We start from the raw sequence: 57,671 nt of genomic DNA, 5'->3' as shown, positions 1-57,671 counted from the left end.
GAGTGTCTCCCGGTCGCAGAACTCCTCCAGCGCGGCCGGGTGCCGCTCCGCCACGGCCTCCTCCAGCAGCCGGCGCCGGCGCAGTGCCTCCTCCCGAAGGCCCTCCGGCACGACGTCCTCGACCGCCGTCTCGCCGCCGTCGCTCCAGGTCAGCGCCCGCATGCGCAGCAGGTCGACGACGCCGGTGAAGCCGTCCTCCGTGCCGATCGGCAGTTGCACGACCAGCGGGACCGGATGGAGCCGTTCCCGGATCGACGCCACCGCGGCATCGAGGTCGGCGCCGACCCGGTCCAGCTTGTTGACGAACGCGATCCTCGGGACGCCGTGCCGGTCGGCCTGCCGCCACACGGACTCGCTCTGCGGTTCCACGCCCGCGACGGCGTCGAACACCGCCACCGCCCCGTCGAGCACCCGCAGGGATCGCTCCACCTCGTCGGCGAAGTCGACGTGCCCGGGGGTGTCGATCAGGTTGATGCGGTGACCGTCCCAGTCGCAGCTGACGGCCGCGGCGAAGATGGTGATGCCTCGGTCGCGCTCCTGGGGGTCGAAGTCGGTGATGGTCGTGCCGTCGTGGACCTCGCCGCGCTTGTGCGTGGTCCCGGTGGCGTACAGGATCCGCTCCGTGACGGTGGTCTTGCCGGCGTCGACGTGAGCGAGGATGCCCAGGTTGCGCACAGCGGAGAGGGGACGGTCGAGGTGGTTGCGCACGGCCCTTGGCCTTTCGGGGTGTTTCCGAGAACGGGCAGCGCGATTTCCGGACGTACGTCGGGACACGTGGTGGACGTGTTGATGCGCACACTCTGATGTTCCGTCAGAAACGGGACATCAAGGGCGCATTGTCGAACTCGGACGTTCGTCAGGACATCCGGTGCCGGCCGCGCAGCGAGCACCGGACGGACGGAGACACGAGGATCACCTCGTAGCGGGAGCGGGGAGCGACGACAGCGGTGTGGTCACGCATGGCCGGGCTCCCCTCGTTCGTCTCGGTACCGCGCCGCCCGTGTCGTGGGCCGCGCTCGGTTCTGGGGAGTGTAGGGGTGAACGGGCCCGCGCCGCAGGCGATTTATCGCGCCCTCCCCCCGGCCGTGCGGGCGCGGCTCCGCCTCCCGGCGTGAGGGGAGCGCGCCCGTAGGTCACGCGGGCGTGGCCTGCGTCGCCGTGTAGAACTGCCTGCGCACCCGGCGCAGCCAGGCGTCGGCCGCCCTCTCGTCGGGCTGTTCGGGCAGGACGCTGCGCGTCTCGGCGAACGCCTCCTCGAAGCCCCGCAGCAGCGGCAGCGCGGCTTCGGGATCGGCCGCGACCTGCTCACCGAACGTGTGGTAGCTCTCGGGATCGTCGACGCGGATCGTCAACCGGCCGGTGGCATAGAGCTCGTGGCCCTGGGTGCACAGTCGCTTCAGGTGACGGGCGTGCTTGGCGGTCCGTTTCCGGGTTTCCTCGGCGAGGGGGCCTTGGCTGCGGTTCTGCAGCCTCCTGAACTGCTGTGTGGCGTAGCCGAGATAGGCATCCCTGACCCGGCCGGCGCTGAGCAACGTCGCACGAACGTCGATGAGTTCGTCGCCCAGGGGCGTCCGCACCTCGTACAACTCGTCGGGCAGCCAGACGAGTTCCATCACGGTCGGGTTGCCGCCGAGGGCGAGTCGGCACCACTTCGCGGCCTCGTGCAGGGTGCGGTCGGGTGCCGTGCTGACGTGCGACTCCTTCGGCTGGCGCAGGCCGTGCAGATCCTCGGTGGGGGCGGCGAACATGCCGAGGCGGTCCACGTCGGAGCCTTCGTGGGCGAGCCCGTAGGCGGTCGAGCCGACGATTGCGGACAGCAGGAGGTTGGTGACGGTCACAGGAGCCCCCGGTCGTTCCCTGGTGGTGATCACCTGCCCCCGTGGCCGGGCGGCAGAACCGCCATGATGCCCCGGCTCCGGCCCGGCCCACCTCGTATTTTCCGGCCGGACTGGCTGCTCCGCCCGCGCTCGGCCCGGCGCCCCCCTCCCGCCGGCCGCTTCACCCGTACGGATCAGTGCGCTGGTCGAGCGGCCCGGCCGGTGGTGCCGTGTAGGGGCAGAGGCAGCACCACAAGAGCCCACAGGGTGCCCGGGAAGCACCCAGGTCGACGAGAGGAATCCCTCGGGAACCCGCCGGGGCGCGCCCACGCGGGGACCGGCCCCGCCCCGCCCCGTCCCCGAACCGTCCTCAGGAGGTATCCGTGACCAGCCCTCGCCTGTCGTCCCGCCCGTCCACCCCACCCCGTCCCGCCGGGCCGTCGGGTCCGGCCGGGCCGACGCGTCCCGGTCGTCCGGTCCGTGTGCTGGCCGTCGCCCTGGCCGTCGGAACGCTGCTGGCCGCGGCGGCCTGCTCCGACGACGGGGACGACAGCGCGTCGACCGACGCGAGCACCGCTGCCTCGTCCGCCGGCGGACGGACCGCCACCGCGTCCCCCAGCATCACGCCGCTCACCTCGGCCGGCGCGCAGACGGCGCTGATCACCGCGGGAGACCTCGAGGACAACTGGACGCAGGTCAAGACCGCGGCCGGCTGGCGGAACCGGATGCTCATCGGCACGGTCGACGCGGCGCAGTTCCTCACCGGCAAGACACAGGCCGCCGACTGCCAGCGCCTGCTCGACGGGCTCTACGACGAGGACCTCCTGGGGCCCCCGCCCGGCCCGTCGGCCCTCACCGGCTTCACCGAGGGCGACTCCCGGCTGCTCTACCAGGTCGCCGCCTACCAACCGGCCTCCCTGGACCAGTCGTTCGACTGGCTCAAGACCCTGCCGACCGCGTGCGACCAGTTCAACGCGGTCGCCTCCGACGGCTCCACCCGCACCGTGCAGGTCGTCGAGGCCTCCCTGCCCGAGTCGGGCGACGCCCGGCAGGGCGTCACCGTGACGGTGGCGGGCCCCTCCGGCGGCACCCCGGTCACCCTCACCATGGACGTCGCGGTCGTACGGGTCGGGGACGACGCGATCACGGTCACCAACGGCGGCACCGACGGAGCGGACCACGACAGCACCGAGGACGCGGTCAGCCACGGCACCACACGGCTCAAGGACGTACGGGAAGGCCGCACACCGGCGCCGGAGCCCAGCGAGTTCGACTGAGCGCGCCGGTTCGGCCGGACGTGCCCTCGCTGCTCCGGGCCTCCTTCCCCGCCTCTGCACCATGTGACATATTACTGACGTGACCAAGCGACCGAGCGGTGACGTCGTGGTCGTCGGCGCCGGAATGGTGGGCGCCGCCTGCGCGCTGTACGCGGCCCGTGCCGGACTGGACGTGATCCTGGTCGACCGCGGGCCGGTGGCCGGCGGCACGACCGGCGCGGGCGAGGGCAACCTCCTCGTCTCCGACAAGGAGCCCGGACCCGAGCTCCGGCTCGCTCTGCTGTCGGCCCGGTTGTGGGGCGAGCTGGCGCAAGAACTGGGCGCGGCCGTCGAGTACGAGCCCAAGGGCGGTCTCGTCGTCGCCGCCACGCCCGCGTCGCTCACCGCCCTCGCGGAGCTGGCGGCCGGTCAGCGCGCGGCGGGGGTGTCGGCGGTTCACGTACGGACGGATCAACTCCACGAGCTGGAGCCGTATTTGGCGCACGGTCTCGCGGGCGGGGTGCTGTACCCGCAGGACGCCCAGGTGATGCCCGCCCTGGCCGCGGCCCACCTCGTGCGGGCCTCGGGCACACGTCTTCAGACGGGTCGCACGGTGCTAGGGGTACTGCGCGACTCCGCCGGCGCCGTGCGGGGCGTACGTACCGACCGGGGCGACATCCTCGCGCCGGCCGTGGTGAACGCGGCCGGGACCTGGGGGTCCGAGGTCGCCGCACTGGCGGGGGTCCGGCTGCCCGTACTCCCCCGCCGCGGCTTCGTCCTGGTCACCGAGCCGCTGCCGCGCCGGGTACGGCACAAGGTGTACGCCGCCGACTACGTGGCCGACGTGGCGAGCGGCTCCGCCGCCCTGCAGACCTCGCCGGTCGTCGAGGGAACCGCCGCCGGGCCCGTGCTGATCGGCGCGAGCCGTGAACGGGTCGGTTTCGACCGGTCCTTCTCGCTGCCGGTCGTACGCGCCCTGGCGGCGGGCGCGACACGCCTGTTCCCGTTCCTGGAACACGTCCGGGCGATGCGCGCCTACCTCGGCTTCCGCCCCTACCTGCCCGACCATCTGCCTGCCGTCGGGCCCGACCCCCGTGTGCCCGGACTGTTCCACGCCTGCGGGCACGAGGGCGCGGGCATCGGGCTCGCCACCGGCACCGGACACCTCATCGCGCAGACGCTCACCGGCAGACGCCCGGAGCTGGACCTGACACCGTTTCGCCCCGACCGCTTCGACCGTCCCGGCCACCTCGACCGCTTCGACGAGGAGGCCGCGCCATGGACCCCGTGAAGCTGACCCGCGCCCGCCCCGGCGCTCCGTTCACCGTGACCTTCGACGGCCGGGAGATCGAGGCGTTGCCCGGTCAGACGATCGCCGCCGCACTGTGGGCGTCCGGCGTCACGGCCTGGCGCACCACGCGGGGCGAGGGACGTGCGCGCGGGGTCTTCTGCGGGATCGGCGTGTGCTTCGACTGTCTGGTGACCGTCGACGGCCGCCCCGGCCTACGGGCCTGCCTGGTGGCGGCGGCGCCGGGCGCGGACGTCCGTACGCAGGTGGGGACGGGCCACGAGGAAGCGGGTCACGAGGGGGCGGGGCCCCGATGACCGCGTATCGCCCGGTACTGGCGGTGATCGGCGCGGGCCCGGCCGGCCTCGCCGCCGCCCTGGCAGCCGCTGCCCGTGGCGTGCGCGTGGTCCTGATCGACTCCGCCGCCGAGGCGGGCGGACAGTTCTACCGGCAGCCCGCGCACGGACTCGGCGCGCGGCGGCCACAGGCCCTCCATCACCAGTGGCGCACCTGGGAGCGACTGCGTGCCGGGCTCGGGACCCACCTCGCCGCCGACCGCATCACGCACCTGAGTGACCGTCATGTGTGGTGCGTGGAAAGGCGATCGGCCGGGTTTACCGTGCACGCGTTGGTCGGTCCTGAGCAGGAGGAGTCCGTCGCGGTGCGCGCCGACGGGGTGTTGCTGGCGACCGGCGGCTACGAGAAGGTCCTGCCGTTCCCCGGCTGGACGCTGCCCGGCGTGGTCACCGCGGGCGGCGCCCAGGCGCTGCTGAAGGGCGGGCTCGTACTGCCGGGCCGTACGGCCGTCGTAGCGGGCACGGGGCCCCTGCTGCTTCCCGTCGCCACCGGCCTCGCGGCTGCGGGCGCCCAGGTCGTCGCCCTGGTGGAGTCGGCCGGGCCGAGGGACTTCACCCGTCGGGCGCGGACCTGGTCCGGTGCTCCCGCGAAGCTCGCCGAGGGAGCCTTGTACGCGGCGCAACTCCTGCGACATCGGGTTGCGGTGATGGTCCGTCATGCCGTGCTGGAGGCGCACGGGATCGATCGCCTGGCGTCCGTCACCCTCGCCGCGCTGGACTCGGAAGGCCGACCGGTACCCGGCACGGAACGACGTATCGTCTGCGACACCCTCGCCGTGGGCCACGGTCTGCTGCCGCACACCGACCTCGCGGAGGGGCTCGGCTGCCGGCTGGACGGATCGGGCGTGTGGGTCGACGACGAACAGCGCACGGATGTCCCCGGCGTCTGGGCCGCCGGTGAGACCACGGGCATCGGCGGCTCGACGCTGTCGCTCGCCGAGGGGCACATCGCCGGACGGTCGGCGGCGGCCAGGCTGGCGGGCACGGTCCCCGACCCGCGGGAGTGGGCCGCCGCCGCACGGGCCCGCACCAGGCTGCGGTCGTTCTTCGCGGCACTGGACGCCGCGTATGCCGCCCGGACCGTCCGGTGGACGGAGCAGGTCACCGACGAGACGGTCGTGTGCCGCTGCGAGGAGGTGACCGCCGGCGCCGTCCGCGAGGCCGTCGGCACGCTCGGCGCGGGTGACCTGCGCACCGTCAAACTTCTGACCCGGGCCGGCATGGGCTGGTGCCAGGGCCGCATGTGCGAGCCCGCAGTGGCCGGCGTCGCGGGCTGCGCCCTCACTCCGGCACGACGGTTGCCGGCCCGCCCCGTGCCCCTGGGTGTGCTGGCCGCTCCGGCCGACCCCCCGGCACCTCAGTGACATGTCACACGGCACATCCGGAAGGGATGACTCACCGTATGCCCCACTCCTCCGCCCCCGCCTCTTCCCCTGCTCCCGTCAGCTCTCCTCACCGCCCCTGGCGTGGTGTTTTCGTCGCCACCGCGCTCCCGCTCCGCGAGGACCTCCGCGTCGACTACGACCGGTACGCCGAGCACTGCGCGTGGCTGGTGGCGAACGGCTGTGACGGCGTCGTCCCCAACGGCTCGCTGGGCGAGTACCAGGTGCTCACGCCCGAGGAACGCGCCACGGTGGTGGAGACCGCGGTGGCCGCGATCGGCGGGGAGCGGGTCATGCCCGGCGTCGCCGCCTACGGCTCCGCGGAGGCCCGCCGTTGGACCGAGCAGGCGGCCGAGGCGGGCTGCTCGGCGGTGATGCTGCTCCCGCCCAACGCCTACCGCGCGGACGAGCGTGCCGTCGTGGCCCACTACGCGGCGGTCGCCGCGGCGGGCCTGCCGGTCGTGGCGTACAACAACCCGATCGACACCAAGGTCGACCTCGTCCCCGAACTGCTGGCCCGGCTGCACGGCGAGGGGTACATCCAAGGCGTCAAGGAGTTCTCGGGCGACGTCCGCCGCGCCTACCGCATCGCCGAACTCTCGCCGGATCTGGACCTGTTGATCGGTGCGGACGATGTGCTGCTGGAACTGGCCGTGGCGGGCGCCAAGGGGTGGGTGGCCGGTTACCCCAACGCACTGCCGAAGTCCTCGGTGGAGCTGTACCGGGCGGCCGTCGCCGGTGATCTCACCACCGCGCTCCCCCTCTACCGCCGGCTTCACCCGCTGCTGCGCTGGGACTCGCGGGTGGAGTTCGTCCAGGCGATCAAACTCTCGATGGACGTCGTGGGGCGCCACGGCGGGGGCTGCCGCCCACCACGGGTCCCGCTGGCGCCGGACCACGAAGCGGCCGTCCGCGCGGCCACCGAGAAGGCCGTCGCGGCCGGTCTGGCGTAGTGGCCGAGCCGCTCGGCTCCGGTGCGATGGAAAGCAGTTCGAGAGAGAGTTTGGGGACTTCGTGCGCAGCAAGCTCGTCCTGCACGCCGTCGACTCGCACACCGAGGGCATGCCCACCCGGGTGATCACCGGTGGGATCGGCACCGTGCCCGGCGCGACGATGAACGAGCGGCGGCTCCACTTCCGCGAACACCGCGACGACATCAAGCAGTTGCTGATGAACGAACCGCGGGGCCACTCCGCCATGAGCGGCGCGATCCTCCAGCCCTCCACCCGAGCGGACTGTGACTGGGGCGTCCTCTACATCGAGGTCTCCGGCTATCTGCCGATGTGCGGCCACGGCACGATCGGGGTGGCGACGGTGCTTGTCGAGACGGGCATGGTCGAGGTGGTCGAACCGGTCACCACCATCCGCCTGGACACACCGGCCGGGCCCGTCGTCGCCGAGGTGACGGTCGAGGACGGCGCGGCCACGTCCGTGACCTTGCGCAACGTCCCCTCCTTCGCGGTCGCGCTGGACCGCAGCGCGACGCTGCCCGACGGCCGTACCGTGACGTACGACCTGGCGTACGGCGGCAACTTCTACGCGATCGTGCCGCTGGAGGAGTTCGGGCTGCCCTTCGACCGCGCACGCAAGGACGACATCCTGCGCGCCGGCCTGTCCCTCATGGAGGTGATCAACTCCGAGCAGGAGCCGGTACACCCCGAAGACCCCTCCATCCGCGGCTGCCACCACGTCCACCTGTACGCACCCGGTGCGACCGCCCGTCATTCCCGGCACGCGATGGCGATCCACCCCGGCTGGTTCGACCGCTCGCCCTGCGGTACGGGAACGAGCGCCCGCATGGCACAGCTGCACGCGCGGGGCGAACTGCCCTTGCACACCGAGTTCGTCAACGAGTCCTTCATCGGCACCCGCTTCACGGGCCGGCTCCTCGGCACGACGGAAGTCGCCGGCCGCCCGGCGGTACTGCCCAGTTTCACCGGCCGCGCCTGGATCACCGGGACGGCCCAGTACCTTCTGGACCCGACGGATCCGTTCCCGGCGGGGTTCGTGCTCTGACACCACAGGCATCAGTGAGACGTGACATGGCACAGTGCACTGGTTCAGAGTGACATGGCACAGTCCGCACCGAGGAGACCCACCATGGCCGCCACCCGGCGCACCAGCAGCCAGACACCCGCCGCACCGGCACCGGCACCCGCTTCGGCAACCGCGCCCGCATCGGCAACCGCGCCCGCATCGGCGCCCAGGCTCCCCGTGCTGGGCGGTCGGCGGAGCAGCTACCGCGAGCGGGTGGCCGATGCCCTGCGGGCGGCGCTGATCGCGGGTGAACTGCTGCCCGGCGAGGTGTACTCGGCGCCGGCCCTGGCCGCCCGCTTCGGCGTCTCGGCGACACCCGTGCGCGAGGCGATGCTCGACCTGGCGAAGGAAGGCCTGGTCGATGCCGTCCCGAACAAGGGGTTCCGGGTCACCGAGGTCTCCGACCAGCAGTTGGACGAGTACACCCACGTCCGTGCGCTCATCGAGATCCCCACGGTGGCGGCGCTGGCGACGACCGCCGACCCGGTGTCCCTGGAGGCACTGCGGCCGGCCGCCCGGGAGATCGTCACCGCGGCGGTGGCAGGCGACCTCATCGCCTACGTCGAGGCCGACACCCGGTTCCACCTGGGCCTGCTCGCGCTGGCCGGCAACGCCCATCTCGTCGAGGTCGTCCGCGAACTGCGCGGCCGGGCACGCCTGTACGGTCTGACGGCGCTCTCCGCATCGGGCCGTCTGCTGGCCTCCGCCGAAGAGCACCTGGAGTTGCTGGACGCCCTGCTGTCCCGCGACGAGCGGGCCGCGCGTGCCGTCATGACGCGCCATCTGGGGCATGTGCGGGGGCTGTGGGCCTCCGCTCGCACGTAGCGACTCGCCCCGGAGCGGGCGGCTCGCCCCAGGAAGTCCCCTCTACCCGTCCCCTTTCCTCCCGCCACCTCGGCCCGGGGATCCCGCCTGTGATCCTTGTCGCTGGTGGGCGAAGCGTGGAGAGAGTGCCGTATGGGCATGGAATTGGCCGTACGCGAAAGGATGGTGTCGATTCCGTGGGGGAACGCGTGAGCCTGTGTCTGATCGGTGCGGGTCTGTCCGGGCTGGCCACGGCGCACGCCCTCAAGTCCGAGGGCCTCGACTTCGTCTGCCTCGAGAAGGCATCCGACGTGGGCGGACTCTGGCGGCAGCCGGGGGCCGGCGAGCGCGGTCCGGGCTATCTGTCGCTCCATCTCAACACCAACAAACAGCTGACCGGTTACGCCGACCGTCCGATGCCGTCCGGGTATCCCGTCTACCCCCGGCACAGCCAACTCGCCGCGTACCTGCGCTCCTTCGCCGAGTGGGCCGGCCTGCTGGACCACATCGAGCTGGAGACGACCGTCGAGTCGGTGCGCCGGGCGGCCGACGGCTCCTGGACGGTCGTCAGCCTCGACGCCCGGGGCACGCGCACGTCTCGGGACTTCACCCACGTCATCGTCGCCTCGGGGCACAACACCGAGCCGGTCCTGCCCGCTCCCGTACCGGGTTCCGAGACCTTCAAAGGAACGATTCTCCACGCACTGGACTACCGCGACGGCAGCGACTACACGGGACAGCGGGTCGTCGTCGTGGGGCTCGGGGCCTCGGCCGTGGACATCGCGGCCGACCTCTCCCGGTACGCCGCGCAGACCGTACTCTCCGTGCGCCGAGGCCTGCACATCCTGCCCAAGCAGCTCTTCGGCATCCCCTTGGACGACGTCGCCGAGGCCCCGTGGTGGACGGCCATGTCCCTGGCGGAGCAACGCCGGTTCATCGAGCAGGCCCTGCTCGTCGCCCGCGGCAAGCTCTCGGACTACGGCCTGCCCGAGCCGGACCACCCGGTCTTCGCCTCGGCCGTGACCATCTCCGACGAGATCCTCACCCGCATACGCCACGGTGGGGTCGTCCCCAAGCCCGCGATCGACTTCGTCGACGACGGCCGGGTGGTCTTCACCGACGGCACATCCGTGCCCGCCGACGCGATCGTGTACTGCACCGGGTACCGGATGGCCCATCCCTTCCTGCCGCCCGACTGCCCCATCGGCCCGCAGGGCTCGGTCGAGCTGTACAAGCGGGTGGTCGCGCCCGGCCATCCCGGTCTGCACTTCGTCGGCCTGGTCCGCCCGCACGGCTCCATCACCCGGCTCGTCGAGGCCCAGGCGCGCTGGGTCGCCCGGATCGTCGCCGGCAAGGCGCCCCTGCCGGAGCCGGACGTCATGCGCAAGGAGATCGCCACGTATCTGGGGGGCATCGCCGGCCAGTACGGCCAGACGCAGGGCGCGTCGATCCAAGTCGATGTGGCGCCCTACCTGGAGGAACTGCGCAACGAGTGATGAACCGTCAGTGACGGTGGGAGCCACGCACCGGATCGGATGACGGTCCGGTGCGTTCGCGAGGCCGCCCGGGCGGTCTGGGCGGCTCACGTGTGCACTTCTCGTGGGACGAGGGGAGCGGTTCGACATCGTCGGCGTACGGCTCCCCCCGAGGTGCTGTTCCGCGGGTGCTGTTGTACGGCTGATGCTGCGGATGCCGCTGTTCTACGGGCCGGTGTTCTGCAGGTGCTGTGCTACCGGTCGCCGGCAGTCCGTGGACGGCATGGGTCCGCGGGCTGCGGCGACTATCTTCCGGTCACGGCCGCCGCGTCAGGCAGAGAGGCGGTGCAAGCGCCAGGAGATGAAGCGGTGGACAGGGCGACGGCGGACAGGGGAAGGACGGGGAGCGCAGTCGTCGGCGGCCGGACCTCGTAAGCCTCCGAGGAGAGATAGGTCATGACCCGGGGCGGACGGCCCTGCTGATGGGCCAGGCCCAGGTACGCGACCAGTCCCACACCGTCCTCCGGCCGCCGCGAGGTGACGGCGGCCGAGGCGCGCAGCACCGGTGCCGGGTCGATGCCGTAGTGGCCGAGCAGCGCCTTCGCCCGGTCCAGTGCCTCACCGTCGTCGCGGGCATGGTCCCGCACCGGGATATAGAGGGTGAATCCGCTCGGCTGACCGGTCCCCGTGTCGGTGAAGGCGTGGCAGGTCTGGACGGGCCGGCGCACGAGCCGCGGTTCCCCTCCTCCCCCGGCCCCCTCCCCGGCTCGGGCGCCCACCACGCCTGCGGGGCCGGCGGAGTCGACATCGGTGTCGGGCCCGGCCACGATGCGGAAGAACTCCTCGATCTCCGCACGGCCGGGTCCGCCGTCCATACGGGACAGCGTGTACGCCTGCGCGGCCGACAGGTCGTGATGCGCCAGGTAGACCTTGACCCGAGGCTCCGTCCAGTCGCCCAGGTCCAGGGCGAAGAACAGGTGGCGGTCGCCTTCGGGCAGCGCGTCGAACGCCTCCCGGTGCCCGAGTCGTCTCAGCGCCTTCCGTACGGTTCTGGCGGCACGTTTCTGCCCGGATGCGGCGGGGTTCAGATAGGCCTTGACCTTGGGGACTCCACCGGGGCGCAGCTCCAGCGCGCACCACAGCGCCAGGGGGCCTTCGGGTGAGGCCGGGAAGAACAGGTCGGCAAGCTCGTCGAGCGGGTCGGTGGTGAAGCCCCAGCGCCGCCCCATCTCGCGCAGCACCCGCAGGCCGGTGCGACCGTTTTCGATCAGGTTGCCGGCGCCGGCTCCCGGCTCCAGCAGGACCCGCAGGACCGGCGCCGCGTCCGGTTCGCAGGAGAGCGAGAACTCCACCGGGGTGTGGTCGTCGGAGAGGAAGCTGAGGCTGGGCGGCGGCAGGTCCAGGGGCCGCTGCGCGACGGTACCCAGGGCCTCGACGAGTGTGCGCGCGTAGATCTCGCAGTCGGCTCCGGACAGCCCCGCGATCTCGCCCAGCCTCAGCAGCTGACGTGCCGCGTGACCGCCGAGCGTCTGTGAACCCTGAGCGACCGCAGTGTCCGGAGCCTCGGGACCGACGGCGGTCATCGGGCCTCTCCTCGGGGGATGAGGCGGGCAAGAAGATACCCGCCTTGCGAGGCGGGTATCAGGGGGTGCACGACGGTCGGACGGTGTCTCAAAACGGCGTCGGTGGATATGTGGTCCACGACACCTCCTCTGGTGTGTGAGCAACACGGAATGCCGCGTTCCTCCCTACCCCTGAGGTTGAATCGTCATGCAGTGGTGAAGAGTTGACGGGTGTTGCGTGAATCACCTCGTCAGCCAGTTGAGGAACTGGCTCCACACACCCCCGCGTTCACCCCTGCCACCCGTCGCGGTCGGCTCCTGACGCAGGGGTGCTTCCTTGCGCGCCGGGGCGGGCCTGTGCGCGATCTGCACCGGGGTGAACTTGGCGGGCAGCACGGTGAGACCCCGGTTGAAGGGACCAGGCCGCCAGGTCAGGCTCTCCGACGGTACGGCGAGTCCGACGTCCGGAAGCTTGTTGAGCAGGTTCTCGATGGCCGTCACGGTGATCTGCCGGGCCGGCTCCTTGGACGGGCAGGCGTGCGGGCCCGCGCTCCACGCCAGGTGGGCGCGGTTGCTGCCCGCCTTGCGGGCCGCCGTCAGGGCCGGGCCGGTGTTGGCCGCGGCGAAACTGACCAGCAGGAGGTCGCCGGCGTGCAGCTTCTGACCGGCGAACTCCATGTCGGCCGCCGGATAGTGCGGCGCGAGGTTCTGCATGGGCGGGTTCTCCCACAGCGTGTCGTCGATCGCCTCGTCGATCAGACCGCCTTGATCGGCGTACGCGTCGTGGGTGAGCAGCCGGTGCAGGGTGTTGCCGATGAGGTTGCGCAGCGGCTCGTTGCCCGCCACCAGCAGGAGCGCGATCTGGTGGACCAACTCCTCGTCGGTGAGCTTGGACTGATGTTCCATCAGCCAGGAGGGCACGTCGTCGCCAGGCTTGGCACGCTTGAGGGCCACCAGTTCACCGATGGCGCCGAACATGACCCCGACCGCCTGCTCGGCGTTCACGCCGTCGAACATGCCGGTGATGCCGAACACGACGCGGTCGCCGATGTCAGCGGTACAGCCGAACAGTTCGTTGAACACGAAGAGCGGCAGCTGCTTGGCGTAGTCGCCGAGCAGGTCCGCCGAGCCGCGCGAACCGAACTGCGAGATCAGGTAGTTGGAGACCTGTTCGGTGGTCCGGCTGAGCTTGCGCGTGTCGACGCGCGCCATGCTGTCCGTGATCGCCTGACGGAGCCTCAGGTGCTCCGCGCCGTCACTGAACATGGCGTTGGGCCGGTACGACAGCAGGGGAGCCACCGGACTGTCCGGGGGGACCCGCCCTTCGTTGAGGTCACGCCAGCGGCGCGCGTCCTTGCGGAACGCGCCGGAGTCCTGGAGCAGTTGGAGGGCGACGGCGTAGTCCGTGATGAGGGTCGCCTCGACGCCCGGAGCGAGTTCGACCGGCGCGGTCGGCCCGAAGTGGCGCAGGTAGCTGTAGTACGCCTGCGGGTCGGCGGCGAACTCCATGCCGTGCAAGGGCACTCTGCCGCCGGCCTGGTGCGCCGGGCACCCGGGCGGGGGCACGGGTGCGGTGGGTTGGTCCATGTCTGCTCCTAGTGTGCACGGTCCTGGAGATGGCGGACGAGGGTGATCAGCGCGTCGGCCGACGACCGCTCGTCCCGCGCGTCGCAGGTGACGACGGGGGTGTCGTCGAGGAGGTCCAGTGCGTCGCGCAGAGCCATCTCGTCCCGCAGGGGGGCGCCGGCGAAGTGGTTGACGGCGATGGCGTAGTCGAGTCCGTACTGCTCGATCAGGTCGATCACGGCGAACGAGTCCGCGAGCCGCTCGGGATCCACGAGCACCAGCGCGCCGAGGGCGCCGCGCGCCATGTCCTCCCACATCTGGACGAAACGCTGCTGGCCCGGCGTTCCGAACAGGTACAGCACGACACGGTCGCTGATGGTCAGACGGCCGAAGTCCATGGCGACCGTGGTGGTGGTCTTGCCCTGGACTCCCTTGAGGTCGTCGACCGACTCGGCTGCCCGCGTCATCGTCTCCTCGGTGGTCAGCGGCTCGATCTCGGAGATCGCTCCGATGAACGTGGTCTTGCCGACCGCGAAGTGACCCACGACGAGGATCTTCACCGCCGTCTGCGTCGCCCCGTCACGGACGTAGGCCTGCTCATCCAAACTTGGCCCTGAGACCATTCAGCACCTCCTCCAGGATGTCCCGGTCGGCGAGCGGAGCCCGCTGTACCGGCGGGCGCGTGATGAGGTAGCCGCCTTCGGTGAGGGCGGCGAGGAGGATCTTCACCACGCCCAGAGGCAGTTGGGTGTGCCCGGCGATCTCGGCGACCGACAGGTAGCCGGCCGAGCACAGGTCCAACAGGTTCTGTTCCTCGGGGGACAGCCGGGTCGGCCGCTGCTCGTGATCGGCGGCCGCCGTGACCAGGGTGATGAGGGAGAGCTGCCCCTCGTCGGGCAGCCCGCGCCCCTTGGTGATGACGTACGGACGCACTAATTCCGGCGTCTGCGGCTCGAGTTCGTCGAAGCCGTTCATGACCGCGCGCCGAGGTTCTCGCGCGGCGGTGTCGTCAGCGCCTTGCCGAGCTGGCCGACGAGCTGCTGCATCCGGAAAGTGATGTCCGCCATGTCGACGTCCGGCGAGGCGGAGACACCGAGGTAGGCGCCCTCACCGGCGGAGATCAGGAAGACCCACCCCCCGTCGAACTCGACCAGTGTCTGGCGCCACCCCATCTGCGGGTCCTCGCAGAAGAACGCGAGCGAGCGGCTCAGCGACTGCACACCGCTCATCGCGGCGGCCACCCGGTCCGCGTCGTCCTTGTCGAAGTCCTGCGTCCGGGCCATCAGCAGGCCGTCCGCGGAGATGAGGACTGCATGCAGGGCCCCGGGTATCTCCAAGGCGCTGTCAAGCATCCATGACAGATCGTCGTTCACGAGACCTCATGCCCTTCGCTGCCAGCACCACGGGTGCTGCTCGACTTTTCCGCGGGACTCGCAGGCGTGGCCCGGCCCGACTGGGTGCCCCGCTGGAAGGCGCCCATGATCGCCGCCGTCTCGGCGCCCGAACGGGCGGGAGTGGACGAGGACGCACTGCCGGGCACGATGGCCATGGGCCGCTTGCGACGCCGCTTCGGCAGGCCGTCGGCGGTGGTACTGGTGGAAAGCCCGCCTTCGGGGCCGCTGCGGGCCGTGGCGGCGACGGTGGGAACGACCGGAGCCGGCTCCTTCTGCTCGGGCGCGTTGGTGAGCAGGTCGTGCGGCAGGAGAAGGACCGCCCGGACGCCTCCGTAGGGGGAGGTGGAATCCACCGACACCTCGAAGCCGAAGCGCTCGCTGAGCACACCGATCACCGCGAAACCGAACTGCGGCGGGTTGCCGAGTGCGGAGACACCCGAGACCCGCTGGCTGGACAGGAGTTTGTCGGCACGGGCACGCTCTTCGTCGTTCATACCGACACCCGCGTCGTCCACGACGATGCAAATGCCCTTGGGCACGGTACGAATGTTGATTTCGACGACGGTGTCCGGGCTGGAATAGCTCGTCGCGTTGTCGAGCAGTTCGGCGAGAGCCAGTGCGACCGGTTCGACCGCACGGCTCGTGATGCCGAAGTCGACCTGCGAGAGGATTTCCACCCGCCGGTAATGGCGGACCCTGCCCTGCGCACTGCGTACCACGTCGTACACGGACGCGACATCACGTGCGCGCCCCAGCCAGCCATCGCAGAGAACGGCGATGGACTGGGCCCGACGACCGAACTGCGAGTTCGTGTGGTCGATCTCCAGAAGGTCCTGGAGGATTACCGACTCGCCGTATTTGTTCTGCAGCCGGGAGACAATCAACTGCTGTTCCGCGGCAAGGCCCTGAAGGGTCCGCATCGCGGACTTGAGGACCGTTTTCGTAGCCTCTTCGGCTTGTTCCTGAGCTGCCTCGACGGATTGCGCGTACTCGTTTTCCAACGCGGAGTAGTGAGACCTGAGCCCCGCGATCTCCTGCCTCAAGACACGCGCCGCCCTGCGCTGGCGAACAATGAGGGCGACGGCGGCGAGTACGGCCACGAGGAGAGCCCAGAGTACCGGGTTCTGTATGTAATGCGTCATAAGACTCTCTTCAGGCGACTGACGGCCAGTTGCTGAATTCCCGTCAACGCGGGTGGATCGGCGGACCGCCCGCATTGACGGGTGACCGCCCGGACTGTCCCCGTAGTCGGAGATGTCGTCTTGCACCCATCCGCCCGCTCTACAAGCGAGCGTGATCGTATCACCACAAGATGGAGTCACAGACCGTCAATATGCGTACGGAGGTGAACATTGACGGATCGTCAGCGGGTTCTGCGAGCAACGGCGGAGTGACCGGGAAGTGACCCCGCAAGCGAGATGGCACACAGCCCGACAGGACAACCGATAAACGGGCTTCCGCGACATTCCGGAGGCAAGGGATACGGAAACAACAAAACCCGCACCCGGCGGAACGCCGAATGCGGGTAATTGACCGTTCACCGAACGGAAGCCGCTCGATACGGAGAGTGAGAGTGTCCGAGGGGGGACTTGAACCCCCACGCCCGATAAAGGGCACTAGCACCTCAAGCTAGCGCGTCTGCCATTCCGCCACCCGGACAAGGTGTTGCCGCTGCGTGAGTTACCCCCGCGGCGACAGGCACAACAATACCAAGGTTTCGGAGTGGGTCTCACCTGCATATCCGCTGGCCGCACGGGTGACGGGACCGCCATACGGGCACCTCGCACCGGGTGACCGGGTGGTGACTTCACCGTCGGCTCCTCGACGGGCATCCGCAGCGCCCGCGGCAGCGCGGCCGCCGCCCGCTCGCCCAGCGGGGCGAGGAACCGGCGCTCCGCGGCCCGGCGCGCCGTCTCGGGCCGCTCCGGGCAGCCCGGACGGCCGGCTCGCGGCCGTCCACCCCGTACGGGACGAGCCCCTGCGCCGGCTCCCCGGCCGGTTCGGCCTGTGCGTGCTGGAGGAGGCGGGCGAGCCGGTACTCCTGGAGCACCGGCGGCGCTTCTCGCTCACTCACCCCGCCCCGGGAGTATCGGTCCGTACCCGTCACCGGTCGCTTGTCGCACTGGTGATCGAATCCGAGGGGCAGTGCCCCGCCCCCTGTGCGGCCGGCCGAGGCACTGCCGCGGCCTCGGCCCGCTGTCCGTCCGGCGCGTGGTCAGGGCATCAGCTGGTAGTCCGGGAAGTTCCCGGGCAGCCTCTCCCCCGTCGGCCCCTGTGTCACCGCGCGCACCAGCAGCTCCCCGCCGACGAACGCGCCCCGCCAGGACGCGCCGAGACCGCCGAAGAGCTCGTCGCGGTCGCCTCGGGAGCGGGCGGTGCCATGACCGGCCTTGAACGCGCGGATCTGTGGGGCCAGCCGTTCGAAGGTGCTCCGGTCGTCCGTGGACAGGGTGGCGACGAGTGCGCCGTTGGACGCGTTCATGGCGGCCAGCAGCTCCGCCTCGGTGTCGACCAGGACGATGGTGTCGACCGGGCCGAACGGCTCCGCGTGGTGCAGCGGCGACGACGGCGGTGAGGCAGTACACCCCCAAGGAGGGCAGCGCGTACCCCCGTCCTGTGGATGATGTGGTTCTGTCTGCTGTGCACGGCCGGGATCAACATCTTCGGCATCGCCTTCCAGGTGCCGTTCGGCAAGGACATGGGCTTCGCCGGGGGGATCGTGGCCACGGCCATGTCCCTGAAGGCGATCGTCAACGGCACCGGGCGCGGCGTCATCGGCTGGATCTCCGACCGTTACGGACGCCGCCACACCCTGATCATCGTCTGCCTGGTGCTCGGTACCGCACAGTTCGGGGTGCTGGTCTGCGGCCAGATGGGCAGCATGCCGCTCTTCCTGTTCTGCTCCATGGTCTCCGGCTTCGGCGGCGGTGCGATCTTCCCGCTGTTCGCCGCCATGACCGCGGACTGCTTCGGTGAGAACAACAACGCCAGCAACTACGGCATGGTCTACAGCTCCAAGCTCGTCTCGGGCCTCGTGGGCTCCGGAGTCGGCTCGATCGTGGTCGGCGCGTGGGACTACGAGGGCGCTTTCGTCCTGGCGGGCTGCATCGGGCTCGCTTCCTCGGTACTGGCGCTCTTCCTGAAGGCACCGGGCAGGCCGGCGGCCGGTCGTCGCATCGTCCCCAACCCGCATCCGCTCGGCGAGGAAGCGGCCTGACATGCGCGCGCGTCCGGTCAGCGCATGGGGCGCCAGGCGCTCAGCACTTCTCGCGCAACGCGTGCAGGTGCGCGCTCGACTTCCGTGCGAAGGCGAACGACTCGACCGGGTTGTCGTGCTCGGCCTGCCAGTGGTGGGCCGGCCGCTCACCGCGCAGCCGGGTCACGGCGGAGATGAACCGCTGGTAGTCGATGTCACCGTCCCCGACGTCGGTCATCCGGTACCCGAACTGGTTCGAGGGGTCGCTGACGCCGTCCTTGACGTGGAAGAGCGGATAGCGATGCGGCTGCCTCAGTACGTAGTCCAGCGGCTCGAAGGGCGCGGCCGTACCGTCGGCCCGCTTCGAGAAGCGGAACTGTCCGGCATACGCCCAGAAGATGTCCATCTCCAGGAACACCAGGTCGGGGTCGGTCTCGGCGAGCAGCACGTCGTAGAGACGGACCCTGGGGCTGTCGGTCGCGAAGCCGAACTCGTCGGAGTGGTTGTGCTGGTAGAACTTCATGCCGCGGGCCCGCGCCGCCGCTCCGTACGTGTTGAACTCCTCGGCCGCGCGCTTCCACGCGTCGACGGTGGACCCGTAGCGGAACGGCCCGGAGGCGGTGCCGATGTGCTTGAGGCCGAGGGCCTGGGCGTCGTCGAGGACCTTGGTGAGGTTCTGGGCGAAGGTGTAGGCGTTCGGGTCGTCGGCGTAGTAGCCGACGTGGCTGCCGATCGGCGTCAGTCCGTTGTCGCGTGCCAGCCGCTTGAGCTGGGCAAGGGTGATCGGGCCCGCGGAGCCCTGGGTGTAGCCGGCGAACTCGACCTCGTCGTATCCGTACTTCTTCAACTCGGCGAAGACGGGGGCGAAGCCCAGCGTGGAGACCTTGTCGCGCAGGCTGTAGAGCTGGATGCCGAGCCGGCCGGGGGGCAGGACGGGACGGCCGCGGCCGGTCGTGGAGGCACCGGTGCCGGTGACGGGCGCCGCGCCGGCGGGCGAGGCGGCGGCTCCCAGCAGCGCGGCCGCGGTGGCTCCCGCTGCGACGCCGAGCATGCCTCGTCTGGTCAGGCGGCGGGTGAGTTCGGGGTCGATGTCGCGGATGCGGCTCATGTCTGGAACTCCTCGGGATCGGAGGGCGTTGTCAGTGGTGAGTGCTTCACTTGTGACATTCGGCAACCGGTCAGCACAGACCGGCCAGTTGGAGCAGCAGTGCTTTCACGTCGGTGGCCGCGACGCGGTCGCCGAGCGAACGGGGGGTGGAGCAGATGAGGAGCGGACCGTCGTCGTCGCTCGCGGGAAGGCGGCCGTGGCTGCCGCGAATAGGTGACGGATCGAGGGGCACCACCGCCATGCGGTAGCGCAGGCCGAGCTTCTTGCGGGCCAGCGCGCCCGCCGCCTTGACCTTCACGTACGGGTCGAGCGGATCCATGAACAGCTCGGCCGGGTCGTAGCCGGGCTTGCGGTGGATCTCCACCAGCTGCGCGAAGTCGGGCGCGCGGGCGTCGTCGAGCCAGTAGTAGTACGTGAACCAGGCGTCCGGCTCCGCCACGGCGACGAGTTCGCCGGAGCGCGGGTGGTCCAGACCGTGGCTCTTCTTGCCCTCGTCACCGAGGAGTTCACCGACACCGGGCAGTCCCTCCAGCACCTCCCGCACGCGGGGCAGGTCCTCGGGACGGCGCACGTAGACGTGGGCCAGCTGGTGATCGGCGACCGCGAAGGCACGGGACGCCATCGGGTCGAGATACTCCATGCCGTCCTGGGTGTGCACCTCGAGCAGGCCCGCACGGCGCAGAGCGCGGTTGATGTCCACAGGCCTGCTCACCCGGGTGATGCCGTACTCGGACAGCACGACGACCGTACGGCCCTGGGCCCGGGCGTCGGCCAGAAGGGGGGCCATGGCCGTGTCCAGGGCGGCGGCCGCCCGGAGGGAACGGGGGTCGTCGGGGCCGAAACGCTGGAGGTCGTAGTCGAGGTGAGGGAGGTAGCACAGGGCCAGGTCGGGATTGCGGGTGAGCAGGATGTGGCGGGTCGCGTCGACGATCCACCGGCTGGAGACCAGGTCCGCGCCCGGTCCCCAGAAGTGGAAGAGGGGGAAGGTGCCGAGCTTTTCGGTGAGTTCGTCGTGCAGGGCCGCGGGGCGGGTGTAGCAGTCGGGCTCCTTGCGGCCGTCGGCGTAGTAGATCGGCCGGGGGGTGACGGTGTAGTCGGTGTCGGCGCCCATGGCGTACCACCAGCAGATGTTGGCGACCGTGTAACCGGGATACGCCCGCCGGGCGGCGTCCCACAGCTTGTCGCCGGCCACGAGAGCGTTGTGCTGACGCCACAGCAGGACGTCGCCGAGCTCGCGGAAGTACCAGCCGTTGCCCACGATGCCGTGCTCCGCGGGAAGCGTGCCGGTGAGGAAGGTGGACTGCGCGGCACAGGTGACAGCCGGCAGGACGGTCCCGAGCGGTGCGAGGGAGCCCGCCTGGGCGAGGGTCCTGAGGTGCGGCATGTGATCGAGCAGGCGGGGGGTGAGACCGACGACGTCGAGGACGAGGAGGGGCACGGGCGTCCTCGGGACAGAGGCGCGGGCGTGGGGTCCGGGCCGGTCCTGGGGCCCGGTGTCGCCGGATGCCGGGCTGCTCATGGGAGCTCCTTGAGGCCGAGGTCGGTCAAGAGGTCGCGTGCCAGGGCGAGTTCGGCGGCGATGCCGTCGGCGAGCTGGGCTCGGGCGCGGGGCCGCAGTTCGGGTGGGGGGGCCTGCCAGGTGTAGGTCTCGACCTCGAGGTGACGGGTCAGCGGGTGCGGGCCGCCGACCAGGCGGGTCAGCGCGGCTTTGAGTACGGGGAGCGTGGAGGTGAGGGGCGCGGCGGGGGCCGCGTGCAGCGGGACGTGGAAGTGGGCGCGCCAGGGCCCGGTGTCCGGCAGAGCGGAGCCGCCCAGTGCCTCGCCGAGGTCGTCGGTACCGCGCAGGCCGGTGGCGGTGAGGGTGCGGGTCTGGTGCAGGAAGCGGGGTTCGTCGAACGCGGTGAGAGCTTCGCGGACGGCGGGCAGACGCGGGTGTTCGGCGTGCAGGGCGGCCGACAGCTGGGATTTGACGACGGGGACGCCGGTTTCGGCGAGCGCGTCCAAGGCGGTGTCCGGGTCTTCGAAGGAGGTGGCGAGATGGCAGGTGTCGACGCAGACACCGATACGGGGGTGGCCGACGGCCGCGAGCGGGGCGAGGGCGTCGGCGGTGGTCTCGACGGTGCAGCCGGGTTCCGGTTCCAGGCCGACCCGGACGGAACGACCGGTCAGCTCCTCCAGCGCGTCCAGGCGCTCGGCGAGGGTGCGCAGGGCGGAGTGGGCCGTCGCGGCACGTGCCGCGCTCCAGGCGGTGCGCCAGCCGAGCGGAAGGGTGGAGATGGTGCCCTCGGTGACATCGTCGGGGAGAAGCCCGGCGAGGACACGGGCCAGTGCGGTGGTGTACTCCAGGCGTTCTGCGTCTGCCCAGTCGGGCTTGTACACGCGGTACTTGACCTCCTCGGCGCCGAAACCCTCGTACGGGAAACCATTGAGGGTCACGACCTCGAGGCCCCGCCGGTCGAGTGCGGTGCGCAGGCCGCGCAGGGCCGACGGATCGGAGTCGAGGGCCCGGGCGGCATCCCTGGCGAGCCACAGCCCGACACCGAGCCGGTCGCGGCCGAGGCGGCGCCGGACGGGTTCGCAGTGGTCGCGCAGCTGTGTGAGGACACCGTCGAGGGTCTCGGCGGGGTGCACGTTGGTGCAGTAGGCGAGGTGGACGGTGGTGCCGTCGGGGTGCCGGAAGCGCATCGTTCACTCCCCGCCGCGCAGGATGGAATTGCCCTCGTGGGCGGGGTCGGGGGCGCTCACCTCGAGGGCGAGACGGCCGCTGAGGCCGTAGAAGGCGACGGGGTTGCGCCACAGGACGAGATCGACGTCGTCCTCGGTGAAGCCGGACGCGAGCATGAGGTCGGCGACCCGCCGGGTCTTGAGCGGGTCGCTCCTGCCCCAGTCCGCGGCGCTGTTCACGAGGACCTTCTCCGGCCCGTACAGGCGGAGGATCCCGATCATGCGGGTCTCGTCCATCTTGGTGTCGGGGTAGACGGAGAAGCCCAGCCAGCAGTCGGCGTCCTTCGCCTCCTTCACGGTGGTCTCGTTGAGGTGGTCGAGCAGGACCCGGTCCGGCGGCAGGGCGGATTCACGGACGACGTCGAGGGTGCGGCGCAGTCCGGCGAGCTTGTCGCGGTGCGGGGTGTGCACGAGAGCCGGCAGGGCGTGGCCGGCGGCCAGTTGGAGCTGGGCGGCCAGGGCGGTGTCCTCGGCGGGGGTCATCGAGTCGTAGCCGATCTCGCCTACGGCCACGACGTGGTCCTTGACGAGATAGCGCGGCAGCTCCTCCAGGACGGCGGCGCAGCGCGGGTCGTTGGCCTCCTTGGGGTTGAGGGCGAGCGCGCAGTGATGGGCGATGCCGTACTGCGCGGCCCGGAACGGTTCCCAGCCGAGAAGGGAGTCGAAGTAGTCGAGGAAGGAGGCGGTCGAGGTGCGGGGCTGTCCCAGCCAGAAGGCCGGCTCGACGACGGCGCGGACGCCGGCCGCGTGCATCGCCTCGTAGTCGTCGGTGGTGCGCGAGGTCATGTGGATGTGGGGGTCGAAGATGCGCATCAGGACTCCTTGCCGTGGGGGTGGGCCGGGCGGTGGGGACTGCCCGCGCCAGGGGGGTCCGTGCGGTGGAGGTCCGGGGTGGGTGCGCCCGAGCCGGTCGAGGCAAGAGGATTCGGATCGGGCAGAGCCGTCGGGCCGGGCAGAGACGTCGGATCGGGCGGAGCCATCGGATCGGGCAGACCGGTCAGAGTCAGGACGCGGTGCAGATCGCGGGGTACGGGGCGGCCCGCGGCGGTGCGCTCGGTGGCGTAGTCGCCGAGCATGCGGGCGAGTTCGGCGTCGGCGCGGGCGCGCTGTTCGAGGCCCGCCACCTCGTCGACGGGTACTCCGGCGAAGAGACACTTCAGGACGGCATGGCGCCAGGCGTGCGCGTCGAGGTGACGGGCGGCGTAGGGGCCGACGGCGGCCGCGACGAGCCGGGTGTCATGGGTGCGCAGGGCGTCCTCGACGAGCGGGAGGGCGTCGGGCCCGGACACGAGATGGGGCAGCGCGTGCAGGACCGCGCGACGTTCCTCGGCGGTGCCCTGGAAGTACACGCGGGCCAGCGACTCCGGGTCGGCTCGGGCCGCGCGGAGGATGAGCACGCGGGCGGCGTCGGCGTAGCGGCTGCCGCAACGGCGCCCGGCCTCGGCGAGGCGTAACTCCCACACCGAGATGGGCCCATGGCTGCCCGGGTGGGCGGCGGCCTCGTCGAGGGCTCGGCGGAACCAGACGCGGGCGGGCGCCTCGAGATGGGTGTCGAGGTGGCGGTGCAGGGCGTCGAGGGGTGTGCGGGCCGGGGTGGTGCCCGCGCGTGCCGCTTCCGGGAAGGCCGAGGCGGCGTGGGGGTGGGTCATGGAGTACTCCCTTCCGGGGTGGCGGAGGGCTCGCCAGGTGGCGCGACGGGCGGGTTCGCTGCCCGGGACGGGCGGCTCGGGAGTGAGGGGGCGGCAGGTGTCCGCTGCCGGCCGGAAGGCCCGATGGCAAGGCCGTGGGCCGGGACGGCGGTTGGGCCGACGGTTGCAGGGGCGGTCGTGCCGGCGGTCGGGACCGGGGAGCGGGGCGACTTCGGATCGGCGTGGTCGGCGAGGGTGACTTGAGCGGATGCCGCCGCCTGGCGGAGCAACGGGAGGGAGGCTTCGGCGTGGTGGGGGCCGGCGTGGGAGTGGCGGGGCAGTTCGACGACCGTCAGCCCGCGGTAGCCGCTGTCGGCGAGAGCGGCCAGGACGGGCGGGAAGTCGATCTCCCCCTCCCCGAAGGGAAGGTGTTCGTGGACGTCACGGCGCATGTCCTCGATCTGGACGTGACGCAGCCATGGGACCGCCGCGCGTACGCAGTCGGCGGGCGGGAGTGGCTCGATGCACTGACAGTGGCCGATGTCGAGCGTGAGGCCGAGGGACGCCGGGTCGTCCAGGGCCCGGCGGAGTCGGTGGAAGTCGGCGAGGGTGGCCAGGAGGTGACCGGGTTCGGGCTCGATGGCGAGGGGGATGCCGGCGGACGCGGCGGCGTCCAGGACGGGGGCGAGAGTCGCGGCGAGGCGCTGCCATGCGGTCTTTGTCGGCGTGCCTGGCGGGAGGGTTCCGCTGAAGCAGTGGACGGCGTGCGCGCCGAGTTCCCCGGCGATCCGGACGGCGCGGAGCAGCAGGTCGACGCGGCGGGCGCGGTCGTCGGGCTCCGGGTCCAGGAGGGAGGGGCCGTGCTTGCGCCGCGGGTCCAGGACATAGCGGGCGCCGGTCTCGATGGTGACGTCCAGCCCGAGGACGTCCAGTCGGTGCGCGAGGTGTCGCACGCGGACGGCGAGGTCCGGGGCGAACGGGTCGAGGTGCATGTGGTCGAGCGTCAGTCCGACACCGTCGTAGCCGATGTCGGAGAGCAGGGCGAGGGCGTCGTCGAGGCGGAGATCGGCGAGGCCGTTCGTGCCGTAGCCGAAGCGGAGCGGGAGCGAAGGAGGGAGCGAGGAGGAATGCGGGGGCGAATGCCGCGATGCCAGGGGCCGCGACGAGGGCGGGTGCGGGGTGATCGCGTTCGGGGCCTTCTCGTCGGGGCCGTGCTCGCGGCTCGTAGGTCCGGGGTTCATGTGATGCTCACCCGCCGCGCGAGTCTCCGGGCGACCGGTGCCAGGGCGGCCGTGAGCAGCGCGATGGCCGTGGCAGCGGTTGCTCCCGAGCGGGCGATGAGCGCGGCCTGGAGGGGAATGGTGCCGCGGATGCCGGCGCCGACGGCTTGTTGGGTGAGTGGAGGGGACGGGTTGAGGGAGGCGTGCAGGTAGGAGCGGGCCGTGGTGGTGGCGTAGGCGGCGGCGAGCGCTGCGGTCAGCGGGGCGGCCGAGCGCTGTGCGGTTCCTTGCTGTGGTCTCCCACGGTGACCGTGCAGCCGCCCGTGGGGTGACCGCCGGTGCGGTGGCGTGCCGGGTGGCGGCCGACGCTGCACCAGCCAGGTCAGTGCCCCTGTCGTGGCCAGGGCGGCCAGGGCTGCCGCCGGCGTGCCCTCGCGGGTCTCCTGACGGGACAGGGTCGTGACCGCGAGCGTGTGCGTGGCCAGGAGGACGGCGGAGGGCAGGGCCGAACGGGCGCGTCCCCCGGTGGCCGCGGCACCCAGGAGGACGTCCAGGCCACGGGCGGCGGCCATGGCGAACGGGCCTGCGGGCGTGTGCTTCAGGGCCAGGTCGTAGGACCAGACGGTGGCCGCGAGCGGAGCCGCGACCAGCAGCGCCGGGCGGCCCGCCCGGGCGGCCAGGGCGAGACCGGCGACGGTGAGGCCGCACGCCGCCGCGAAGGCGGCGGTGGGGCTCACACGGCCGGACGGGAGAGGGCGGTGCGGGCGATCGGCGGCGTCCTCCGCGCGGTCCGCCCAGTCGTTGAGAAGCATGCCGGCCTCGTACAGACAGCAGGAGGAGCCGACAGCGAGCAGGGTCCGGTGGTCGGGGCGCCGGGTCAGCGCGGCGGCGCCCGCCAGCGCGTCGCCGGGGACAGTGAACAGCGCGGGCAGCCGCAGCAGTTCGGCCCAGGCCCGCACGCGCGCGCGGTCCCGCGCCGCGGCACCGCCCACCGCATCGGGCGTCCCACCCGGCGTACAGGCCTCCGAAGCCGCCCACCCATCCGGCGTACAGGCCTCCGAAGTCACCCTCCCGTCCGGGGTGCCGGCCTCCGAAGCCGCCCACCCGTCCGAGATACCGGTATCCGCAGCCACCCTGCCGTCCGGCATACCGGCCTCCGAAGCCACCCAACGGCCCGACGCACCGGCATCCCCAGGCATCCCCCCGTCCGGCACGGTGGCCGCGGCCATCCCCCCGTCCGGCACGGTGGCCGACGCGTCCGCTCGTCCCTGAACTCCACGCACCGCATCGCCCCCGCTCATCCCGCCTGCCCGCCCGACCTCGTCGTGCGGTCGCGCCGTGCCCCGGGCGTCTGGCGTTCGCCGGTCTCGCCAGTCCCGTCGCCGCCTCCCCCGCCGCCCCTCAGCCGTCGGGCGAACCGCTCCAGTTGCGCGTGTTGCTCCGCCAGGGCCGACGGCGCTTCGCCCACGGGGTCCTTGAAGAAGAAGGCGAGTTCGCCGAGCGGGCCGGACAGGCCGGCTTCGTGGGACCGGGCGGCGAGGCGGGCCAGGTCGAGGACGAGCGGTGCCGCGAGCGCGGAGTCGCAGCCCTGCCAGATGGTCTGGAGGATCATGCGGGTACCCAGGAAGCCGTCGAAGGCGACGTGATCCCAGGCGGTTTTCCAGTCCCCCAGTACCGGAACGTCGTCGATGTGCACCCGGCCCTCGGGAGCCGTCCCGAGGGTGTCGGCGAGGACGCGTTCCTTGCCCGCGTTCTTCGCCTCGGCGGCGGCCGGGTCGGCGAGGGCGGCCCCGTCACCTCCGCCCAGGAGATTGGTGCCGGACCAGGCCCGGACGGCCAGTGCCCGCTGAGCGAACATCGGCCCCAGGACGGAACGGAGCAGCGTCTGCCCGGTCTTGCCGTCACGGCCCGCGTACGGCAGCCCGCTCGACTCCGCCACGGGGACCAGCGCGGGGTGGTGCAGTCCCGTGGACGGGGTGAAGTTCACGTACGGGCAGCCGGCTCGCAGGGCCGCGGCCCCGTAGAGAGAACTCGGCGGCAGCCCGGAGCCGGTCGCCGCCGGTTCGGTCGAGGCCACGTTCACCACCACCGCGCGCACGAGACCGCGCCGCCGTACGAAGTCGCCTATGTCGGCGGCGAACTCCGCGATCAGCCGCTCGTCACTGCGGGCGTCTCCTGGAACAGGGCCTCCGGGCCTGATCTCCCCATCGGCGGCGCTGAGTTCGGCCTCGACTGCCGCAGGCAGGCCCACCGGGAGGACTCCTCCGGCGGCGAGTTGCTCAGCGCGTTTGGGCAGAGGGCAGTCGGTCGTGTCGTGTCCGCCGAAGACGAGGGAGGACAAGGCGGGCAGGCCGCTGTCGGCGAAGGCGGGCGTCTCGGTGACCAGGCCCGTCGGCGGGTGCAGGCCGGCCGTGACGGCGGCGCACCCCGCGACCACGGTGGTGGCCACGGAACCGCGGGCCCCGATCAGCCAGACGCCGACGCGCGGGGGGCGGGAGAGGGACGCGGACATGGGCAGCCTCCTTGTCGTGCGCGAACCCCGGAGTACGAGGCGGGAGGAAGGGAGAACAAGGGAGAAGAAGCGAGAAGAAGCGAGAGGAAGACGAACGGCGCTCAACCGCGGGGAAGTTCGGCGTGATGAGGAGCCGGGGTGGTGACGGCGGGCGGGGGTACGGCGTCCCCCGCCCGCCGCCGTTCAGTGGCCCTGGTCGGGCAGTTCCCTGATCCGGACGTCACGGAAGGACACCTGGTCGTCGGCTCCGTGGTTCTGAAGGCCGAGGTGTCCGTCGCGCAGGCTCCGCGCAGGATCGGTATTGGTGAAGTCGTTGATCTTCACGCCGTTGAGCCAGACTCGCAGGCGTTCGCCCTCCACCCGGATCTCGTACGTGTTCCACTCCCCCGGCGGGTTCAGCGCGCGGTCCCGCTTCTTCAGGTCGGCTGACCGGAAGCCGTACACCGACCCGGTGGTCTTCTCGGGGACGTCGGTGGCGTCGATCTGGATCTCGTAGCCGTTGTTCACCGCGGACCACGGGTCGTCCGACGGCGGGAAGCCCACGAACACACCGGAGTTGTCGTCGCCAGGATCGCCCGGGCCGGCGGCGGTGGTCCTCCAGTCGAGCTTCACGGAGTACGCCCCGAAGCCACGACCGGCATACCAGAGCAGACCCACTCCGCCGGTGGACGTCAGCGTGCCGTCGTCGGAGAGGGTGAAGGAGCCGGGTCCGGCCTGCCGCCAGCCGTCCAGGGACGTGCCGTCGAAGAGTGGACGGTATCCGTTCTCCGGTCGGCAGTCGGCCTGCACATCGCCGACCGCATACAGTATTCCGCCCAGCAGGTGTCTACGGAATACAGGATCCGCGTAGGACTCCTTCGTGTGGCCGCCCCCGGTGTAGAAGGCACGGCCGCCCTGATAGTTCTGGCACCAGGCGATCGGATGGTCGCCGTTCATGGTGCCGCCCGTGTAGGACCGTTCATCGAGCGAGGCCAGGACGTGCGCCCGCTCGCGCGGGTTGGAGCGGTAGTTGTACCACTCGTCGGTGCGGTTCCAGGTGCGGGCGAGCCCCGAGGTCGCCGGGTGGGCCCGGTCCTCGATGTCGACCGTCGCCGGCTGGATCGCCGGATGCGACTGGAACCGGGCCCCGACGAGGCCGCCGTAGAACTCCCAGTCGTACTCGGTGTCGGCCGCCGCGTGAACCCCCACATATCCGCCGCCGTGTTGGATGTAGCCCTCGAAGGCGGCCTGTTGCGCTGGATCCAGCACGTCCCCGGTCGTCGACAGGAAGACGACGGCCTCGTAGCGTCGCAGGTTCCCCGGCGTGAAGGCGCCCGCGTCCTCGGTGGCGTCGACTCCGAAGCCGCCCGTCGCGCCGAGTTCCCGCACCGCGGCGAAGCCGTCCGGGATCGAGTCGTGCCGGAAGCCGGCGGTCTTGGAGAAGACCAGCACCCGTTTCCCGCTGTTTCCCTTCCCCATGCCGTTGCTCCCGATGTCCCCCGAGTGTGAGGCAGCCGGGCCCGAGACACTGCCGAGGAGCAGCGTCGCGCCCACGACGACGGTGGCCAGTCGGCGGGTTGCGTACATCACGTGCTCTCCTCTCAGCCGGTTGTGAAGGTGAAGTCGTCCACGTCGAAGAGAGCGCCGGTGCCGCCCTTGAAGACGAGGTGGAGCGTGGTGGTGCCGCGGGGGGTGCGGGACAGGTCGGCGCCGACGTCCTGGAAGGTCTCCCAGCCGCCGGTCACCGGGACGGTCGCCTTGCCCAGCAGGGTGCCGGTCGGCGAGCCGGCGCGGATCTCCAGCGTTCCGCCCGCGCCCCCCGAGGAGACACGTGCCGTGACCTTCGTGGCGTTGCCGAGGACGTACGGCGTGAAGGAGATCCAGTCACCGTTGTCGATGTCGCCGACCGTCCTGCCGCCGTGGGCGACGTCCTTGGTGATGACCGTGACGCCGGACGAGTCGCCGAAGTGCTCGGCCTGGCGGTGGCGGGGCTGAAGGACGTTCTGGTCGTGCGAGGTGAGCGGGGCCTGGCCGCCGCCTCCGCCGTCGCTGTACTCGGCGTCGAGGACTCCGAAGATGTTGGCGTCCTCGTCGTGGCCGCCGTCGGCGCTGGTCTGGAGAGTTCCGGTGCAACCGGTTGCCGACGTTACCGGGTGACCGTGGCTGTCGTGACCGAGGACGAACGTGACCTCGACCTTGGAGCAGTCGATCGCCTTGCCGTCCTCCGGGTCGGTGACCTTCACCTTGAACGGGATCGCGTCGCCGAAACTGAACAACTGACCGTCCTTCGGCGATTCCAGCACCACCTTCGGCGCCGTGTTCCCCACCACGATCTGCACGCTCGCGCTGCCGGTACGGCCGGAGCCGTCCTCGGCGGTCAGGGTCGCGTTGTACGTGCCGTTCCTCTTGTAGTTGTGCGTGGGGTTGGCCGCCGTCGAGGTGCCGCCGTCGCCGAAGTCCCAGTTGTAGGTGAGCGCGTCGCCGTCCTGGTCGGTCGTTCCGGCGGAGGAGAAACGTACCTTCAGAGGGGCCTGTCCCGACGTGCGGTCGGCTGCGGCCTGGGCGACCGGGGAGTGCCCGTCGGTGGCGTTCTCGATGCGGTACAGACCGGAGTGCTCGTCACCGCCGAACCAGGCGGTGCCGTAGTCGAGGACGTACAGCGCCCCGTCGGGCCCGAACGCCATGTCCATCACCTGGGTGCCGGTCCACGGGACTGCGTTGATCGACCGCACGGCGCCGTTCGCATCGCTGACGATGCGCTTGATCCAGCGCCGGCCGAACTCACCGGCGAGGAAGTTCCCGTCGTAGGCCTCCGGGAACTTCACCGGCGAGTCGACCGAGGCGTCGTAGTGATAGACGGGGCCGCCCATCGGGGACTCGGAACCGTCGCCGAACTCGGGTACCGACGGGCCGTCGTACGGAATCCAGGCGGGCTGGGCCGGGGGGAGGTCGGTGATGCCGGTGTTGTGCGGCGAGGTGTTCTTCGGGGCGGCACAGTCGAAGGGCGCACCGGATACACCCGTCGCGAAATCGTATGCGATATACGGATCATTGTCGCCCGTACAGAACGGCCACCCGAAGTTGCCGGGCCCGGTGACCCGTGCGAACTCGACCTGGCCGGCCGGACCACGAGCCGGGTCTGCCGCGCCGGCATCGGGGCCGTAGTCGCCCACGTAGAGGATGCCGGTGGCCTTGTCGACGCTGAATCGGAACGGGTTACGGAAACCCATCGCGTAGATCTCTGGCCGCGTCCTGTCCGTACCGGGCGCGAACAGGTTGCCGTCCGGGATGGTGTACGAGCCGTCGGTGTTCACCTTGATGCGCAGGATCTTGCCGCGCAGGTCGTTGGTGTTGCCGGAGGAGCGGCGGGCGTCGAACGCGGGATTGCGGTTGTCGCGCCCGTCGATGGGCGTGAAGCCGTCCGACTGGAAGGGGTTGCTGTCGTCGCCGGTGGACAGGTAGAGGTTCCCTGCCGCGTCGAAGTCGATGTCGCCGCCGACGTGGCAGCACAGGCCGCGCGAGGCCGGTACGTCGAGGATCCTCGTCTCGCTCGCTGCATCGAGCGTCCCGTCCGCCCCGAGCACGAAGCGGGAGAGTCGGTTGACACCGTCGAAGGGAGCGAAGTCGGCGGCTGTTCCGGTCTCTGGGGCATCGCCCGCCGGGGTACTCAGGGGCGGTGCGTAGTAGAGGTAGATGAAACGGTTGGCTGCGAACTCCGGGTCCACCCCAATGCCTTGGAGGCCCTCCTCGTCGTGGGAGTAGACGTCGAGCTTTCCGGCCAGTCGGGTGTTGCCGGCGGCGTCGGTGAGCCGGAGTTCGCCGTCGCGTGAGGTGTGCAGGACGGAGCGGTCGGGCAGCACGGCGAGCGACATGGGCTCGCCCACCTCGGCCTCTCCCTTGGCGAGGGTGACCTGCTGGAAGTCCTCGGCTGCCGTGACCACCGGGTCGGCGACGGCTGCGCCGACCCGGGGTGCGGTGAGAGTGAGCGAGGCGCCGGCCAGCAGGGCGCCGCTCAGGAGGGCGACGGCTCTGCGCAGCGATGGACGTCGTCCGCGGGTCTCGGCTCTGCGGGTGCCGGTGGTGGGGTCGTTCCCGTGCACGGATGCCTCCAGAGTGGGGCTGGTTGTACGGGCGGGTGCGAATGCCGGGATGCGCCGTCATCCCGGTGACGGATGAACACTCAGGTGAGCCTGTGGGGGGCTCGGTCGCCTCGCTTCGCTCAGCGGGCTCAGTTGCCGAACGCCGCGTCGAAGGACGCGGAGGGCGGCTCGAAGTCGAATGCGCGCAGGCGGGCGAGGGCCTCGGGGGCGCCCTGGAGCCGGTCCATCCCGGCGTCCTCCCACTCCACGGAGATCGGGCCCTGGTAGTCGATCGAGCGCAGCATGCGGAAGACGTCCTCCCAGGGGACGTCGCCGTGGCCGGCGGAGACGAAGTCCCAGCCGCGTCGCGGGTCGCCCCAGGGCAGATGGGAGCCGAGGCGGCCGTTGCGGCCGTCCAGACGCCTGCGGGCCTCCTTGCAGTCCACGTGGTAGATGCGGTCGCGGAAGTCCCACAGGAAGCCGACCGGGTCGAGGTCCTGCCACACGAAGTGGCTCGGGTCGAAGTTGAGGCCGAACGCCGGTCGACGGTCGACCGCCTCCAACGTGCGTACGGTCGTCCAGTAGTCGTATGCGATCTCGCTGGGGTGCACCTCGTGCGCGAACCGCACTCCCTGCGCGTCGAAGACGTCGAGAACGGGGTTCCAGCGCTCGGCGAAGTCCTCGTAGCCCCGCTCGATCATCGACTCGGGCGCGGGCGGGAACATGGCGACCAGATGCCAGATGGCGGAGCCGGTGAAACCGATCACCGTGTCGACCCCGAAGGCGGCCGCGGCCCTGGCTGTGTCGGCGATCTCGGCGGCGGCTCGCCGCCGGACGCCCTCCGGCTCGCCGTCGCCCCAGATACGGGCGGGCAGGATGGCCTGGTGGCGTTCGTCGATGATGGCGTCACAGACCGCCTGCCCCACCAGATGGTTGGAGATGGCCCAGCACTTCAGCCCGTACTTGTCGAGGAGTTGATGGCGAGACTCCACGTACCCGGGATCCGAGAGTGCCTTGTCGACCTCGAAGTGGTCGCCCCAGCATGCGAGTTCGAGCCCGGCATAGCCGAAGTCGCGGGCGAGGCGGCAGACCTCTTCCAGGGGCAGGTCGGCCCATTGGCCGGTGAAGAGTGTGAACGTACGCGGCATGCTCCAGGCGCTCCTTGGTCCTCAGTCCGCTATCGGGGTGTAGACGGAGTTCTTCTCGGCGCTCTCCTCGACCGCCGCCAGGACGCGCTGAACCTGCAGCCCGTCGGCGAAGGAGGGTTCGGGGCGGCTGCCCTCGGCGACCGCGTGCACCAGGTCGCGGACCTGGTGGACGAAGGTGTGCTCGTAGCCGAGCCCATGGCCCGGCGGCCACCAGGCGTTCAGGTAGGGGTGGTCCGGTTCGGTGACGAGGATGCGGCGGAAGCCGGCGTGTGTGCTCGGTTCGGTCGCGTCGTGGAACCAGAGCTCGTTCAGGCGCTCCAGGTCGAAGGCCAACGAGCCTCGTTCACCGTTGAGTTCGAGACGCAGGGCGTTCTTGCGTCCGGTGGCGAACCGGGTCGCCTCGAAGGAGGCGAGCGCGCCGGAGGTGAAGCGGCCGGTGAACAGGGCCGCGTCGTCCACGGTGACCGTGCCGGTGCCGTCGGCGGAGGCCGCGCTCAGGCCGCTCGTCGGACCCCCGGGCAACGGCCGCTGCCGTACGAAGGTCTCGGTGATCGCGGAGACTCCCGCGAGCCGCTCCCCCGCCAGATGCTGTGCGAGGTCGACGATGTGCGCGCCCAGGTCGCCGAGCGATCCGGAGCCGGCCAGTTCCCTGCGCAGTCGCCACGTCAGCGGGAACTCGCGGTCTACCAACCAGTCCTGAAGGTACGTCACACGAGCATGACGCAGCGTGCCCAGTCGGCCTTCGGAGACCATCCGCCGCGCCAGCGCGGTGGCCGGGACCCGCCGGTAGTTGAAGCCGACCATCGCCAACTGACCCCTCGCGTGGGCTGCTTCGGCCGCGCGGGCCATGGTCTCGGCCTCCTCGACGGTGTTCGCGAGGGGCTTCTCGCACAGCACGTGTTTGCCGGCGGCCAGCGCCGCCAGAGCGATCTCGGCGTGGGAGTCGCCGGGGGTGCAGATGTCGACGAGGTCGACGTCGTCCCGGGCGATCAGAGCACGCCAGTCGGTCTCGGTAGCCGCCCAGCCGTGCCGGTCCGCCGCCGCCCGCACGGCGGAGGGGTCGCGGCCGCAGATCACGGCGAGGACCGGACGGCGGGGAAGATCGAAGACTCTGCTCGCGGTACGCCAGCCCTGGGAATGGGCGGCGCCCATGAACGCGTATCCGACCATCCCCACACGGAGCGGCTGCTTGCCCGCCTCCGGTCCTGCTGACTGCTGCGGCTGTTCCATACGGTTGTCCTCCTTGTCGTCGTGGCACGGGGGGGTGGGACGCTGTCCGGCACAAGGGCCCGGCCGTCCGGCGGATGCCCAGGGGGAGCCGGTGTTGCCGGACGGGGCTGATGCCGCCCGGCGCGCGGGTTCGGCTCGGACGGGGCTCGCTCGGGCGGCGCGGCAGGCTCGTCGGGCCCGGCCTTTCCCGGTCGACGGGGTGGACGCGGTGGACAGGGTGGACGGGGTGGACGGGTCGATGCGGTGGACGCGCTGCATGCGGTCAACGCGGTGGATGCGGCCCTTCGGACAGTGCTCGGCCCGCGGACCCGGTGGCCTCCTCCAGGGAGAGTTGACGACCGCGCACGCAACGTTCCGAGCGGGGAGGAACCCCACGGAAGTCGGTGACTCCCGCACCACCCGCGCGGTTCAGGCCGCCCGGCCGAGTGCCCGGCGCACGGAGCCCGGGGCCGCTCCCTCGTCGCCCGTATCCCGTACTTCGTATCCCGTAGCCGACAGCCCGTGTACCGCTGCCGAACCGGGTGGCCTGTGACCGCCCCCCGGACACAGCACGCCCTACTTGAAGCCGGTGGACATGTACTGGTCGACGTTGGTCTTGTCGACGACCGCCGAGTAGAGGGTGATCGAGGCGGGGATCTCGTACTCGGCGAGACCGCCGACGCCCTTGCCCTGGCCGAGCGCGCGGGCGAGGTCGATGGCGGAGGCGGCCATGGTCGGCGGGTAGAGAACGGTTGCCTTCAGGACACCGTTGTCCTGCTTGATCGCCTGGAAGGCCGCGAGCGCGCCCGCTCCGCCGACCATCAGGAAGTCGTCACGTCCGGCCTGCTCGATGGCGCGCAGCGCGCCCACGCCCTGGTCGTCGTCGTGGTTCCACAGAGCGTCGAACTTGGACTGCGCCTGGAGCAGTTGGGCCATCTTGGCCTGCCCCGACTCGACCGTGAACTCGGCGGCCTGCCGAGCTACCTTCTTGATGTTGGGGTAGTTCTTCAGCGCGTCGTCAAAGCCCTGGGTGCGCTGTTTGGTGAGCTCCAGGTTGTCCAGGCCGGCGAGTTCGATCACCCGGGCGTCGGACTTTCCCTTGAGTTTCTCCCCGATGTAGTGCCCGGCGTTGAGACCCATTCCGTAGTTGTCGCCACCGACCCAGCACCGGTACGCCTGCGGCGTGTTGAAGATCCGGTCGAGGTTGACGACGGGGATGCCCGCGCGCATCGCCTTCAGACCGACCTGGGTGAGGGCCTTGCCGTCGGCGGGCAGCACGACCAGGACGTCGACCTTCTTGTTGATGAGGGTCTCGATCTGGCCGATCTGCTGGGCGGTGTCGTTCGATCCCTCGGTGATCTCCAGCGTCACGTCGGAGTACTTCTTCGCGCGGCTCTCCGCGTTGTCGTTGATGGCGTTGAGCCAGCCGTGGTCGGCCTGCGGTCCGGCGAAGCCGATGGTGACCTTCTTGCCGGGCTTGTCGTCGGCGGCCGGCTGGTCGTTCGCGGCCGGTTCCTCGTCCTTGGAATCATTGCTGGTGCAACCCATGAGGAGGGTCCCGGCCGAGACCGCGGCGGCCCCGAAGAGCATTCCTCTGCGACTGGTGAAGCGGTTCGTGAACGGTGTCGGTTCTGGCATGACGGTGAACCCTTTCCTCAGGTCGTGCTCGCGGTACGGCGCTGGACCAGCACGGCGGCGACGATGATCGCGCCCTTGGCGATCTGCTGGACGTCGCTCTGCAGGTTGTTCAGGGCGAAGATGTTGGTGATCGTGGTGAAGATCAGTACGCCGAGCACGGAGCCGGTGATGGTGCCGCGCCCACCGTTGAGCAGCGTGCCGCCGATGATCGCGGCCGCGATGGCGTCGAGTTCGTAGAGGTTGCCGTTGGTGTTCTGTCCCGAGCCGGACAGGATGATCAGCAGGAAGGCGGCTATGCCGCAGCACAGGCCGGACAGCAGATAGAGGTACAGCCGCTGGCGGCGTACGTCGATGCCGGCGAGCCGGGCGGCCTCGGCGTTTCCGCCGACGGCCACCGTGCGGCGGCCGAACGTGGTGCGGTTCAGCACCAACCAACCGATGACCGTCACGATCGCGAAGACGATCACGAGCGGCGGGACTCCGAGCACATAGGCGTCGCGCTCGCCCAGGTCGAGGACGCCGTCCACGGTCACGATCTGCGTCCGGCCGTCCGTGAGCTGGAGGGCAAGTCCGCGGGCGGAGGCCAGCATGGCGAGCGTCGCGATGAACGGCACCATCCCGCCATAGGCGATGAGCAGACCGTTGACCAGGCCGCAGCCCAGTCCGACGATCACCGCCGTGAAGAGGATGCCCGCGAAACCGTATTCCTGGGTGGCGACCGTGGTCGCCCACACCGAGGCCAGCGCGACGATCGCGCCGACCGAGAGGTCGATGCCTCCGGAGGTGATGACGAAGGTCATCCCGACGGTGACGACACCGATCACGGACCCCTGGGTGAGGACGAGTTGCAGGTTGCGGGTGTCGAGGAACTCGTCCGGTTTGGTGAACCCCCCGATCACGACGAGCGCGGCGAGCACGCCGAGCAGGGAGAGGGTGCGGACGTCGGCGCGGGCCACTGTGGTGCGCCAGGCCGGGGGCGGGATCTGCGACACCTTGTCGGTGCTGTCCCGCGGTGGGGAGACGGGCTGCGTCATGACGCCGGGCTTCCTTCCATGACGAGATCGAGTACGCGGTGTTCGTCCAGCTCATGGGCGGGCGCAGTGTGCACGACGCGGCCTTCGCGGAGCACCAGCACTCGGTCGGCGAGACCGAGCACCTCGGGCACCTCACTGGAGACCAGCAGCACGGCGAGGCCTTCGTCAGCCAGTCGACGGACGACTGCATACAGTTCGGCGCGGGCACCGACGTCGACGCCGCGCGTCGGCTCGTCGAGGAGCAGGACCCGGCAGCCACGCAGCAGCCAGCGGGCCAGGACCGCCTTCTGCTGGTTGCCGCCGGACAGTGTGCGCACGGGGACGGACGGATTGTCGGGGCGCAGCGACAGCTCACGCGTCGCGGCCCGTGCCGCACCCCGTTCGGCACGCCGGTCGATCCAACCCCCGCGTGAGAAGCGGGACATGGAGGAGACGGAGACATTGCGGGTGACCGACTCCAGCATCAGCAGGGCCTGTGCCTTGCGTTCCTCGGGGGCCAGTCCGAGCCCGGCCCGGACCGCCGCCCGCACACTGCCTGGACGCAACGGCCTCCCGTCGACGAGGACTTGACCGGCACTCGGCTTACGCGCTCCGTAGATCGTCTCCAGGATCTCCGACCGCCCCGAGCCGACCAGTCCGGCGAGCCCGACGATCTCCCCGGGACGCACGGACAGGTCGAGGGACGCGAACTCACCTTCCCGCGCGAGCCCTCGTACTTCCAGCACGGGTGTCCCGGCGGCGGACCCGCCACCTACGCCTGCGACTCCTGCGGCACTGTCCGTGGCGGCGACCACGTCACGCGACGGCCGCTCGGGGAAGACGTACTCGACGTTGCGCCCCGTCATCAACGCGACGACCTCGCGGGTCGGCGTCGTCTTCGCCGGGAGCCCGCCTGCCACCGCGCGGCCGTCCTTCAGTACGGTCACGCGGTCGCCGATGCGGCGGATCTCCTCGAGCCGGTGCGAGATGTAGACGACGGCCACCCCGTCGGCGGTCAGGTCGCCGACGATGCGGAACAGGTTGTCGACCTCGTCGGGATCGAGCGCGGCGGACGGTTCGTCCATCACGATGAGCCGCACGTCGTGCGAGAGCGCACGCGCCATGGAGACGATCTGCTGTTGCGCCGCCGACAACTCCCCCACCAGCCGGGCAGGATCGATCTCGGCATGCCCGAGCCGCTTCAGCAGGGCGCTCGTCGAGGCGCGCGCCAGCTTGCCCCGCACGACGAAACCGGCGGCCGTGGGTTCATGTCCCAAGTGGACGTTCTCGGCCACCGACAGGTGCTCCACCAGGTCGAGTTCCTGGTAGATGGTGGCGATGCCGAGGCGCATGGCTGCGATCGGGGAGCGCAGGGTGACGGGGTCGCCCTGCCAGCGGATGACGCCGTCGTCGGGCTGATGGGCGCCGGCCAGAACCTTGATGAGGGTGGACTTGCCGGCACCGTTCTGGCCGAGCAGGCAGTGCACCTCACCGGCCTGGACGGCGAGGTCGACGCCGTCCAACGCCCGTACTCCGGGAAAGGACTTGGTGATGCCGGACATGCTGAGCAGGGGTGGTTCTGTTGCCATGTGGGTTCCCCTCGGCGGACGTGCGGGCCGGAGTCAGGGCAGAACAAGTCGTTGTTCTCAGGGCAGAGCAGAGCAGGGCGGAGCAGTGCGGGAAGGGACAGGGTGGAGCGGGTCAGGACGGAGCGACACGCTGTGCTGGTGAGACCGTGCCGGGTGGCGGCTTACGCGGGTGAGAAGAGGTGGTCGCTGATCAGCCGGGCCGCGCCGATGACACCGGCGGTGGGGCCCAACTCCCCCAGGACAATGGGTAGGTTGCCGGTAGCCAGGGGCAGCGACTGGCGGTACACCTGGGTACGGATCGCGGCGAGCAGAGTGTGGCCGAGGCCGGTCACCCCGCCGCCGATCACCACCAGGCCGGGATTGAAGAACGAGACGAGTCCGGCGATGACCTGGCCGACACGATTGCCGCCCTCGCGGATCATCTCCAGGGAGGTGGCGTCTCCCGCGGCCGCCGCGGCGGCGACATCGACGGCGGTGAGGCCGCCGTTCGTCGCCAGCCGTGCCGCGAGTTCCGCCGAGAGACCCTGCTGGGCCGCCTCCAGCGCGTCCCGGGCCAGGGCCGCACCGCTGAAGTAGGCCTCCAGGCAACCCCGGTTGCCACAGGCGCACGGCCGGCCGTCGGGCACGGCCTGGATGTGCCCGATGTCCCCCGCGCTGCCGGTCGTACCGCGGTAGACATGGCCGCCGACGACGATGCCGCAGCCGATCCCGGTGCCGATCTTGACGCAGAGGAAGTCGGCGACGGTGCGGGCGACGCCCGCGTGCTGCTCCCCCATCGCCATGAGGTTCACGTCGTTGTCGACCATCACCGGGCAGCCCAGCTCCTGGCTGAGCGCCTCTCGCACGGGGAAGCCGTCCCAGCCGGGCATGATCGGCGGTGCCACCGGCACACCTTCGGGGAAACGAACCGGCCCGGGTACGCCGATGCCGGCGCCGTCGAAGCCCTCGGCGAGTCCCGTCGCCCTCAACTTCGCGGCCATGGACAGGACTTGCTCGAAAACCGCGACCGGACCCTCACGTACGTCGAGGGGCTGGTTGAGGTGTCCGAGGGTCTCCAGTTCGGCGTTGGTGACGGCGACGTCGACCGAGGTCGCGCCGATGTCGACGCCGAGGAAGCGCAGCCCGGGGTTGAGCCGGACGTTGTGGGAGCGGCGGCCGCCGCGCGAGGCGGCGAGTCCGTCGGCGACGACCAGCCCCGTCTCCAGCAGCCGGTCCACCTCCACGGCCAGCTTGGACCGTGACAGGTCGACCTGATCACCCAGTTGCGCTCGGGAGTTGGGGCCGCCGTCCCGCAACAGCTTGAGCAGCCGGGCCTGATGGGCGTTCGCGGGTCGCGCCGTCATACGTCTCACGAGCCCCTCCCCGCCTCAGTTCGGCCACCCGTGTCGGGCTTTCGAAGGGAACGTAGCAGCGCCCGCCGAACCTGGGAAGAAGCTGTGCACGGATTGCCGTCAACTTTCTCCACTCGCAGGACAAAGAGCGGAACCGACGCACCCGGAACCGGTCGAAGCCCGGCGAGACACCCGTCCCGGGGCAGGCTCAGGACTTGGGGCGGTCGTGATACGAACGGCGGGTGTGCTCGGTGTGTTCACGCATCAGCCGGGTGGCCGACTGCTCGTCGTGGGCGGCGATCGCCGCGATCAGGTCGCGGTGCTCGATCCAGGACTGATTACCGCGCTGCCGCGCGATCGGCGTGTAGTACCAGCGCACCCGGCGGTCCACCTGGGCCGCCAGCTCGGCGAGCACCGCGTTGCCCGCGAGCTCGATGATCTTCGCGTGGAAGCGGGCGTTCAGGGCGACTGCGGTGTCCACGTCGTCACCTGCCACGGCCAGCATGCCCTTGGCCAGGATCTCGTCCAGCGCTTCGATGCCGGCCTTGTCCGCGTGCGCCGCGGCGAGCCGCGCGGCCTCCGCCTCCAACAGCGTGCGAACGGTGAGGAGTTGATCCGCCTCGTCCTCGGTCGGCTCGTGCACGAACGCGCCCTGGGCGGGCCTGAGGTCCACCCAGCCCTCGGTGTTCAGGCGCTGGAGCGCCTCGCGCACCGGCTGCCGTGAGACACCGAGATGCGTGGCGAGCTCGCTCTCGACGAGATGCTGGCCGGGCTGAAGGGCGCGGGTGGTGATGAGCTCGAGCAGTGCCTCGTAGACGCGGTCGCGCAGCGGGCCGGGGCGTTCGAGTTTGGGCACCGCGCCCTGCGGCAGTCCTGTCGACAACATCGGTCGGTCCCCCTCCTGGGCAACACCGGGCAACTGCAACCGGAAAGCCACCTGTCGATTGACGTACTCGGCCGTCCGCAGCCGATCGACTGTCCACAGCCGAGTATCGATTGTCTTTCGTCTACAGTCTACGGCGCACAGTAGCCAGAGCCGGGCACAGTCGATCGCGTCACACTACGCCGTGCCCCACCCGCGGAAATCCACCCGCGACCGCGTCCCGGCCCCGCTCACGGGCAGCGCACGACCTGTCCCGCGTACGACAGGTTGCCGCCGAAGCCGAACAGCAGTACCGGGTCCCCCGTGGAGACGGCGCCCTGCTCGACGAGCTTGGAGAAGGCGAGCGGGATGCTGGCGGCGGACGTGTTACCCGATTCGGTGACGTCACGCGCGACCACCGCGTTGACGGCGCCGATCTTCTGCGCGAGGGGTTCGATGATGCGCAGGTTCGCCTGGTGCAGGACGACGGCGGCGAGGTCCGCGGGGGTGAGGCCCGCCCGCTCGCAGGCCTGGCGCGCCAGCGGCGGCAACTGGGTGGTGGCCCAGCGGTAGACGCTCTGCCCCTCCTGCGCGAACCGTGCCGGCTGCCCCTCGATACGTACCGCGTGCCCCATCTCGGGCAGCGAGCCCCACAGCACCGGTGAGATGCCGGGCTCCACGCCGTCGGGACAGGCCTCGATCACGGCGGCGCCCGCTCCGTCGCCCACGAGCACGCAGGTCGTGCGGTCGCTCCAGTCGGTCACCTCGGACATCTTGTCGGCGCCGATGACCAGGGCACGGGTCGCGGCGCCCGCGCGGACCGTGTGGTCGGCGGTGGCCAGCGCGTGGGTGAAGCCGGCGCAGACGACGTTGACGTCCATCGCGGCCGGCCGCGGGATGCCGAGGCGGGCGGCGACCCGGGCTGCCATGTTCGGCGAGCGGTCGACGGCCGTGGAGGTCGCGACCAGCACCAGGTCGATGTCACTCGGCGCGAGGCCGGCCGCGGCGAGCGCCTTGGCGGCGGCGTGCGCGGCCAGCTCGTCCACGGGCTCGTCGGGGCCGGCGATGTGGCGCGTACGGATGCCCACCCGGCTCCTGATCCACTCGTCACTGGTGTCGACCAGGCCCGCCAGATCCTCGTTGGTGAGCACCTTGGCGGGCTGGTAGTGGCCGACGGCGGCGATGCGCGAGCCGTTCATGGGGGTCCCCTCGTTGCCTTGGGTAGCGGGATCCACCAGTCTGATCAGTGACTCACGGGTACGAGGGCGCGTGAAGCGACAGGAAACCGGTTCCCGGGTTGTCGGCTTCCCCATAGCCCTCGGACGCCAGAGCAACCGCCGAACGCACACCCGCCGAACACCGGCCCCCCGAGAAACACGGCTACCCGGTCACTTGGTGAACAGCTGCGTCGCCTTCTGTACCAGCTCATAGAGCCCGTAGGCCAGCGGTGCGCCCACCCACAACCAGGCGAAGGCGATCAGCGGGCGCCTGTCAGGCTGCGGACTCGGGCTGCTGTCGTTCGACATCGGCGGCCTCCCTCTGGGCGGGGACGTGGTGGTGGCGGGCGTGGACGGGCCGGACGAGTTCGTTGGCGACGAAGCCGACGACCAGCAGCCCGATCATGATGAACAGGGACAGGGTGTAGAGGGACGAGCCGTGCTTTCCGGCGCCCTCCTGCCGGTCGGCGATCCAGTTCACGATCAGCGGACCGAGGACGCCCGCGGTGGACCAGGCGGTGAGCAGCCGCCCGTGGATCGCGCCGACCTGGTAGGCCCCGAACAGGTCCCTGAGATAGGCGGGGATCGTCGCGAAACCGCCGCCGTAGAAGGAAAGGATCACCAGCGCGCACAGCACGAACAGGGGTTTCGACGAGTCGCCGATCAGCGCGATGAGGGCGTACATCAGGGCGCCGACACCCAGGTAGACCCGGTAGATGTTCTTGCGTCCGATCAGGTCGGAGGTCGACGACCAACCGATCCGGCCCGCCATGTTCGCCGCGGACAGCAGGGCGACGAAGCCGGCGGCCGCGGACACCGAGACCGGAGTGGAGGTGTCGGCGAAGAAGTCCGTGATCATCGGGGCGGCCTTCTCCAGGATGCCGATACCCGCGGTCACGTTCATGCAGAGCACGACCCACAGACACCAGAACTGCGGAGTACGAACCGCCCTGCTCGCCGAGACCTGCCCGCCCGCGACGACGCCGGGCGCGCCCGCGAACGGTTGCGCGCCGCGCGGTACCCGCACCAGCAGGACGCCCAGCGTCATGAATACCGCATACGAAAGCCCGTGTACGAGGAACGCGAGGGCGATGCCGGAGCTGTCCGGCCCGAAAGACTCCAGCATCTGCGCCGACCAGGGCGAGGCGATGAGTGCGCCGCCGCCGAAGCCCATGATGGCGATGCCGGTGGCCATACCGGGCCGGTCCGGGAACCACTTGATCAATGTGGAGACAGGCGAGATGTAACCGATACCGAGGCCGATTCCGCCGACGAAGCCGTAGCCGAGGACGATCAGCCAGTACTGCTCGGTGGCGGCCCCGAGCGCGGAGATCAGGAATCCGGACGAGAAGCAGACCAGGGCGACGGTCATCGCCCAGCGCGGTCCGTTGCGCTCGACCAGCGTCCCGCCGAAAGCGGCGGACAGGCCGAGCATGACGATGGCGAGCTGGAACGGGAGGGCGCTCTGGGTGCCGCTGAGGCCGAGCGAGGATTCCAGCGGAGGCTTGAACACGGACCACGCGTAGGCCTGGCCGATGGAGAGATGGACCGAGAGAGCGGCCGGGGGGACGAGCCAGCGGCTCCAACCGGCCGGTGCGACAGGGGGACTCATGAGTCCTGAACGGTAGGAACCGGCGCGGGCGTTGAAAAGGCGGCGCGTCGACAGTATGCGGTGAACGGTATCCAGGCTGCGCCGAACGGTCGGACCGACCGGTTTCCGTAACCGCTTCCAAGGTCGTTCCCGGACTTCGCCCCTTCAAGCGCCATCCCCGGGCCTGCCGCGAACCGCCTCGGACGCCGCGCGAACCCTTGCCGCCCCATCCTCCATACTGTAGACAATATTTCGTCGACAGGATTCGACAGTTCCTCGGTACCCTCGACCGAACGGAGCTCCCTCGCAATGAAAGTCGCAGTCCTCGGCGCCGGTGCGATCGGCGCCCACGTCGGTGCAGCGCTCCACCGCGCCGGCGCCGACGTGCATCTCGTCGCCCGTGGACCGCATCTCGCGGCCATGAGGCGGGACGGGGTGCGGGTGCTCAGTCCGCGCGGCGACTTCACCGCCCGCGCCCACGCCACCGACGACCCGGGTGAGATCGGCCCGGTCGACTTCGTCTTCCTGGGCCTCAAGGCCCACTCGTAAGCGGCGTGCGGGCCGCTGATCGAACCCATGCTGCACGACTCCACCGCCGTGGTCGCGGCTCAGAACGGCATCCCCTGGTGGTACTTCCACCGCCACGGCGGCCCATACGACGGACTGCGCATCGAGAGTGTGGACCCGCACGGCGCGGTCAGCGCGGTGCTCGCGCCCGAACGGGCCGTCGGCTGTGTGGTCTACGCGGCCACCGAACTCGAAGGACCCGGCGTCGTACGCCACTTGGAAGGAACGCGGTTCTCCGTCGGCGAGCCCGACCGCAGCGCCTCGACCCGCTGTCTGGCCTTCAGCGAGGCCATGCGGGCCGGCGGGCTGAAGTGCCCGGTGGAACCGGCACTGCGCAACGACATCTGGCTCAAGCTGCTGGGCAACATCTCCTTCAATCCGATCAGCGCGCTGGCCCGCGCCACCATGCGGCAGATGTGCCTGCACGGCGGTACCCGCCGGGTCATCGAGACGATGATGCGCGAGACGCTCGCGGTCGCCGAGGTCCTGGGCTGCGAGGTGGGCGTCTCCATCGAGCGTCGGCTCGCGGGCGCGGAGAAGGTCGGCGACCACCGCACCTCCACGCTCCAGGACCTGGAGCGCGGCAAGCCGCTCGAACTCGACGTGCTCCTGGCGGCCGTCCTCGAGTTGGCGGAGATCACCGGCGTGGAGGTGCCCACCCTGCGCACCGTGCACGCCATCTCGGACCTGCTCGCGCTGAGGAGCGCCGCATGATCGCTGGGGAGCACGTATGAGGAAACGCGACCGGACCCCGAAGACCTACACCCGGCTCACCCGACCGCTCATCAGGGACTCCGGCAACGAGCCTTTTCGCGAGACGAGTTGGGAAGAGGCGCTGGAACGCACCACGCGGGGCCTGGAACGCAACCGCGACGCGTTCGGCATGTTCTCCTGCGCCCGCGCGACCAACGAGATGAACTACGTGGCGCAGAAGTTCGCCCGGGTCGTCATGGGTACCAACAACGGGGCAGTGGGGTGTCCGTCGAGCGCAGTCCCTGCCTCGGCCTGTGCGAGCGCGCCCCGGCGGCACTCGCCGTCAGGGCCGGCGATCCCGTGCGTACGGCGGTGTCGGCGCCGGCGAGCGTCGAGGCGGCCGTACTCGCCGCGAGCGCCCCCGCCTCGGCGCCCGAGGAGGAACCGGCGGCGGGCGCGGTGCCCCAGGCAGGGGACCCGTCGCTGATCCTGCTGGACCGGGTCGGCGTGGTCGATCCGTCGTCGCTCGACGACTATCGGGCTCACGGCGGCTACACGGCCCTGCGCCGCGCCTTCGCGCTCGGCCCCTCCGGGGTCATCCGCGAGGTCACCGACTCCGGCCTGCTCGGCCGGGGCGGGGCCGCCTTCCCCACCGGACGCAAGTGGCAGGCCACGGCATCCCAGCCCGACCATCCGCACTACCTCGTGTGCAACGCGGACGAGTCCGAGCCGGGCACCTTCAAGGACCGCGTGCTCATGGAGGGCGACCCGTACGCGCTGGTGGAGGCGATGACGGTAGCGGCGTATGCGGTCGGCGCGCACAAGGGGTACCTGTATCTCCGCGGCGAGTATCCGCGCGCCCTGCACCGTATGCAATATGCGGTCGACTGTGCACGCGCTCGCGGTCTCCTCGGCGACGACATCCTCGGCCAGGGCTACGCCTTCGACATCGAGATCCGGCGAGGTGCCGGCGCGTACATCTGCGGCGAGGAGACAGCCCTGTTCAACTCCATCGAGGAGTACCGGGGCGAGCCGCGCTCGAAACCGCCGTTCCCCGTGGAGAAAGGCCTGTTCGGCAAGCCGACGGTCGAGAACAACGTGGAGACGCTGGTGAACGTCCTGCCGATCCTCACCATGGGCGCTCCGGCCTACGCGGCGATCGGCACGCCCAGGTCCACCGGCCCCAAGCTGTTCTGCGTGTCGGGCAGCGTCGAGCACCCCGGCGTGTACGAACTCCCCTTCGGGGCGACGCTGGGCGAACTCCTCACCCTCGCCGGGGTGCGCGAGAACCTGCGCGCCGTACTCCTCGGCGGCGCGGCCGGCGGTTTCGTACGGCCCGACGAACTGGACGTCCCGCTGACGTTCGGGGGCACCCGGGAGGCGGGCGCGACGCTCGGTTCCGGGGTCGTGATGGCCTTCGACGACAGGAGTACGAGGCGAAGCCGGATCGTTTCGGCCCCGAGGCGGCCCGGCTGAACGAGGAACCGAAGATCGACAACGATCTGTACGTACGCGATTACGACAAGTGCATCCTCTGCGACAAGTGCGTGGACGCCTGCGGCGACCAGTGGCAGAACACCTTCGCGATCTCTGTTACGGGACGCGGTTTCGACGCCCGGATCGCCGTCGAGCACGACGCTCCACTGACCGACTCGGCGTGCGTGTACTGCGGGAACTGCATCGAGGTGTGCCCGACCGGCGCGCTGTCGTTCAAGTCAGAGTACGACCGGCGAACGGCCGGAAACTGGGACGAGTCGGCACAGACCCGGACCACGACCGTATGCGCCTACTGCGGGGTGGGCTGCAACCTCACGCTCCATGTGCAGGACAATGAGATCGTGAAGGTCACCTCACCGCACGACAACCCCGTGACCCACGGGAATCTCTGCATCAAGGGCCGCTTCGGCTACCAGCACGTACAGAACCGGGGCTGATCACGACATGGGACGAGTCACCGAACGACGCAAGGTGATCCGGATAAGGGACGGGGCGGTCTCCGCCCGGCCGGACACCCTGGTCGCCGAGGAGCCACTGGAGATCCGGCTCAACGGCAAGCCGCTGGCCATCACCATGCGCACGCCCGGTGACGACTTCGCGCTGGCGGCCGGTTTCCTCGTCAGCGAAGGCGTACTGGCCGCCGCATCCGATCTGCTGAATATCGTCTACTGTGCGGGCGCGACGGTCGACGGATCCAACACCTACAACGTGGTGGACGTCCGGACGGCCCCCGACGTGACGATGCCCGACTTCACCCTCGAGCGGAACGTCTACACCACCTCCTCCTGCGGCCTGTGCGGCAAAGCGAGTCTGGACGCGGTCCGCACGACGGCCCCCTGGCCCATCGCCGACACTCCCCCGCTCCGGATCGCACCCGAACTGCTCGCGAGCCTCCCCGACCGGCTCCGCGCGGCCCAGCGGGTCTTCGACCGGACCGGGGGACTGCACGCCGCGGCCCTGTTCTCCGAGGACGGCGAGCTGCTGGACGTACGCGAGGACGTGGGACGGCACAACGCGGTCGACAAGCTGGTCGGCCGCGCCCTCCAGAACGGCGACCTCCCTCTGTCGCGGGCGATCCTGCTGGTGTCGGGCCGGGCGTCGTTCGAGCTGGCACAGAAGGCCGTGATGGCGGGCATCCCGATGCTCGCGGCGGTCTCGGCGCCCTCCTCCCTGGCCGTGGATCTGGCCACGGAGACCGGGCTGACACTGGTGGGCTTCCTGCGGGGCAGTTCCATGAACGTGTACGCGGGTGAGGACCGCATCACCCTGCGGACCGCGGCCGCCCAGGGCTGACCCGGTTCCCCGCGGCACGGCGGCGGGGCCCCGGCCGGCGGGGAGCGCCCCCTGCGCCGCGGGGCCCCGCCTCAGCCGCTCGTGAATCGCACGTCGGTCGCGCGCGCCACGGTCCCCAGTCGAGGGAAGTCGAGCTTTACCGAAGCCTCGTGTTCGGCCCCGGTGAGAGCGGACATCGCGTCCTCGACGAAGACCAGGTCGTAGCCGAGGTCACCGGCGGCACGGGCCGTGGACTCGACCCCGAGGTTGGTGGCGATGCCGCCGAACACGAGGGTCGTCACCCCGTGTTCGCGGAGTCGATCGTCCAGGCCGGTCCCCTGGAAGGCACCGATCGTCCGCTTGACGATCTCCAAGTCTCCGTCCTGGCAGAGCCCTTGGACCAACCCGCTGCCGGGCGGCTGCTCGGTGACGCCGGGACGTTCGACGCGGACGAGGACGACGAGCGCACCGGCCGACCGGAAGGCCGCCGCCAACTCCTCGGCGACGGACAGCACTTCGGTTCCTTTATGGGGCTCCAGGGGCAACGCGACGATGCGATCCATCAGGTCGACGAGGACGAGGGCGCTGCGCGCGGGGACGAGTGGAAGAGCTGCGGTCATGACGGAACGTTATCCGCCGTCAGCCCTCCGTACCGGAAATCCGGATCAACATGCCCATGAAATGGTCGCGTTCGACGGCGGAAAGCGGGGCGAGCAACGCGTCGTTCGCCTCCCGGGCGGCCTTCTCGCAGCGCCGGAGCAGGACTCGTTGGAAGTCCCAACGGTATCCGCAAGTTCATTGGGTCGTCATGGTTCCGTGAGCTGAGGTCGACGGAAGCCCGGATGCGGTCGACCGCACATTGCATACCCTCGCCCCACGTGTGCCCACTGACCGCAGCCGACTGTCCACCGGCGACCGGCGACCGGCGACCGGCGACCGGCGACCGGCGACCGGCGACCGGCGACCGGCGACCGGCGACCGGCGACCGGCGACCGGCGACCGGCGACCGGCGAGGGTCTCACGTCGCAGCCGCTGATGCTCTCTCGTCGGCAGGTTCCCGGGACGCATCCAGCGGATCCCTCGCCCGGCGTTTGGCGATGACCGCGCACACCATCAGCTGCATCTGATGGAAGAGCATCAGTGGCAGCACCGCCAGGGACGCATGCGTGCCGAACAGGACGCTTGCCATGGGCAGCCCGGAGGCGAGGGACTTCTTGGAGCCGGCGAACTGGATGGCGATGCGATCCTCGCGGCTGAACCTCAGCGCCTTGCCGCCGTACCAGGTCAGGACGAGCATCACGGCGAGCAGAGCGGCCTCGACGATGAGCAGCCCCCCCAGCCGCACGGCGCTGACCTGGTGCCAGATGCCCTGGACCATGCCCTCACTGAACGCCGTGTAGACGACCAGCAGGATCGAGCCTCGGTCGACGAACCCGAGCACCTTCTTGTGCCGCGCGACGAAGGCGCCGATCCAACGGCGCAGCAGCTGCCCCGCGACGAAAGGCACGAGCAACTGGACCACGATCTCGACCAGCGAGTGGGCGGAGAAGCCACCGCCGCCGCTGCCGAGCAGGGCGGCCGCGAGCAGCGGGGTGACGACGATGCCGACCAGCGAGGAGAAGGAGCCCGCACAGATCGCGGCGGGCACGTTGCCCCGGGCGATGGAGGTGAAGGCGATCGACGACTGGATGGTCGACGGCACGAGGGTGAGGAAGAGCAGCCCCTGGTAGAGCGGGTGGGTGAGAAACACCGGAACGAGGCCGCGCGCGGCCAGGCCGAGCAGCGGGAAGATCAGGAAGGTGCAGGCCAGCACGGTCACGTGGAGCCGCCAGTGCTTCACCCCGTCCAGCGCCTCACGGGTGGAGAGTCGGGCGCCGTAGAGGAAGAAGAGGAAGGCGATCGCTGCAGTGGAAGCACCCGAGGCCACATCGGCGGCGGCACCGCGCGCCGGGAGCAGTGCCGCGAACCCGACGGTGCCGAGCAACAGCAGGATGTAGGGGTCGACCGGCATCCGACTCGGCCAGTGCAGGCGTTTCACGGTGCTCCACGTGCGGTTCGATGGGCGTGCGTCCGGGCTCGAGGAGCCCCTCCCCATCGTCCTCCTCGGCATCGTGATCGGGAATCCGGTATACCGCTCTCACTGTCATCGCGCATTGCGATAACAAAGCGTCGACGGGCTACTGTGGCGAGTGTGTACGAGCCCTCCCATCTGCGCACTTTCCTCGCCGTCGCGCAGACCCTGAGCTTCACGCAGGCCGCGCGGCGGCTCGGACTGCGTCAGTCAACGGTCAGCCAGCACGTACGACGCCTCGAGGACGCGACCGGGCGAGCGTTGTTCACCCGGGACACGCACTCCGTGGAGCTGACGGAGGACGGCGAGGCGATGCTCGGGTTCGCGCGCCGGATCCTGGACGTCCACGAGCAGGCTTCGGCGTTCTTCACCGGCACCCGGCTGCGCGGCCGGCTGCGCTTCGGCGCCTCCGAGGACTTCGTACTGACCCGGCTGCCGGAGATCCTGGAGGGCTTCCGCTACGACCATCCCGAGGTCGACCTCGAACTGACGGTGGAGTTGTCGGGCACCCTGCACGAGCAACTCGCCGCCGGGAAACTGGACCTGGTGCTGGCCAAGAGACGCCCCGAGGATCCTCGGGGGGAGTTGGTGTGGCACGACGGGCTGGTGTGGATCGGCGCGGAGAGGCTGCGTCTGGATGCCGACCGCCCGGTCCCGCTCATCGTGTTCCCGCCTCCTGGCATCACCCGCGCCCTGGCCCTGGAGGCGCTGGAGCGGCAGGGGCGGGCCTGGCGGATCGTATGCACAAGCGGCAGTCTCAACGGCCTCATCGCGGCGGCCCGGGCCGGCCTCGGGGTGATGGCCCACTCGCGAGGCCTGATCCCGCCTGGCCTGATGCGGATCCCGGAGCGGGCCGGGCTGCCGGAGCTTGGGCAGGTCGACTTCGTGCTGGTGCACGGACGAAGACGCACGTCGGCCCAGGGCGCTGCGGACGCGCTGGCGGCGGCGATCCTGGCCGGCGGCGACCGACTGCACCGACGGGCGGCAGGATCCGGTCGACGGCTCGGCCTGCCGAGAGACGGCGCCGGCTGAACGGTCGGCCTGCCGCATGCGACAGACCGTATCCGGCATGCGACATATTGCATACCGAATCCCACATACCGCCTACGCCGGGCACCGCCTACCTACCGCCTACCTACCGCCTACCGCCTACCGCCTACCGCCTACCGCCCAGCATGCTGATACGTCAGCTGCTTCACCCGCCGCATGAACGGCGTCGCCTCCACGTGCTGGACGCCCTCCAGGCGCCCCAGAGGCCCGCTGAGGTAGGCGTAGAGACCCGCCGTGCCACGGACCACCACCGTGACGACGATCTGGGAGGGTCCGGCTGTGGCCGAGGCGAAGGCGATCTCGTCGTGGGTGGCCAGCGCCTGCCCGACCGCATGCATGGCGGACGGCGCCGTGGTGATCCAGAGGACGGCGGCGAGGGGGTAGCCGAGGAACTCTGAGTGGCACTCGACGTCGATGTAGACGGCGCCCGAGGCGAGCAGCGCGGCCAGGCGACGTTTGACGGCGGACTCGGAGCGACCGGTGGCGCGCTGGAGTTCGGGATAGGTTGCCCGGCCGTCGCGTTCCAGGACGGCGAGCAGGGGCTCGTCCTCGGGTTCGATCCGGGCATGCCCTGCCAGCCCCACCGGCCCCGTCAGCCCTGGCGGCGCCGCCGACGCGTTCACGTGGTGGCGCGGCGTGAGGGCGTCGATCTGCTCCTTGTCCAGTGCGCCGAACTTCCGCAACCATCCGGTCGGCCCGCCGTAGAAGCGGTGGAGGAGCTGCTGGGCACGGATCTCCACGACGCTCGGGGTGCGCGGGAGCTTGCCGAGGAGCAGGTCGTCGTGGTCGCCGGGATGGCGGGGCCGGGTCATGCAGACGATCTCGGTGCCGCCGGAGCCCAGCCCGATCCAGTAGGTGTCGGGGCGTTTGGCGAGCGCGTCGGCGATGACCGTGGCGCTGTCGGGCACGCAGCGCAGCCGCAGCATCCACTGGTCCTGGCCGAGGCGTTCCGCGTCCCGGAGGGCCACGACCCTCAGGCCGGCCTCGCCGCTGAGCCGGCGGAAGCGGCGCGCGACCGTCTGGTCGGAGACGCCCAGGACCCCGCCGAGTCTGCTGAAAGACGCCCGCCCGTCCACTTCCAGCGCCGCGAGCAACCGGAGATCCAGTTCGTCCAGCTTGCCATGGGCATGGAAATCCATCTCCACCGCACTCCCCCCGTCGGATTCCGTCGGCAGGACACCGGTTACCACGGTGATCGGCCGCGTCTCGTCCATCGTACGGAGCGCTTCGCATCCATCGCAGAGGAAACATCGAGGAGGAGAACATGCGCACATGGGGGCCGCTGACAGCGGTGTGCCTGGGCACGTTCATGTTGCTGCTGGACGTGACGATCGTGATCGTGGCACTGCCGGACATGGCGCGGGCGTTGCACGCCTCGCTGAGCGATCTGCAGTGGGTCGTCGACGGGTACGCACTCGCGCTGGCCGCGCTCCTGATGGGGGCCGGTGCCACCGCCGACATCCTGGGGCGCCGCCGGGTGCACGTGGTGGGGGTGGTGGTGTTCGCAACCGCGTCGCTGCTGTGCGGGCTGGCGGACGGGCCGGACACCCTCGTCGCCGCTCGGGCCCTCCAGGGGGTGGGGGCGGCCGCGATGCTGGCGACGACGTTGCCACTGCTCGGCTCGGTCTACCAGGGCCGGCAGCGGTCGGCCGCGCTCGGCGTGTGGGGCGCCGTGAGCGGCGCGGCCGCGGCGGTCGGGCCGGTGTTGGGCGGGCTGCTGGCCGAGGGGCCCGGCTGGCGATGGATCTTCTACGTGAACCTGCCGGTGAGCGTGGTCGCGGTGTGGCTGACGCTGAACGCGGTACCGGAGTCCAGGGGCCCGCGCGGGATGCGGGTCGACTGGGCGGGCACGGCGACCTTCGCGGCGTTCGCGGGCGGGACGGCGTACGCCGTCGTACGGGCCGGCGAGGCGGGTTGGACGGCGTCGGCGACGCTCACCTCCTTCGGGCTCGCCGCCCTCGCACTGGTGTGCTTCGTGCTGGCGGAGCGGCGGGCGGCGCATCCGCTGCTCGACCTGTCGCTGCTGCGCCGGCCCGCGTTCGTGGGCGTGATGGTGGGCGCCCTCGCCTTCAACGGCGTGGCGTTCGGGGTGACGCCCTATCTGTCCATCTGGATGCAGACGCTGCTCGGGATGAGCCCGGTGCGTGGTGGACTCACGCTGCTGCCCATGATGATGGCGGCCATGGTCACGGCGGTCGTGGTGGGTAAGCGGTTCCACGGCGTTTCTGCCCGGCTGACCATCGGTGGCGGACTCCTGCTGATCGGCGCGGGCTGTTTCTGCCAGGCCGCGCTCGGCGCAGGTTCGGACTGGACGGCACTCGTGCCCGGGTTCGTGCTGGTGGGCATAGGAACCGGTTTCGTCGGGCCCACCGTCGCCGGGGCCGCGCTGGCCGCGGTGGAACCGGCGCGGGCCGGGATGGCGGGCGGAGCCGTGAACACGGTACGGCAGCTCGGGTACGCGCTCGGGGTCGCGGTGTTCGGCACCGTGGTGACCTCCCGGATGACCGACACCCTCCCGCACGACGCTTCCCACGCGCTCGCGGGCGGAGGCGCCGACGCGCTGCGGGGCACGTTCTCCGAGCACACCCTGCGGTCCGCGTTCGCCTCCGGGCTCGACGCGGCGCTGGTCACGGCGGGCTGCGCGGGGCTGGTCGCCGCGGCACTCGTCCTCGTCCTGGTCAGGACACCGCGCACGGCCGTGGCCGGCACGGGGGAAACGGATGCGACAGCGCCGTCGGAGGAAGGGGTGACACCCCGGCCGTGACATAGCCCCCGCCCGTGGTCTCGACAGGAGAGGTCGGCCGTGGTCTCGGCAGCGGGGGTTGGGTGGCGCGGGCCGTGACCGCCGCGGGAAGGGGCGGGCAGAGTAAGCGGTACGGGCAGATTCGGTGGAGATTACGGTGCCGAAACTTACTCTTCCGTCAGTTTTCTGTCCGACCCTTCCCCATGTGAGCCCATTTTCCGGCACTGACCAGCGCAGACGAGAGCAGCTCTCGATTTCCGCCCCCCTCCCCTCCCGCCGTCGGGTGGGGTAGCTTTCACGGCGCTGTGCGGCCATGAGAAGCGGGGTACGGGTTTGCGCGAGTTCACCAACCCTCCGTTGGCGTTGGCACCGCCGGTGGGCGGTCTGGCCGACGTCGTGTTCCGGCATGCCCAGGAGGACCCGCACTACGTCGCTCTCGGCCGCAAGGACGAGGGGGGCGAGTGGCGGGACGTGACCGCCGGCGAGTTCCGCGACGAGGTCCTCGCCCTGGCCAAGGGCCTCCTCGCGCAGGGCATCCGCTTCGGCGACCGCGTCGCGATCATGTCCCGCACCCGCTACGAGTGGACGCTCTTCGACTTCGCCCTGTGGACGATCGGCGCCCAGGTGGTGCCGGTCTACTCGACCTCCTCGGCCGAGCAGTGTTTCTGGATGCTCTACGACGCCGAGTGCACGGCCGCGATCGTCGAGCACGAGGACCACGCGATGACGATCGCCACCGTCATCGACCGCCTGCCTCGGCTGCGGCAGCTGTGGCAGCTCGACTCGGGCTGCGTGCAGGAGCTTTACGACGCCGGCGCCGCCATCGAGGACGACGTGGTGCACCGGCACCGGGAAGCGGTTACCCCCGACTCGACCGCGACGATCATCTACACCTCGGGCACGACCGGCCGGCCCAAGGGCTGTGTCATCTCGCACGGCAACTTCATGTTCGAGGCGGACACCGTCATCGAACGGTGGGAGCCGGTGTTCCACTCGAAGAAGGGCGACGAGGCGGCGACCCTGCTGTTTCTGCCGCTCGCGCACGTCTTCGGGCGGATGGTGCAGATCGCCGCGATCCGCGGCAAGGTCCGTTTCGGCCACCAGCCCCAGCTGCACGCGGCCGCCCTGCTCCCCGACCTGGCCGCGTTCAGACCATCGTTCTTCCTGGCCGTGCCGTACATCTTCGAGAAGGTGTTCAACTCGGCCCGCCGCAAGGCGGAGCGGGAAGGCAAGGCGGGACCGTTCGCGAAGGCCGTCGACGTGGCCGTGAACTATGCCGAGGCGGTCGAGGCGAAGGCCTGGGGCATCGGGCCCGGCCCCTCGGCGGGTCTGCGCATGCAGCACCAGGTGTTCGACAAGCTCGTCTACTCCAAGGTGCGCGCGGCGATGGGCGGCCGGGTGCGGCACGCCATGTCCGGCGGCTCCGCCATGGACCGCAAACTCGGCCTGTTCTTCGCCGGCGCGGGCGTGCAGATCTACGAGGGCTACGGCCTGACCGAGACGACGGCGGCCGCGACCGCCAACCCGCCCGGACGCACCAGATACGGCACGGTCGGCCAGGCGATCCCCGGCATGACCGTGCACATCGCGGACGACGGTGAGATCTGGCTGCGCGGCGGAAACGTGTTCCAGGGCTATCTCAACAATCCCAAGGCCACCGACGAGACCCTGCACGACGGCTGGCTGGCCACCGGCGACCTGGGATCACTCGACGAAGACGGTTACCTCACCATTACCGGCCGCAAGAAGGAGATCCTGGTGACCTCCGGCGGCAAGAGCGTCTCACCGGGGCTGCTGGAGGAGCGGGTGCGTGATCATCCGCTGGTCAACCAGTGCATCGTCGTCGGCAACGACCGGCCGTTCGTGGCCGCTCTGGTCACCCTCGACCAGGAGGCCGTCGAGCACTGGCTTCAGATGCGCAACAAACCGCAGCTGACGCCGGTGGAGCTGGTGAGCGACCCGGATCTGGAGGCGGAGGTGCGCCGATCCGTCGTAGCGGCGAACACGCTGGTCTCGAAGGCGGAGTCGATCCGCACCTTCCGTATCCTCGCCCAGCCGTTCACGGAGGAGCACGGGCTGCTGACCCCGTCGCTGAAGCTGAAGCGCAAAGCCATCGAAAACGCTTACGCGAACGAGGTCGACGCGCTGTATCGCTCCTAAGGTTTCCGGCGGCGTGAAACATGTTTCCGACCGGCTCCCGAAACGGGCAGGGCGAACTGCCGGCGCCCGTTCCCCAAACGAGCGAAGCGGGTTCCCGAAACCGGTTCCGGAGACGGATTCGGGGGTCAGGAATGCATCACTCGCCGTGTTCGTTGACGATGGGAGTACCACTTTGACGGACAACCGAAGGATCAAGAGCTCGTGAGCAGCAAGGTCCCCCCGATCATCCTCAACAACGGCGTGGAGATGCCCCAGCTGGGCTTCGGTGTCTGGCAGGTGCCGGACGACGAGGCGGAGCAGGCGGTCTCCACCGCGCTGGAGGCCGGGTACCGCAGCATCGACACAGCGGCGATCTACGGCAACGAGGAGGGCACCGGCAAGGCCATCACCTCCTCCGGCGTGCCCCGCGACGACATCTTCGTCACCACCAAGCTCTGGAACAGCGACCAGGGGTACGACTCGACGCTCCGCGCGTTCGACACCTCGCTGGAGAAGCTCGGCCTGGACTACCTGGACCTGTACCTCATCCACTGGCCGCTGCCCTCCCGCGACGGTTACGTGGACACGTACAAGGCGTTCGAGAAGCTCCTCGCGGACGGCCGGCTGCGTGCCATCGGCGTGTCCAACTTCCTCCCGGCGCATCTGGAGCGACTGATCGGCGAGACGTCGGTCATCCCGGCCGTCAACCAGATCGAGCTGCACCCGCACCTCCAGCAGCACGCCTCGCGCGAGTTCCACGCCGAGCAGGGCATCGCCACCGAGGCCTGGTCCCCGCTCGGCCAGGGCAAGGGCCTCCTCGAGGTCCCGGCGGTCGTGGCCATCGCCCAGAAGCACAACCGCACTCCCGCACAGGTCGTGCTGCGCTGGCACCTCCAGCTCGGCAACGTCGTGATCCCGAAGTCCGTGACGCCGTCGCGGATCAAGGAGAACATCGACGTGTTCGACTTCAGCCTGGACACCGAGGACCTGGCGGCGATCAGCGCCCTCAACGAGGACCGGCGCATCGGTCCGGACCCGGCGACGTTCGACGTCGGCTGAGCTTCACCGCACGCGTCGAGGGCGCCCCCCGGTCCGGGGGGCGCCCTCGACGTGTCGGCAGGCTGGTCAGTTGGGCTGGCCGAGCGGCCTCACGACGACGGTGTTGATGTCGACGCCCGCCGGCTGCCCGATGGCCCACACGACGGAGTCGGCGATCTGGTCGGCGGTCAGCAGTTGCCCGGGCGGCAGGCTGCCGTAGCTGTCCCAGAAGGGGGTCTCCACCCGGCCGGGCGCGATCAGTGTCACGCCTACACCCCACTCGGTGACCTGGCGGCGGGTGTTCTCCGCGAGGCCGGTCACCGCCCACTTCGTCGCCCCGTAGATGTTGCCCGGGGTGGGCACGAAGCCGGCGACACTCCCGATCAGCACGATCCGTCCCCGGGTCTCCTTCAGCGCGTCGATCGACGCGCGGATGAGGAGCGCGGGTCCGAGAACGTTCGTCAGGACCATGTCGGTCCAGCCGGCCGGGTCACCTTCGGCGACCGAGTCGTGGGTGGCGGTTCCCGCGTTCGCGACGACTGTATCCAGTCGCCCGTATGCATCGAGCGTGCGGTCGACCGCCGACCGTACACAGTCATAGTCGGCTGCATTCCCGGCCACCGTCAGCAGCCCCTTCGGCTCACCGAGTTCCGCGGCGAAGGCGCGCAGCCGCTCTTCGCCGCGGCCGGTGACCGTGACCCGGTACCCGGCGTCCAGCAGCTGCCGCGCGACGGCGGCGCCGATGCCGCTGCCGCCGCCGGTGATCAGTGCGACCGGAGAATCCGAAGTGCCCGAGACGTTGCTCATGATGTGCCCCCCATTGCGTCGGCTGCGCGTCCTGGCTGCGTACGTCGGCTGCACTGTGTCGGTGACCGCTCGTTGCCCGACGTACGTTGCGCGGCACGCAGTCCATCACTTGGAGCGCTCTCCAAGTCAACCGCTGCCAGAGCTACTTGGCCCCGGGGCTGTCTACTCGACCGGCTTCACCGCCGTGTGCACGGTATGCGCGGCGAGCACGAACACGTCCGCCCTGCGGTGCACGCCCGCCTCGTCCTGCGGGTCGAGCAGCCGGTCCAGCATGGCGCGGTCGTCGACGTCCAGGCTGTCACCGAAGACGTCCCGCAGCCGCGCCAGGGACGCGACGACGTAGGCGCGGGCCCGGTCGGAGGCGGGCGCGGGCAGATCGAGCAGGAAGCTGCGGGTGCGGGCGTGCTTCAGACCGGCCGCGCCGAGCAGCGCCGCCCAGTCCTCGGCCTCCTCGACGCAGCCGGGCAGGTCGGCCCTCATCCGGGCGAACCACTCCTCCTGCAGCGCGTCGAGCCGCGCCTCCAGGCCGGGTCGCCCGAAACCGAGGTCGCGCGGCAGGAACCGGACCGGCAGACCGCCCTCCATGATCGCCAGTGTGCCGCCGGGCGCGAGGCGCTCCGCGAAGGCGGCCAGAGCGGCGCGCTGGTCGCCCAGGTGATGCAGACTGCGACCGGCCCACAGCAGATCGGCCGGGTAGTCCAACTCGGACAGCACATCGGGTAGTTCACCGGCCAACGTGTCGAAGCGGTCGCCGTACCCGAGCCGGTCGGCTCGCTGCTGCGCCCGCTCCAGCAGCGGCGCGGAACCGTCCAC

At 70.6% G+C, this 57,671-nt stretch carries 46 protein-coding genes, 1 tRNA gene and 7 pseudogenes (2 of these 54 cut by a window edge); 18 read left to right on the top strand and 36 right to left on the bottom strand.

All coding sequences use genetic code 11. The features are described from left to right. Together QQM72_RS12410 and QQM72_RS12405 are read right to left on the bottom strand one after the other, a co-directional pair. A protein-coding gene (locus QQM72_RS12410) for an elongation factor G (protein WP_314220898.1) crosses the window boundary here: on the bottom strand, positions 1-708 show its beginning. The gene continues 1,512 nt to the left of window position 1, outside the view; only the first 708 of its 2,220 coding nucleotides appear in the window; its start codon is at positions 706-708; its stop codon lies off the left edge, out of view. Positions 709-1,133: 425 nt separating this feature from the next. Continuing rightward, positions 1,134-1,838 carry a nucleotidyltransferase domain-containing protein gene (locus QQM72_RS12405; protein ID WP_314220897.1) on the bottom strand — a complete coding sequence of 235 codons (705 nt, stop codon included), beginning with the start codon at positions 1,836-1,838 and terminating at the stop codon, positions 1,134-1,136. A gap of 461 nt (positions 1,839-2,299) precedes the next feature. On the opposite strand from QQM72_RS12405, the gene QQM72_RS12400 reads away from it, so the two are divergent. From QQM72_RS12400 to QQM72_RS12365, 8 genes are all read left to right on the top strand, one after another. Further along, a complete protein-coding gene (locus QQM72_RS12400) occupies positions 2,300-3,094 on the top strand; it encodes a hypothetical protein (protein WP_314221086.1) in 795 nt (264 codons plus the stop codon). Positions 3,095-3,173: 79 nt separating this feature from the next. Next, complete coding sequence (locus QQM72_RS12395) at positions 3,174-4,364, top strand: NAD(P)/FAD-dependent oxidoreductase (protein WP_314220896.1); 1,191 nt, start codon at positions 3,174-3,176, stop codon at positions 4,362-4,364. Continuing rightward, on the top strand, positions 4,352-4,678 hold the full coding sequence (locus QQM72_RS12390) for a (2Fe-2S)-binding protein (protein WP_314220895.1): 327 nt from the start codon (positions 4,352-4,354) through the stop codon (positions 4,676-4,678). Before QQM72_RS12395 ends, QQM72_RS12390 begins: the two co-directional genes overlap by 13 nt. Continuing rightward, complete coding sequence (locus QQM72_RS12385) at positions 4,675-6,081, top strand: FAD-dependent oxidoreductase (protein ID WP_314220894.1); 1,407 nt, start codon at positions 4,675-4,677, stop codon at positions 6,079-6,081. Before QQM72_RS12390 ends, QQM72_RS12385 begins: the two co-directional genes overlap by 4 nt. 38 nt (positions 6,082-6,119) lie before the next feature. Continuing rightward, positions 6,120-7,052: a dihydrodipicolinate synthase family protein gene (locus QQM72_RS12380; RefSeq protein WP_314220893.1), complete on the top strand. Its 933-nt coding sequence runs from the start codon at positions 6,120-6,122 to the stop codon at positions 7,050-7,052. 61 nt (positions 7,053-7,113) lie between these two features. Beyond that, positions 7,114-8,115: a proline racemase family protein gene (locus tag QQM72_RS12375; RefSeq protein ID WP_314220892.1), complete on the top strand. Its 1,002-nt coding sequence runs from the start codon at positions 7,114-7,116 to the stop codon at positions 8,113-8,115. 84 nt (positions 8,116-8,199) lie between these two features. Further along, the gene (locus QQM72_RS12370) at positions 8,200-8,961 is read left to right on the top strand and encodes a GntR family transcriptional regulator (protein WP_314220891.1); all 762 of its coding nucleotides are present in this window, start codon (positions 8,200-8,202) and stop codon (positions 8,959-8,961) included. 188 nt (positions 8,962-9,149) lie between these two features. After that, positions 9,150-10,436 carry a flavin-containing monooxygenase gene (locus QQM72_RS12365; RefSeq protein WP_314221085.1) on the top strand — a complete coding sequence of 429 codons (1,287 nt, stop codon included), beginning with the start codon at positions 9,150-9,152 and terminating at the stop codon, positions 10,434-10,436. 284 nt (positions 10,437-10,720) lie between these two features. On the opposite strand, the gene QQM72_RS12360 is transcribed toward QQM72_RS12365, so the two are convergent. From QQM72_RS12360 to QQM72_RS12325, 8 genes and pseudogenes are all read right to left on the bottom strand, one after another. Next, entirely contained in the window at positions 10,721-11,998 is a 1,278-nt protein-coding gene (locus tag QQM72_RS12360; RefSeq protein WP_314220890.1) for a tryptophan dimethylallyltransferase family protein, read from the bottom strand. Positions 11,999-12,220: 222 nt separating this feature from the next. Then, a complete protein-coding gene (locus QQM72_RS12355) occupies positions 12,221-13,564 on the bottom strand; it encodes a cytochrome P450 (protein ID WP_314220889.1) in 1,344 nt (447 codons plus the stop codon). An 8-nt stretch (positions 13,565-13,572) separates the two neighbouring features. Beyond that, positions 13,573-14,166, bottom strand: coding sequence for a GTP-binding protein (locus tag QQM72_RS12350; protein WP_314220888.1), 594 nt, complete (start codon positions 14,164-14,166; stop codon positions 13,573-13,575). After that, positions 14,141-14,518 carry a DUF742 domain-containing protein gene (locus QQM72_RS12345; RefSeq protein ID WP_020125672.1) on the bottom strand — a complete coding sequence of 126 codons (378 nt, stop codon included), beginning with the start codon at positions 14,516-14,518 and terminating at the stop codon, positions 14,141-14,143. The genes QQM72_RS12350 and QQM72_RS12345 overlap by 26 nt, the downstream gene beginning before the upstream one ends. Beyond that, complete coding sequence (locus QQM72_RS12340) at positions 14,515-14,916, bottom strand: roadblock/LC7 domain-containing protein (RefSeq protein WP_020125671.1); 402 nt, start codon at positions 14,914-14,916, stop codon at positions 14,515-14,517. Before QQM72_RS12340 ends, QQM72_RS12345 begins: the two co-directional genes overlap by 4 nt. Next, a complete protein-coding gene (locus tag QQM72_RS12335) occupies positions 14,913-16,079 on the bottom strand; it encodes an ATP-binding protein (RefSeq protein ID WP_314220887.1) in 1,167 nt (388 codons plus the stop codon). Before QQM72_RS12335 ends, QQM72_RS12340 begins: the two co-directional genes overlap by 4 nt. A 432-nt stretch (positions 16,080-16,511) precedes the next feature. Continuing rightward, positions 16,512-16,596: transfer RNA gene (locus QQM72_RS12330), tRNA-Leu, on the bottom strand. Between the two features lie 556 nt (positions 16,597-17,152). After that, positions 17,153-17,512: pseudogene (locus tag QQM72_RS12325) on the bottom strand (aldehyde dehydrogenase family protein); the annotation flags it as partial. Here QQM72_RS12325 and QQM72_RS12320 point away from each other — a divergent pair. Then, positions 17,506-18,154: pseudogene (locus QQM72_RS12320) on the top strand (MFS transporter); the annotation flags it as partial. The pseudogenes QQM72_RS12325 and QQM72_RS12320 sit on opposite strands and share 7 nt — an antisense overlap. A gap of 40 nt (positions 18,155-18,194) precedes the next feature. Here QQM72_RS12320 and QQM72_RS12315 read toward each other — a convergent pair. From QQM72_RS12315 to QQM72_RS12220, 20 genes are all read right to left on the bottom strand, one after another. Continuing rightward, a complete protein-coding gene (locus tag QQM72_RS12315; protein ID WP_314220886.1) occupies positions 18,195-19,241 on the bottom strand; it encodes a sugar phosphate isomerase/epimerase family protein in 1,047 nt (348 codons plus the stop codon). A gap of 70 nt (positions 19,242-19,311) precedes the next feature. After that, the gene (locus tag QQM72_RS12310; protein WP_314220885.1) at positions 19,312-20,760 is read right to left on the bottom strand and encodes a nucleotide pyrophosphatase/phosphodiesterase family protein; all 1,449 of its coding nucleotides are present in this window, start codon (positions 20,758-20,760) and stop codon (positions 19,312-19,314) included. Beyond that, complete coding sequence (gene eboE, locus QQM72_RS12305) at positions 20,757-21,926, bottom strand: metabolite traffic protein EboE (RefSeq protein ID WP_314220884.1); 1,170 nt, start codon at positions 21,924-21,926, stop codon at positions 20,757-20,759. The genes QQM72_RS12310 and eboE overlap by 4 nt, the downstream gene beginning before the upstream one ends. 3 nt (positions 21,927-21,929) lie before the next feature. Beyond that, positions 21,930-22,778 (bottom strand): TatD family hydrolase, encoded by an 849-nt coding sequence (locus QQM72_RS12300; RefSeq protein ID WP_314220883.1) that lies wholly within the window; start codon positions 22,776-22,778, stop codon positions 21,930-21,932. After that, a complete protein-coding gene (locus QQM72_RS12295; protein WP_314220882.1) occupies positions 22,778-23,614 on the bottom strand; it encodes an EboA domain-containing protein in 837 nt (278 codons plus the stop codon). The genes QQM72_RS12300 and QQM72_RS12295 overlap by 1 nt, the downstream gene beginning before the upstream one ends. After that, positions 23,611-24,834, bottom strand: a complete 1,224-nt coding sequence (locus tag QQM72_RS12290; RefSeq protein ID WP_314220881.1) for a sugar phosphate isomerase/epimerase family protein — start codon at positions 24,832-24,834, stop codon at positions 23,611-23,613. The genes QQM72_RS12295 and QQM72_RS12290 overlap by 4 nt, the downstream gene beginning before the upstream one ends. After that, complete coding sequence (locus tag QQM72_RS12285; RefSeq protein ID WP_314220880.1) at positions 24,831-25,805, bottom strand: SCO3242 family prenyltransferase; 975 nt, start codon at positions 25,803-25,805, stop codon at positions 24,831-24,833. Before QQM72_RS12285 ends, QQM72_RS12290 begins: the two co-directional genes overlap by 4 nt. A gap of 305 nt (positions 25,806-26,110) precedes the next feature. Then, positions 26,111-27,325 (bottom strand): inositol-3-phosphate synthase, encoded by a 1,215-nt coding sequence (locus tag QQM72_RS12280; RefSeq protein ID WP_314220879.1) that lies wholly within the window; start codon positions 27,323-27,325, stop codon positions 26,111-26,113. A 183-nt stretch (positions 27,326-27,508) separates the two neighbouring features. After that, positions 27,509-28,891, bottom strand: a complete 1,383-nt coding sequence (locus QQM72_RS12275; RefSeq protein WP_314221084.1) for a ThuA domain-containing protein — start codon at positions 28,889-28,891, stop codon at positions 27,509-27,511. A 14-nt stretch (positions 28,892-28,905) separates the two neighbouring features. Further along, on the bottom strand, positions 28,906-31,404 hold the full coding sequence (locus QQM72_RS12270) for a carbohydrate-binding protein (protein WP_314220878.1): 2,499 nt from the start codon (positions 31,402-31,404) through the stop codon (positions 28,906-28,908). 128 nt (positions 31,405-31,532) lie between these two features. Further along, positions 31,533-32,531, bottom strand: a complete 999-nt coding sequence (locus QQM72_RS12265) for a sugar phosphate isomerase/epimerase family protein (RefSeq protein ID WP_314220877.1) — start codon at positions 32,529-32,531, stop codon at positions 31,533-31,535. Positions 32,532-32,552: 21 nt separating this feature from the next. Next, positions 32,553-33,761: a Gfo/Idh/MocA family protein gene (locus QQM72_RS12260; RefSeq protein WP_314220876.1), complete on the bottom strand. Its 1,209-nt coding sequence runs from the start codon at positions 33,759-33,761 to the stop codon at positions 32,553-32,555. A gap of 555 nt (positions 33,762-34,316) precedes the next feature. Continuing rightward, entirely contained in the window at positions 34,317-35,378 is a 1,062-nt protein-coding gene (locus QQM72_RS12255) for a substrate-binding domain-containing protein (RefSeq protein WP_314220875.1), read from the bottom strand. A 17-nt stretch (positions 35,379-35,395) separates the two neighbouring features. Next, a complete protein-coding gene (locus QQM72_RS12250; RefSeq protein ID WP_314220874.1) occupies positions 35,396-36,412 on the bottom strand; it encodes an ABC transporter permease in 1,017 nt (338 codons plus the stop codon). Beyond that, positions 36,409-37,980, bottom strand: coding sequence for a sugar ABC transporter ATP-binding protein (locus QQM72_RS12245; protein ID WP_314220873.1), 1,572 nt, complete (start codon positions 37,978-37,980; stop codon positions 36,409-36,411). Before QQM72_RS12245 ends, QQM72_RS12250 begins: the two co-directional genes overlap by 4 nt. Before the next feature lie 161 nt (positions 37,981-38,141). Continuing rightward, positions 38,142-39,323, bottom strand: coding sequence for an ROK family transcriptional regulator (locus tag QQM72_RS12240; RefSeq protein WP_142268154.1), 1,182 nt, complete (start codon positions 39,321-39,323; stop codon positions 38,142-38,144). A gap of 196 nt (positions 39,324-39,519) precedes the next feature. Further along, a complete protein-coding gene (locus QQM72_RS12235) occupies positions 39,520-40,197 on the bottom strand; it encodes a GntR family transcriptional regulator (RefSeq protein ID WP_314220872.1) in 678 nt (225 codons plus the stop codon). 227 nt (positions 40,198-40,424) lie between these two features. Continuing rightward, positions 40,425-41,372 carry a beta-ketoacyl-ACP synthase III gene (locus QQM72_RS12230; protein ID WP_314220871.1) on the bottom strand — a complete coding sequence of 316 codons (948 nt, stop codon included), beginning with the start codon at positions 41,370-41,372 and terminating at the stop codon, positions 40,425-40,427. A gap of 189 nt (positions 41,373-41,561) precedes the next feature. Next, a complete protein-coding gene (locus tag QQM72_RS12225) occupies positions 41,562-41,699 on the bottom strand; it encodes an MFS transporter small subunit (protein ID WP_020125643.1) in 138 nt (45 codons plus the stop codon). Then, positions 41,665-43,002, bottom strand: coding sequence for an OFA family MFS transporter (locus QQM72_RS12220; RefSeq protein ID WP_314220870.1), 1,338 nt, complete (start codon positions 43,000-43,002; stop codon positions 41,665-41,667). The genes QQM72_RS12225 and QQM72_RS12220 overlap by 35 nt, the downstream gene beginning before the upstream one ends. Before the next feature lie 228 nt (positions 43,003-43,230). Here QQM72_RS12220 and QQM72_RS12215 point away from each other — a divergent pair. From QQM72_RS12215 to fdhD, 5 genes and pseudogenes are all read left to right on the top strand, one after another. Further along, positions 43,231-44,262: pseudogene (locus QQM72_RS12215) on the top strand (2-dehydropantoate 2-reductase). A gap of 16 nt (positions 44,263-44,278) precedes the next feature. Then, positions 44,279-44,512, top strand: a pseudogene (locus tag QQM72_RS12210) (molybdopterin-dependent oxidoreductase); the annotation flags it as partial. 2 nt (positions 44,513-44,514) lie between these two features. Next, positions 44,515-45,666 (top strand): annotated as a pseudogene (locus tag QQM72_RS12205) (SLBB domain-containing protein); the annotation flags it as partial. After that, a pseudogene (locus QQM72_RS12200) lies at positions 45,666-46,175 on the top strand (4Fe-4S dicluster domain-containing protein); the annotation flags it as partial. The pseudogenes QQM72_RS12205 and QQM72_RS12200, both read left to right, overlap by 1 nt. Before the next feature lie 7 nt (positions 46,176-46,182). Beyond that, positions 46,183-47,031, top strand: a complete 849-nt coding sequence (gene fdhD / locus QQM72_RS12195) for a formate dehydrogenase accessory sulfurtransferase FdhD (protein ID WP_314220869.1) — start codon at positions 46,183-46,185, stop codon at positions 47,029-47,031. 71 nt (positions 47,032-47,102) lie between these two features. Here the strand turns inward: fdhD and QQM72_RS12190 are convergent, their stop codons facing one another. The 3 genes and pseudogenes from QQM72_RS12190 to QQM72_RS12180 form a co-directional block, all read right to left on the bottom strand. Then, a complete protein-coding gene (locus tag QQM72_RS12190; RefSeq protein WP_314220868.1) occupies positions 47,103-47,630 on the bottom strand; it encodes an isochorismatase family protein in 528 nt (175 codons plus the stop codon). A 19-nt stretch (positions 47,631-47,649) separates the two neighbouring features. After that, positions 47,650-47,772: pseudogene (locus QQM72_RS12185) on the bottom strand (MarR family transcriptional regulator); the annotation flags it as partial. Between the two features lie 256 nt (positions 47,773-48,028). Next, on the bottom strand, positions 48,029-49,048 hold the full coding sequence (locus tag QQM72_RS12180) for a bile acid:sodium symporter family protein (RefSeq protein ID WP_314220867.1): 1,020 nt from the start codon (positions 49,046-49,048) through the stop codon (positions 48,029-48,031). A gap of 153 nt (positions 49,049-49,201) precedes the next feature. Between QQM72_RS12180 and QQM72_RS12175 the strand changes: the two genes are divergently transcribed. Continuing rightward, entirely contained in the window at positions 49,202-50,113 is a 912-nt protein-coding gene (locus QQM72_RS12175) for a LysR substrate-binding domain-containing protein (RefSeq protein ID WP_314220866.1), read from the top strand. A gap of 131 nt (positions 50,114-50,244) precedes the next feature. Here QQM72_RS12175 and QQM72_RS12170 read toward each other — a convergent pair whose 3' ends face one another. Continuing rightward, positions 50,245-51,270 (bottom strand): Lrp/AsnC family transcriptional regulator, encoded by a 1,026-nt coding sequence (locus QQM72_RS12170; RefSeq protein ID WP_314220865.1) that lies wholly within the window; start codon positions 51,268-51,270, stop codon positions 50,245-50,247. A 125-nt stretch (positions 51,271-51,395) separates the two neighbouring features. Here QQM72_RS12170 and QQM72_RS12165 point away from each other — a divergent pair, with 125 nt between their 5' ends. From QQM72_RS12165 to QQM72_RS12155, 3 genes are all read left to right on the top strand, one after another. Beyond that, entirely contained in the window at positions 51,396-52,895 is a 1,500-nt protein-coding gene (locus QQM72_RS12165; RefSeq protein WP_314220864.1) for an MFS transporter, read from the top strand. A gap of 312 nt (positions 52,896-53,207) precedes the next feature. Beyond that, positions 53,208-55,034, top strand: coding sequence for an AMP-dependent synthetase/ligase (locus QQM72_RS12160; protein WP_314220863.1), 1,827 nt, complete (start codon positions 53,208-53,210; stop codon positions 55,032-55,034). Between the two features lie 201 nt (positions 55,035-55,235). Then, entirely contained in the window at positions 55,236-56,072 is an 837-nt protein-coding gene (locus QQM72_RS12155) for an aldo/keto reductase (RefSeq protein WP_314220862.1), read from the top strand. Positions 56,073-56,138: 66 nt separating this feature from the next. On the opposite strand, the gene QQM72_RS12150 is transcribed toward QQM72_RS12155, so the two are convergent. Together QQM72_RS12150 and QQM72_RS12145 are read right to left on the bottom strand one after the other, a co-directional pair. Next, on the bottom strand, positions 56,139-56,858 hold the full coding sequence (locus QQM72_RS12150) for an SDR family oxidoreductase (RefSeq protein ID WP_314220861.1): 720 nt from the start codon (positions 56,856-56,858) through the stop codon (positions 56,139-56,141). Positions 56,859-57,020: 162 nt separating this feature from the next. After that, positions 57,021-57,671, bottom strand: partial view of a class I SAM-dependent methyltransferase gene (locus QQM72_RS12145; RefSeq protein ID WP_314220860.1) — the 3' portion only. 327 nt of this gene lie beyond the right edge of the window; only the last 651 of its 978 coding nucleotides appear in the window; its start codon lies off the right edge, out of view — the gene reads right to left on this strand; it ends in the stop codon at positions 57,021-57,023.

The organism is Streptomyces zaehneri, from assembly GCF_032248645.1.
GTDB lineage: Bacteria > Actinomycetota > Actinomycetes > Streptomycetales > Streptomycetaceae > Streptomyces > Streptomyces coriariae.
This window is presented reverse-complemented; position numbering and strand designations above follow the sequence as displayed.

What these genes read in the sequence shown, in the direction of transcription:
- QQM72_RS12390 (WP_314220895.1), top strand. Translation starts at nt 4,352, where the DNA reads ATGGACCCCGTGAAGCTGACCCGCGCCCGCCCCGGCGCTCCGTTCACC.
- QQM72_RS12385 (WP_314220894.1), top strand. Translation starts at nt 4,675, where the DNA reads ATGACCGCGTATCGCCCGGTACTGGCGGTGATCGGCGCGGGCCCGGCC.
- QQM72_RS12380 (WP_314220893.1), top strand. Translation starts at nt 6,120, where the DNA reads ATGCCCCACTCCTCCGCCCCCGCCTCTTCCCCTGCTCCCGTCAGCTCT.
- QQM72_RS12370 (WP_314220891.1), top strand. Translation starts at nt 8,200, where the DNA reads ATGGCCGCCACCCGGCGCACCAGCAGCCAGACACCCGCCGCACCGGCA.
- QQM72_RS12360 (WP_314220890.1), bottom strand. Translation starts at nt 11,998, where the DNA reads ATGACCGCCGTCGGTCCCGAGGCTCCGGACACTGCGGTCGCTCAGGGT.
- QQM72_RS12355 (WP_314220889.1), bottom strand. Translation starts at nt 13,564, where the DNA reads ATGGACCAACCCACCGCACCCGTGCCCCCGCCCGGGTGCCCGGCGCAC.
- QQM72_RS12350 (WP_314220888.1), bottom strand. Translation starts at nt 14,166, where the DNA reads ATGGTCTCAGGGCCAAGTTTGGATGAGCAGGCCTACGTCCGTGACGGG.
- QQM72_RS12345 (WP_020125672.1), bottom strand. Translation starts at nt 14,518, where the DNA reads ATGAACGGCTTCGACGAACTCGAGCCGCAGACGCCGGAATTAGTGCGT.
- QQM72_RS12335 (WP_314220887.1), bottom strand. Translation starts at nt 16,079, where the DNA reads ATGACGCATTACATACAGAACCCGGTACTCTGGGCTCTCCTCGTGGCC.
- QQM72_RS12315 (WP_314220886.1), bottom strand. Translation starts at nt 19,241, where the DNA reads ATGAGCCGCATCCGCGACATCGACCCCGAACTCACCCGCCGCCTGACC.
- QQM72_RS12310 (WP_314220885.1), bottom strand. Translation starts at nt 20,760, where the DNA reads ATGAGCAGCCCGGCATCCGGCGACACCGGGCCCCAGGACCGGCCCGGA.
- eboE (WP_314220884.1), bottom strand. Translation starts at nt 21,926, where the DNA reads ATGCGCTTCCGGCACCCCGACGGCACCACCGTCCACCTCGCCTACTGC.
- QQM72_RS12300 (WP_314220883.1), bottom strand. Translation starts at nt 22,778, where the DNA reads ATGCGCATCTTCGACCCCCACATCCACATGACCTCGCGCACCACCGAC.
- QQM72_RS12295 (WP_314220882.1), bottom strand. Translation starts at nt 23,614, where the DNA reads ATGACCCACCCCCACGCCGCCTCGGCCTTCCCGGAAGCGGCACGCGCG.
- QQM72_RS12290 (WP_314220881.1), bottom strand. Translation starts at nt 24,834, where the DNA reads ATGAACCCCGGACCTACGAGCCGCGAGCACGGCCCCGACGAGAAGGCC.
- QQM72_RS12280 (WP_314220879.1), bottom strand. Translation starts at nt 27,325, where the DNA reads ATGTCCGCGTCCCTCTCCCGCCCCCCGCGCGTCGGCGTCTGGCTGATC.
- QQM72_RS12275 (WP_314221084.1), bottom strand. Translation starts at nt 28,891, where the DNA reads ATGTACGCAACCCGCCGACTGGCCACCGTCGTCGTGGGCGCGACGCTG.
- QQM72_RS12265 (WP_314220877.1), bottom strand. Translation starts at nt 32,531, where the DNA reads ATGCCGCGTACGTTCACACTCTTCACCGGCCAATGGGCCGACCTGCCC.
- QQM72_RS12260 (WP_314220876.1), bottom strand. Translation starts at nt 33,761, where the DNA reads ATGGAACAGCCGCAGCAGTCAGCAGGACCGGAGGCGGGCAAGCAGCCG.
- QQM72_RS12255 (WP_314220875.1), bottom strand. Translation starts at nt 35,378, where the DNA reads ATGCCAGAACCGACACCGTTCACGAACCGCTTCACCAGTCGCAGAGGA.
- QQM72_RS12250 (WP_314220874.1), bottom strand. Translation starts at nt 36,412, where the DNA reads ATGACGCAGCCCGTCTCCCCACCGCGGGACAGCACCGACAAGGTGTCG.
- QQM72_RS12245 (WP_314220873.1), bottom strand. Translation starts at nt 37,980, where the DNA reads ATGGCAACAGAACCACCCCTGCTCAGCATGTCCGGCATCACCAAGTCC.
- QQM72_RS12240 (WP_142268154.1), bottom strand. Translation starts at nt 39,323, where the DNA reads ATGACGGCGCGACCCGCGAACGCCCATCAGGCCCGGCTGCTCAAGCTG.
- QQM72_RS12235 (WP_314220872.1), bottom strand. Translation starts at nt 40,197, where the DNA reads ATGTTGTCGACAGGACTGCCGCAGGGCGCGGTGCCCAAACTCGAACGC.
- QQM72_RS12230 (WP_314220871.1), bottom strand. Translation starts at nt 41,372, where the DNA reads ATGAACGGCTCGCGCATCGCCGCCGTCGGCCACTACCAGCCCGCCAAG.
- QQM72_RS12225 (WP_020125643.1), bottom strand. Translation starts at nt 41,699, where the DNA reads ATGTCGAACGACAGCAGCCCGAGTCCGCAGCCTGACAGGCGCCCGCTG.
- QQM72_RS12220 (WP_314220870.1), bottom strand. Translation starts at nt 43,002, where the DNA reads ATGAGTCCCCCTGTCGCACCGGCCGGTTGGAGCCGCTGGCTCGTCCCC.
- fdhD (WP_314220869.1), top strand. Translation starts at nt 46,183, where the DNA reads ATGGGACGAGTCACCGAACGACGCAAGGTGATCCGGATAAGGGACGGG.
- QQM72_RS12190 (WP_314220868.1), bottom strand. Translation starts at nt 47,630, where the DNA reads ATGACCGCAGCTCTTCCACTCGTCCCCGCGCGCAGCGCCCTCGTCCTC.
- QQM72_RS12170 (WP_314220865.1), bottom strand. Translation starts at nt 51,270, where the DNA reads ATGGATTTCCATGCCCATGGCAAGCTGGACGAACTGGATCTCCGGTTG.
- QQM72_RS12165 (WP_314220864.1), top strand. Translation starts at nt 51,396, where the DNA reads ATGCGCACATGGGGGCCGCTGACAGCGGTGTGCCTGGGCACGTTCATG.
- QQM72_RS12150 (WP_314220861.1), bottom strand. Translation starts at nt 56,858, where the DNA reads ATGAGCAACGTCTCGGGCACTTCGGATTCTCCGGTCGCACTGATCACC.